Raw genomic sequence first — 53,833 nt, forward strand, 5'->3', positions numbered from 1 at the left:
CTGGTCAGCGATGACCAGGGGTTTTGCTTTTGCGTGCGGAAAAAGGCGTGCTTCCTCGCTTCTTTTCTCGACTGCGAATGCCGGCGGCGACTGTCACAATTGCCCTGGAAACTACCCATCCTGCATGAAACGGATGGACGGCTACCTCCCCCAGGCGGATCGAAAACGCGCTCCAGAGGGCCTCCCGGGCCCCTCCGTGAAAGGCTGGAGCCCCTGTGTTTCCAGGCTTTTAGGGGTGTGGCAGGGCTTCTCCCAAGGCTTGCGGAAAAATGTCGAAAGGCTGATGGCATTTCATCCAACTGTCACATTCCTTTCATAGAGTCTTCATGCGGCCTGACGATACTGGCCCCCGTTCCATCCAACCCCATCCTGTCCAAGGAGCAAGGCATGAAACTCAAGCGTTTGATGGCGGCCCTGACGTTCGTCGCCGCAGGCGTAGGCGCCGCTTCCGCGGTAGCCGCGATCGACCCGGCGCTGCCGGAATATCAGAAAGCCAGCGGTGTGTCGGGCAACCTGTCGAGCGTCGGCTCCGACACTCTGGCCAACCTGATGACCATGTGGGCCGAGGAGTACAAGCGCCTCTATCCGAACGTGAACATCCAGATCCAGGCTGCCGGCTCTTCTACCGCGCCGCCGGCCCTGACCGAAGGCACCGCCAACCTGGGCCCGATGAGCCGCAAGATGAAGGACGTCGAGCTGCAGGCTTTCGAGCAGAAGTACGGCTATAAGCCGACCGCCGTCCCGGTCGCTGTCGACGCCCTGGCGATCTTCGTGCACAAGGACAACCCGATCAAAGGCCTGACCATGCAGCAGGTCGATGCGATCTTCTCCGCTACCCGCCTGTGCGGCAGCAAGCAGGACGTGAAGACCTGGGGCGACCTGGGCCTGACCGGTGACTGGGCGAAGAAGCCGGTGCAACTGTTCGGCCGCAACTCGGTTTCCGGCACCTACGGCTACTTCAAGGAAGAAGCCCTGTGCAAAGGCGACTTCCGTCCGAACGTCAACGAGCAGCCGGGTTCGGCTTCCGTGGTGCAGTCGGTCAGCCAGTCGCTGAACGGCATCGGCTACTCCGGTATCGGCTACAAGACCGCCAGCGTGAAGACCGTGGCCCTGGCCAAGAAGGAAGGCGCTGCCTTCGTCGAGGACAACGAGCAGAACGCCCTGAACGGCACCTACCCGCTGTCGCGCTTCCTCTACGTCTACGTGAACAAGGCACCGAACAAGCCGCTGGATCCGCTGGAGGCTCAGTTCCTCAAGCTGGTCCTGTCCAAGACCGGCCAGCAGGTCGTGGTCAAGGACGGCTACATCCCGCTGCCGGCCAAGGTGGCCGAGAAGGCGATCAAGGAACTGGGCCTGTAATCCAGTGACTTGAGCGGATGGCCCAGCGATGGGCCGTCCAGGCATGAAGGCTCTGCCGGCGGGCGCTAGGACCCGCCGGCCTTTCCCGCCAGCGAGGCTCTGCTGGCGGGCTTTGTTGCGTCATGTTGCTGTCATCTGTCTGTCATACAGAGCCTTTAGGGTGTCACCCCATGAACGACATGGCCAACTCCCCGATGAACTCCTCCCTTGCTCCCGAGCGGATTGACTTCAATACGCCAGCCCTGCAACGCAAGCGCCGCATCCGTGCCCTCAAGGACCGCCTGACCCGCTGGTACGTGCTGGTCGGCGGCCTGGCCGTGCTGGCGGCGATCACCCTGATCTTCTTCTACCTGGCCTACGTCGTGCTCCCGCTGTTCCGCGGCGCCGACCTGGAGACCCGCGAAGCGCTGACTCCGGCCTGGATGCAGCAGGCGCAGGTGCCCCTGCTGCTCAGCATCGAGGAGCAGAACCAGGTGGCCATGCGCGTTGGCGGCCAGGGCGAGATCCTCTTCTTCAACGCCAAGACCGGTGTCGAACTGAAGCGTGTCGCTCTGCCGCTTCCGGCGGGCAGCGAGATCCGCTCGATCGCCCAGGACCAGCCGGGCAGCCCGACGGTCGCCCTGGGCCTGTCCAACGGACAGGTGCTGGTGTTCCAGCACACCTACAAGGTCACCTACCCGGACAACAAGAAGACCATCACCCCGGAGATCGCCTTCCCCTACGGCGAGACCCCGATCGGTCTCGATCCGCAGGGCCGCCCGCTGGAGCATGTGAGCATCAATGCCGGCGACGACAGCCTGCTGCTGGCTGGCTCCGTCGACAAGCAACTGCTGCTGTTGAGCATGACTCGCGAAGAGAACATGCTGACCGGCGAAAGCACGCTGGACGAGGAGCGCATCGAACTCCCGCAGATCGCCGAACCGGTGAAAGCCATCTACCTCGACCCGCGCAAGCAGTGGCTGTACGTGATCAACGGACGTGCCACCGCCGATGTGTTTGACCTGCACAGCCGCCAGTTGAACGGTCGCTACAAGCTGCTGGAAGACCCCAACGCCGAGGTCACCGCGAGCACCCAGCTGCTGGGCGGCATCTCGCTGCTGGTGGGCGATTCCAAGGGTGGCATCGCCCAGTGGTTCATGGCTCGCGATACCGACGGCGAACCGCGCCTGTCGCACGTTCGCGACTTCAACCTGGATGGCGCGCCGATCAGCGCCATCGCTCCGGAACAACGGCGCAAGGGCTTCATCGCCCTGGACGAGAAGGGCAACCTCGGCGTCTTCCACAGCACCGCGCACCGTACCCTGCTGGTCCAGCCGGTCGCCGACTCTTCCGGGGTCATCACCCTGTCGCCGCGGGCCAACCGCCTGCTGCTGGAGCAGGGTGGCAAGATCCACCGCTTCGCCCTGAGCAACCCGCACCCGGAAATCTCCTGGAGCGCGCTCTGGGGCAAGGTCTGGTACGAGAGCTACGACAAGCCGGCCTACGTCTGGCAGTCCACCGCCGCGACCACCGACTTCGAACCGAAGCTGAGCCTCTCGCCGCTGACCTTCGGCACGCTCAAGGCCGCCTTCTACGCGATGATCCTGGCAGCTCCGCTGGCCATCGCGGCCGCCGTCTACACCGCCTATTTCATGGCTCCGGCGATGCGCCGCAAGGTCAAGCCGGTGATCGAGCTGATGGAGGCGCTGCCGACGGTGATCCTCGGCTTCTTCGCCGGCCTGTTCCTGGCGCCCTACGTCGAAGGCCACCTGCCGGGGGTGTTCAGCCTGCTGTTGCTGACGCCGCTGGGCATCCTTCTCGCCGGCCTGCTCTGGAGCCGCCTGCCCGAGCGTATCCGCCTGAGCCTGCCGGCCGGCTGGGAAGCCGCGCTGCTGATCCCGGTGGTGCTCGCCGTCGGCGCCTTCGCCCTGTGGCTGAGCCCGCACCTGGAGACCACCTTCTTCGGCGGCGACATGCGCCTCTGGTTGAGCCACGACCTGGGCATCACCTACGACCAGCGAAATGCCCTGATCGTCGGGCTGGCAATGGGCTTCGCGGTGATCCCGAATATCTTCTCGATCGCCGAGGACGCCATCTTCAGCGTGCCGCGCAGCCTTACCTACGGCTCCCTGGCCCTGGGCGCCACGCCCTGGCAGACGCTGACCCGCGTGGTGATCCTGACCGCCAGCCCAGGCATCTTCTCGGCGCTGATGATCGGCATGGGCCGCGCCGTCGGCGAGACCATGATCGTGCTGATGGCGACCGGCAATACCCCGGTGATGGAACTGAACATCTTCGAAGGCATGCGCACCCTGGCAGCCAACGTCGCGGTGGAGATGCCCGAGTCGGAGGTCGGCGGCAGCCACTACCGCGTGCTGTTCCTCTCGGCGCTGGTACTGCTGACGTTCACCTTCGTGATGAACACCCTGGCAGAGCTGATCCGTCAGCGTCTGCGCAAGAAATACGCGTCGTTGTAAGCGCCGGAGGTATAGCTCTGTGAAACAGAAACAGGAAACCGTCAAAGCCTGGTTCGGCAGCGGCTCGCCCTGGGTGTGGATGAACGCCGGCGCGGTGTCGATCGCGGTGATCATGACCATCGGCCTGCTGGCGGTGATCGCGGTACGCGGCCTCGGCCACTTCTGGCCGGCGAACGTCATCGAGGCGACTTACCAGATCCCTGGCGAAGCCGCCAAGACCGTGATCGGCGAGGTGGTCCAGGCCGAGGAAGTGCCGCGCGCGCGCCTGCGCAGCGCCGGCATGCCGGTCCCGGAGGCCGGCCCCGAATTCATGACCCGCGAGCTGCTCAAGCTGGGCAACCGCGAGCTTTACGGCAGCGATTTCTCCTGGGTCGTCGGCGAGTGGCTGCAGGACATCAAGCGTCCCGAAGCGCTGATGGTTCTCGAACGCCGCGAGTGGGGCAACTTCTACGGCTACCTGCTGAGCGTCAAGGAGAACGGCCAGGTGGTCGCCGAAGGCGACGCCGCGGTAGGCGAACTGCAGAAGCGCATGCAGCGGGTGGATGACCTCTACGCCAAGCTCTACAAGCTGGAGAAGGGCGACATCGGCGGGATCAACCACGGTCTCGAGCGCCTGCGCCTGAAAGAGCGCAAGTTGCAGTTGGACGGCAAGCTGGACGCCGCCGCCCAGGCCGACCTGGCCGCCGAGCGCAGCGAGTTGCAGGCGCGCTACAAGGTCCTGGAAGAGCAGCTCAACGGCCTGCACCAGGAGTTCAACCGCGACAGCGTGGTAATGCGCGACGCCAGCGGCCGCGAGAGCGAAATCACCCTTGGCAAGCTGGTGCATGCCTACCAGCCCAACGCCATGGGCCTGGGCACCAAGATGACGGTGTACTTCAAGAAGCTCTGGGAGTTCCTCAGCGACGATCCGCGCGAGGCCAATACCGAGGGCGGTATCTTCCCGGCGATCTTCGGCACCGTGATGATGACCCTGGTGATGGCGCTGATCGTCACCCCGTTCGGCGTGATCGCTGCGGTCTACCTGCGCGAGTACGCCAAGCAGGGGCCGCTGACCCGGGTGATCCGCATCGCCGTGAACAACCTCGCCGGCGTACCGGCGATCGTCTACGGCGTGTTCGGCCTGGGCTTCTTCGTCTACGTGCTGGGCGGTTCCATCGACCGGCTGTTCTTCCCCGAGGCCCTGCCGGCGCCGACCTTCGGTACCCCCGGACTGTTCTGGGCCTCGCTGACCCTGGCGATCCTCGCCGTGCCGGTGGTGATCGTCGCCACCGAGGAAGGCCTGGCGCGGATTCCGCGCGCGGTCCGCGAAGGCTCCCTGGCGCTCGGCGCGACCAAGGCGGAAACGCTGTGGAAGATCGTCCTGCCGATGGCCAGCCCGGCGATGATGACCGGCCTGATCCTCGCCGTGGCTCGTGCCGCCGGCGAAGTGGCGCCGCTGATGCTGGTCGGCGTGGTGAAACTGGCACCGTCGCTGCCGGTCGACGGTAACTATCCGTACGTGCATCTCGACCAGAAGATCATGCACCTCGGTTTCCATATCTACGACGTCGGTTTCCAGAGCCCCAACGTCGAGGCCGCACGGCCGCTGGTATACGCTACGGCGTTGCTGCTGGTCGTGGTGATCGCCCTGCTGAACTTCTCCGCCATCGCGATCCGCAATCGCCTGCGCGAGAAGTACAAGGCCCTGGAAAACTGATTGAGGGAGCTTCCCATGCAAAACGAGACCGCCAGCCACGGCATCAACTTCGATGCGCTCGGCCGCGACCGCCAGAGCCTCGACCTGGCTTCCGAAAGTGTCGAACTGGAAGTGCCCGGGCTGAACCTGTTCTACGGCGCCAAGCAGGCCCTGTTCGACGTCCGGATGAACATTCCGAAGCAGCGCGTGACCGCCTTCATCGGCCCGTCCGGCTGCGGCAAGTCGACCCTGCTGCGCTGCTTCAACCGGATGAACGACCTGGTGGACGGCTGCCGCGTCGAAGGCGAGATCCGCCTCGATGGCCACAACATCTTCGCCAAGGGCGTCGACGTCGCCGAGCTGCGCCGTCGCGTCGGCATGGTGTTCCAGAAGCCCAACCCGTTCCCCAAGAGCATCTACGAGAACGTGGTCTACGGCCTGCGTATCCAGGGCATCAACAAGAAGCGCGTACTTGACGAGGCCGTCGAGTGGGCGCTGAAGGGGGCTGCGCTGTGGGAGGAGGTGAAGGATCGCCTGCACGAGTCCGCCCTCGGCCTGTCCGGTGGCCAGCAGCAGCGCCTTGTGATCGCCCGGACCATCGCGGTGGAACCGGAAGTGCTGCTGCTCGACGAGCCGTGCTCGGCGCTGGACCCGATCTCCACGCTGAAGATCGAAGAGCTGATCTACGAGTTGAAGTCGAAGTTCACCATCGTCATCGTTACCCACAACATGCAGCAGGCCGCGCGGGTTTCCGACTATACGGCGTTCATGTACATGGGCAAGCTGATCGAGTTCGGCGACACCGATACGCTGTTCACCAACCCGGCGAAGAAGCAGACCGAAGACTACATCACCGGCCGCTACGGCTAGCGGCGCGTCCGGAGGCGCGGCGATACCGCTGCCTCCGGCGCTCTCCGTAGCTCGTTGATGTCACCGGTCGCAGCGGCTCCAGAAGGATTCCCCACATGATCAACAAAGACAGTCTCACCCATCACATCTCCCAGCAGTTCAACGCCGAGCTGGAGGATGTGCGCAGCCACCTCCTGGCCATGGGCGGGCTGGTGGAAAAGCAGGTCAACGACGCGGTCAACGCGCTGATCGACGCCGACTCCGGCCTCGCCCAGCAGGTCCGCGAGATCGACGACCAGATCAACCAGATGGAGCGCAACATCGACGAGGAGTGCGTGCGTATCCTCGCCCGGCGTCAGCCGGCGGCCTCCGACCTGCGCCTGATCATCAGCATCTCGAAGTCGGTGATCGACCTCGAGCGGATCGGCGACGAGGCCTCCAAGGTCGCCCGCCGCGCCATCCAGCTGTGCGAGGAAGGCGAGTCGCCGCGCGGCTACGTCGAGGTTCGGCACATCGGCAGCCAAGTGCAGAGGATGGTGCAGGAGGCACTGGACGCCTTTGCCCGCTTCGATGCCGACCTGGCGCTGTCCGTGGCACAGTACGACAAGACCGTCGATCGCGAATACAAGACCGCCCTGCGCGAGCTGGTCACCTACATGATGGAAGACCCGCGGGCGATATCCCGCGTGCTCAACATCATCTGGGCCCTGCGCTCGCTGGAGCGCATCGGCGACCATGCGCGCAACATCGCCGAGCTGGTGATCTACCTGGTTCGCGGCACCGACGTTCGTCACATCGGCCTGACCCGCATGAAGGAAGAGGTCGAGAACAACCGCGGCGAGTGATCTTCCGCAGGCAAGGCTCCCTTGACCTGGAGCCTTGTTTCTTCGCGCGACTGCAGCAAGGCTTGGCATCCTGCCAGCAGGGGAGGCTATCCTAGGCGAACCTGTCCAGGAGAAGTCGATGAGCAAAGTCAGCGCGCTAGTGGTGGATGACGCCCCCTTCATCCGAGATCTGATGAAGAAAGGGTTGCGCGACAACTTCCCCGGCCTTCATATCGAGGAGGCCGTGAACGGCCGCAAGGCCCAGCAATTGCTCAGTCGGCAGAACGTCGACCTGATCCTCTGCGACTGGGAGATGCCGGAGATGTCCGGCCTCGAACTGCTGACCTGGTGCCGTGCCCAGGAAAACCTCAAGACTACCCCGTTCATCATGGTCACCAGTCGCGGCGACAAGGAGAACGTGGTCCAGGCGATCCAGGCCGGGGTGTCGGACTACATCGGCAAGCCATTCTCCAATGACCAGTTGGTGGCCAAGATCAAGAAGGCCCTGAGCCGCAGCGGCAAGCTGGAAGCCCTGGCGGCCCACGCGCCGCGCCGGGAGATCGCCAGCGGCATGGCCAACGATTCGCTGGCCGCTCTGACCGGCGGTCGCGCCGAGGTGATCAAGCCCGCCGCCAGTCCGGCAAAACCGGCCCCCGCGCCGAAGCCGGCTTCGGCTCCCCAGGCCAGCGCGCGTCCCGCCGGCAGCGGCAACCCGCTGGGCCAGGCGCAATTGCGCCTGCCGCAGAGCAGCATGCCCTGCGTGATCAAGGCGGTCAGCCTGAAGGAAGCGCAACTGGTGGTGAAGCGCGCCGACCCGCTGCCGCAGGTGCTGGAAAGCGCGGTGCTGGACCTCGAGGAAAACAGCGACGTGGCGCGCCTGAACGGCTACCTGCACGCCATCGCCGCGCTGGAGCCGAAGCCGGATAGCGATTGGCTGCTGCTGACCCTGCGTTTCGTCGACCGCGACCCGCAGAAGCTCGACTACCTGTCGCGCCTGATCGCCCGCGGAAGTACCCAGAAGCACTACGTTCCCGGCGCCTGAGCGGTTTTTTTCCCGACGATCCGTTCACAGCCCGCTCGCTGTCGTCTCGCCCTGGCAATAAAGCGCTGCTAGTCTTGCCGATTCGGGATAACCAGAACGACACGATCCGTGCAGTCATGCTAGGGCGCCTTCTCCTTCTCTGTGGCCTGTTCGCCGCGGCAGCTCCGGCTGCGGCCCTGACCATCTACAAGTACACCGACGCCAATGGCGTGGTGACCTACTCCGACCGCGCCGTGGCCGGGGCGCAGGTGTTCGTCTTCCGCGACCGGATGGTCGAGCACCTGGAACGGGAAGTGAAGCTGGAGACGAAGAAGCATGCGGGTGGCGAGACCCTGCAGGTGCGCAACGACCTCTACGCGCCGGTCGAGGTCGAGTTGCGGATCCGCAACCCGCGCAATGCCGTCGGGGTGCCCGACGGGCCGATTCGCTGGGTGGTCCCGGCGCGCAGCCAGGTGCGCCTGGCGACCCTGGCGCCGCGCAAGGCCGGCAAGCCGATGAGCTACACGCCGAAGCTGCGCTATGCGCTCGGCGACCCGCGCCAGCAGCCGCTGCTCTATCGCTATCCGCTGCCCTGGCGCGGCGGGCCGTTCCGCCTGTCCCAGGGCGCCAATGGCAAGTACAGCCACTTCACCCCCAAGGGCCGCTACGCGATGGACATCGCCATGCCCGAGGGCACGCCGATCATCGCCGCCCGCGGCGGCACCGTGGTGAAGATCGAGAACAACCAGAGTGGGCGCGGCAACAATCCCTCGGGCAACTTCGTCCGCATCCTGCACGACGACGGCACCATGGGCGTCTACCTGCACCTGATGCGCCATTCGGTGCTGGTCGCCGAGGGCCAGCGGGTCCAGGTCGGCACGCCGCTGGCGCGCTCCGGCAACACCGGCAACAGCAGCGGGCCGCACCTGCACTTCGTGATCCAGCGCAACGTCGGCCTGGCGCTGGAGTCGATTCCCTACGACTTCGCCCAGCCGGTCGACAGCCTGCCGAACTTCGCCATCGTCCGCGAGCCTTGAAAAGTCGCCGGCGCCGTGGCGGCGCCGGCTCGTCTCAGTCGAGCTTGACCACCTTGGCCAGGACGATCTTCGGACCGCGCATCTTCTTCACGATGATCCGCAGGCCCTCGGTGTCGAGGACTTCCTCTTCCTCCGGCACCCGCTTCAGGGTGTCGTAGACCAGCCCGGCGAGAGTGTCCGCCTCGACATGATCGAGGTCGATGCCGAGCAGGCGCTCGAGCTTGAACAGCGGTGTGTCGCCGCGCACCAGCAGCTTGCCCGGCTGGTAGGCGAGGATGCCGCGCTCGGTCTTGCGGTGTTCGTCCTGGATGTCACCGACCAGCACTTCCAGCACGTCCTCCATGGTCAGGAAGCCGACCACCTTGTGATCGGCCTCTTCCACCACGGCGAAGTGCGCGCCGCCCTTGCGGAACTGCTCCAGCAGGCGCGACAGCGGGGTGTGCTTGGTGACGATCTCCAGCGGGCGCACCAGTTCGTCGAGGTCGAAGGTCTCCGGCAGGCTGTCCAGGGCGGACAGTGCCAGCAGCAGGTCCTTGATGTGCAGCAGGCCGATGAACTCGCCCTTGTGGCTGTCCCAGACCGGGTAGCGGCTGTACTTGTGGCGACGGATCACCGCGAGGATGTCCGCCAGCGGCGCGTCGTGCTCGAGGTAGACCAGGTCTTCGCGGGAGTTGGCCCAGTCGACCACCTCCAGCTCGCCCAGCTCCACCGCCGAGGCCAGCACGCGCATGCCCTGGTCGCTGGGGTCCTGGGCGCGGCTGGAGTGGAGAATCAGCTTCAGTTCGTCGCGGCTGTAGTGATGCTCGTGGTGCGGGCCGGGCTCGCCCTGGCCGGCGATCTTGAGGATGGCGTTGGCGCTGGCGTTGAGCAGCCAGATCGCCGGGTACATCAGCCAGTAGAAGAGGTACAGCGGCACCGCCGTCCACAGCGACAGCAGTTCCGGCTTGCGGATCGCCCAGGACTTGGGCGCCAGCTCGCCGACCACGATGTGCAGGTAGGAAATGATGAAGAACGCGGTGAAGAAGGAGATACCGCGGATCAGTTCGTCGGAGTGCACGCCGATCATCGCCAGCAGCGGTTCCAGGAGTTCGGCGAAGGCCGGCTCACCGACCCAGCCCAGGCCCAGGGAGGCCAGGGTGATGCCCAGCTGGCAGGCGGACAGGTAGGCGTCCAACTGGTTGTGTACCTTGCGCAGGATGGCGCCGCGCCAGCCGTGCTGCTTGGCGATGGTTTCCACGCGGGTGGCGCGGAGCTTGACCATGGCGAACTCGGCGGCGACGAAGAAGCCGTTGAGCAGGACGAGGAAAAGCGCAAAGAGGATCAGGCCGGCATCGGCGAAATAGGTGGCGATGCTGGTACTAGGAGAAGGGTCCATGGGGGTGTGCGGTAGCCAAAAGGCCCTTAAGAATGAGGGGCTGTGTCGTCGCTTGCAAGCCTTGGCCGTGCCGACGCCGGCGGCGCGGCACCGCGACGAGGCTCACTTCGACGCCTTGCGCTCGGCCTCGGCGACCTGCGCCGGGGCGAAATGGCAGGTGAAGGTGCTGCCCTTGCCGGGCACGCTGCTGATTTCCAGGCGCGCGCGGTGGCGGATCAGCACGTGCTTGACGATGGCCAGGCCGAGGCCGGTGCCGCCGGTGTTGGAGGCGCGGCTGGAGTCCACCCGGTAGAAGCGCTCGGTCAGGCGCGGCAGGTGCTTGGGATCGACGCCGATACCGGTGTCCTGCACCGACAGGTGCGCGCCCTGTTCGTCGGCCCACCAGCGGATGCGGATCTCGCCCTCGTCGGGGGTGTACTTCACCGCGTTGAATACCAGGTTGGAGAAGGCGCTGCGCAGTTCCGCCTCGCTGCCCTTGAGCTGCACCGCGGGTGTGGCGTCCAGGCTGATGCGGTGGTTGCGCCCGGCGGACAGGGCCTGGGCGTCGTTGCGGATGCTGGCGAGGAGAGCGTCCACCGCCACCGGCTTGTTGTCGCCGGGGTATTCGGTGGCCTCCAGCTTGGCCAGCAGGAGCAGGTCGTTGAGCAGGTTCTGCATGCGTCCGGCCTGCTGCTGCATCTGTTGCAGGGCGCGCAGCCAGCGCGGGTTCACATCCTCGACGTTGTCGAGGAGGGTCTCCAGGTAGCCGGCGATCACCGTCAGCGGCGTGCGCAGCTCGTGGGAGACGTTGGCCACGAAGTCCTTGCGCATCTGCTCCAGCTGGTGGACGCGGGTGACGTCGCGGACCAGCATCAGGTGCTCGCGGTTGCCGTAGAGGGTGATGTGGAACTGCAGGCGCAGGCGCTCGTTGATCGGCGAGGGGATTTCCAGCGGCTCGCGGTAATCCTCCTGGTCGAAGTATTCCTTGAAGCGCGGATGGCGGATCAGGTTGCTCACCGGCTGGCCACCGTCCTGCGGGGTCTTCAGGCCGAGCAGGTTTTCCGCGGCGAGGTTCCACCATTCCAGATTGCCGTCGCTGTCGAGCATGATCACCGCGTCACGCAGCGCCGCGGTGGACTCCTGGATCCGGTCGATCACCGCCTGCAGGCGGCCACGGGCGCGCTGGTTGCGGCGTTGCAGGTGGTAGATATTGTCGAAGACTTCGCCCCAGAGGCCGTAGCTGTCCGGCGGTGGCTCGTCTGGCTGGTGGTTGCGCAGCCACTGGTGCAGGCGCAGTAGCTGCCAGAGGGTCCAGCCGAGGTAGAGAGCCAGGCCGAGGGCCAGGGCCCAGCCGTAATGGCCGCTGACCACGCCGAGCACGAGGCTGGCGGCCAGCACGAGAAGCAGGTGGCGGATCAGCGCTCCACGCCAGTCTTGGTTCACGACGGATTGCATCCTGTCCAGTGGCGGTCCGTCACGGACCGTCCAGGGGAAACGACTCCGGCCGCCGGGCGGCCGGGCGCGGGGTCAGCTCTTGGTGGAGAAACGATAGCCGGTCCCGCGGACAGTCTGAACCAGATTTTCGTAGACCTCGCCGAGCGCCTTGCGCAGGCGGCGGATATGCACGTCGACGGTGCGCTCCTCGACATAGACGTTGCCGCCCCAGACCTGGTCCAGCAGTTGGCCGCGGGTATAGGCGCGTTCCTGGTGAGTCATGAAGAACTGCAGCAGGCGGTACTCGGTGGGGCCCATCTCGGCCGGCTTGCCGTCGATGGTCACGCGGTGGCTGATCGGGTCCAGCAGCAGGCCGCCAACCTCGATCGGCGCCTCGCTGTCGCCAGGCCCGGTGCGGCGCAGTACGGCCTTCAGGCGGGCGACCAGCTCGCGGGGCGAGAACGGCTTGGTGATGTAGTCGTCGGCGCCGACCTCCAGGCCCTGGATCTTGTTGTCCTCCTCGCCCTTGGCGGTGAGCATGATGATCGGGATGTCGACGGTCAGTTCGTCACGCTTCAGGCGTCGCGCCAGTTCGATGCCGGAAGTGCCGGGGAGCATCCAGTCGAGCAGGATCAGGTCCGGCTTGCGGTCGACGATCACCGCGTGCGCCTGCTGGGTATTTTCCGCCTCCAGGCACTCGTAGCCGGCCATCTCCAGGGCCACGGCGATCATCTCGCGAATCGGTGCTTCGTCATCAACGATGAGGATTGTCTTGCCAACCATGGTCTTGCCTCGGGTCGATCTGTCTTGCGCCGCATTAGATAACGAAATTGTGTCAGGTATGTGACACAACGGCGTAGTTTCTGCCGACTGCCCGCGGCGGGGCTATGCTCAACAGGTTCCGGTGCCGTCCCTGCGGGCGGCGAACGCTCCACCTGAAGACACAGGAGAGAGACGCGATGAACAGAATCCACCTGGCGCTGGGTCTGGCGCTGGCCCTGCCGGCGTTCGCCGCGCTGGCCCAGGAAACGGTGGCGCCGGCCACCGAGAAGGACGGCGTGCTGGTCGATGGCAAGGGCATGACGCTCTATACCTACGACAAGGACAGCGAAGGGCAATCCGCCTGTTCCGGGCAGTGCGCGAAGAACTGGCCGCCGCTGGCAGCGGCCCAGGGAGCGCAGGCCAGCGGCGACTGGAGCCTGGTCGCTCGCGAGGACGGCACCCAGCAGTGGGCCTACTACGGCAAGCCCCTTTATACCTTCATCCAGGACAAGAAGCCTGGCGACAAGAACGGTGACGGCAAGATGGGCGCCTGGCACGTCGCCCAGCCGGACATGGACTAGACGGTCGCCGGCCTGCGCGCCGCTCAACGCAGCGCGTAGTCGGCGACCGTGCCGAGGAAGATCGCCAGGCCAGCCCAGTGGTTGTGCAGGAAGGCGCGGAAGCAGGCCTGCGGGTCGCGGTCGCGGGTCGACCAGGCTTCCCAGACGAAGCAGGCCGCCGCCACCGCCAGGCCGAGGTAGAAGCACAGGCCCAGTTCGAAGCGGTTGCCGGCCAGCGCCAGCAGGAGCAAGGTCAGGCCCTGCAGGCTGCCGATGATCAGGCGGTCGGCATCGCCGAAGAGGATTGCGGTGGACTTGATGCCGATCTTCAGGTCGTCCTCGCGGTCGGTCATCGCGTAGTAGGAGTCATAGGCGACCGTCCACAGCACGTTGGCCAGGAACAGCAGCCAGGCGCTGGCCGGCAGTTCGCCGCGCTCGGCGGTGAAGGCCATCAGGATGCCCCAGGAATAGGCGGCGCCCAGCACCACCTGCGGATAGTAGGTGTAGCGCTTCATGAAGGGGTAGAGCGAGGCCACGGCTACCGCGCCGAACGATAGCCAGACGGTCGTTGCGTTGGTCAGCAGGACCAGGCCGAAGCTCAGCGCGACCAGGACGGCGAAGGTGATCCAGGCCTCGCGCACGCTGATCTTGCCGGTGGCCAGCGGGCGCGCCTTGGTGCGTGCGACATGGCCGTCGAAATTGCGGTCGGCGAAATCGTTGATCACGCAGCCGGCGGCGCGCATCAGGATGACGCCGAGGACGAAGATCAGCAGGTTCTTCAGCTCCGGCACGCCGTCCGCGGCGATCCACAGCGACCAGAGGGTCGGCCAGAGCAGCAGGTAGATGCCGATCGGCCGGTCCAGCCGCACCAGTTGGACGAAGTCCCAGGCGCGGGGGTGCAGGCGGGCCAGCGGCTTGATCAGGGTGACGAACATGGGGACCTCCGGAGTCGACCGGGGGATTATACGTCGGCGATTCCCGCCTGGTCCCACAGGCGCGGTAGGAACACCTCCGCCACCAGCACCCCGAGCGCGCCGCGGGAAAACCGTGAGCGACGGCCCCAGAGACCCTCGGCGCGGACCTCGGCGGGCAGACCGGCCGCCGGATAGCGGCAGACTTCGATGGGCCCGCGCTCGAAGGCGCTGTCGCTGAACAGCAACTCGCCCAGCGAGCGGGTGCCGAGCAGCGCCAGGTCGAAGCCCGAGCCTTCCAGGGCGCTGCGCGCCGCCACGCTGCGGGCGAACACCCAGGGACGGTCGTGGCCATGCAGGTAGACCTCGCGGACCCAGCCGCTACTGCCGGGAGGGACGTCGAGCCCCTGGCATTCGTCGTCGCGCAGGGTCTGCCAGCCTTCCAGCAGGGGTTCGACGCGGAACGCGCCGTCGGCGAGGGCGGTCAGGCGCCGGGTCAGCGACCCTTCGTCGAACAGCCAGTCGAGGACGGTGGGGGAGACGCTGGACAGTTGGTCGGCGCGAAGCCAGAGCGCATTGCTGGGCATGACGGGACTACGAGACGGCGGCAGAAGGCGGCGAGGGTAGCACGTTCGGTCGGCGGCCGGTCTGCGACGCGGTGGCGCGTCACCCCCAGCCGTTCAGGCGCAGGGTGGCGCGGACCAGGCGCTGTTCTTCCTGCTCGATCTCCCGCAGGTTGTCGCGGATGCTGTGGATATGTTCACGCGCCGCCCGTTGCGCCTGGTCCGGCTGGCGCTCGCGGAGGGCCGCGTAGAGGCGCGCGTGCTGGCGGTCGATCTGGCGTTTCTGCGGCGGCCGGTGATAGAGGTTGTTCACCGAGGCGAACACCGTGCTCAGCAGCAGTTCGTTGAGCGATTGCAGGGTATGCACCAGCACCGGATTGTGCGATGCCTCGCTGATCGCCCGGTGGAACGCGTGGTCGCGGCGGGCGTGCTCGCGGGGATCGATCGGCTGGGTTTCCTCGTGGCTGGCGAGCATCTCTTCGTAGCGCCGGGCGAGCAGGACGAAGTCTGCCTCGGTGCCGCGTAGCGCTGCCAGGCGGGCCGCCTCGCCCTCCAGCAGGGCGCGGACTTCGAGCAGGTCGTAGAGGGTGCGCGGCTGGGAGCCGAACAGGTGCATCAGCGGGCTGGCGTCGGCGTTGCGGTCGAGATCGGCGACGAACGACCCACGGCCATGCTCGGTATCGATGATGCCGCGCCCGCGCAGCGCCCGCAGGCCCTCGCGCAGGGCCGAGCGCGAGCAGCCGAGCTTGGCCACCAGGCGCCGCTCGGACGGCAGTGCCTGGCCGACCTTGAGCACGCCGTCGACGATCAGCCGCTCGATACGCTCTGCGACCTGGTCGGCCACCCGCTGTTTCTGCATGGAAGCTCCCGTTGCACTGGTAGGACCAGTTGGCTGTCGTTATTCACTATAGAAGCTCACGGGCTTTCTAGCATGCGCCTCATGTTCATGGGGCCTGGCGATACTGGTAGGACCAGTTCGACGCCTGCTGGACCCCGGCCGTCCGCGCGGTACAGGCTGTGGACGCTTGCTGATCCCGCCGACAACCACAACAAGGACAGCCGCCATGAACATCCTCTACGACGAGCGTCTGGACGGTCCGCTGCCGCAGGTGGACAAGGATGGCCTGCTGGCCGAGTTGCGCCTCCGCCTGCCCGACCTCGAACTGCTGCACGCGGCGGAAGACCTGCGTCCCTACGAGTGCGACGGACTCTCGGCGTATCGCTGTACGCCGTTGCTGGTGGCATTGCCGGAACGCATCGAACAGGTTCAGGGCCTGCTCGCGCTCTGCCATCGGCTGAAGGTACCGGTCGTGGCGCGCGGTGCCGGCACCGGCCTGTCCGGCGGCGCGCTGCCGCTGGAGAACGGCGTGCTGCTGGTGATGGCGCGTTTCCGGCGGATCCTCGAGATCGATCCGCTGGGTCGTTTCGCCCGGGTCCAGCCTGGCGTGCGCAACCTGGCGATCTCCCAGGCCGCTGCCCCTCATGGTCTGTACTACGCACCGGACCCGTCCTCGCAGATCGCCTGCTCCATCGGCGGCAATGTCGCGGAGAACGCCGGCGGCGTGCATTGCCTGAAGTACGGCCTGACCGTGCACAACCTGTTGCAGGTGGACATCGTGACCCTGGAGGGCGAGCGCCTGAGCCTGGGGTCCAGCGCCCTGGACAGCGCCGGCTTCGACCTGCTGGCGCTGTTCACCGGCTCCGAAGGGTTGCTCGGCGTGGTGGTGGAGGTCACCGTCAGGCTGTTGCCGCGCCCGCCGGTGGCGAAGGTCCTGCTGGCCAGCTTCGACGATGTGGAAAGCGCGGGGCGGGCGGTGGCCGACCTGATCGGCGCCGGCATCGTCCCGGCCGGGCTGGAAATGATGGACAACCTGTCGATCCGCGCCGCCGAGGACTTCATCCATGCCGGCTATCCGGTCGACGCGGCGGCGATCCTGCTCTGCGAACTGGACGGCGTGGAAGCCGACGTGCACGAGGATTGCGAGCGGGTCCGCGAGCTGTTCGAGGCGGCCGGCGCCACCTCGGTGCGACAGGCCCAAGACGAGGCCGAGCGCCAGCGCTTCTGGGCCGGGCGCAAGAATGCGTTTCCGGCGGTCGGGCGGATTTCCCCCGATTACTACTGCATGGACGGCAGCATCCCGCGCCGCGAGCTGCCGCGGGTGCTGCATGGCATCGCCGAGCTTTCGCGCGAATATGGCCTGCGGGTGGCCAACGTATTCCACGCCGGCGACGGCAACATGCACCCGCTGATCCTCTTCGACGCCAACCTGCCGGGCGAGCTGGAGCGCGCCGAAGCGCTGGGCGGCAGGATCCTCGAGTTGTGCGTGGCGGTAGGCGGCAGCATCACCGGCGAACATGGCGTCGGCCGCGAGAAGATCAACCAGATGTGCGCTCAGTTCAATGCCGACGAGCTGACCCTGTTCCACGCCGTGAAGGCGGCGTTCGACCCGGCCGGGCTGCTCAATCCCGGCAAGAACGTGCCCACCCTGCATCGCTGCGCCGAGTTCGGCGCCATGCACGTCCACCACGGTCGACTGCCGTTCCCCGAACTGGAGCGTTTCTGATGAGCCAGCCGTATTTCGATCCGGACGCTGGCGCCGACCATGCCGGCGCGCTGCTCGAGCGGGTCCGCGACGCCCTGGCGCGGCGCGCGCCGCTGCGCATCGTCGGCGGCGATAGCAAGGCGTTCCTCGGCAGGCCGGTCGCGGGCGAACCGCTGGCGCTCGCCGAACACCGCGGGATCGTCGCCTACGATCCCTGCGAACTGGTGATCACCGCCCGTGCCGGTACGCCGCTGGACGAGCTACAGGCCGTGCTGGCGCGCGGCGGGCAGATGCTTGCCTGCGAGGCGCCGGGTTTCGGCGGCCGGGCGACGGTCGGCGGGGTGCTCGCCAGCGGCCTGTCCGGGCCGCGCCGGCCCTGGGCGGGAGCGGTACGCGATTTCGTCCTCGGCACGCGGCTGATCAGTGGCCTGGGCACCCACCTGCGCTTCGGCGGCGAGGTGATGAAGAACGTCGCCGGCTACGACCTGTCGCGGTTGCTGGCGGGCAGCTTCGGTTGCCTCGGGGTGGTCACCGAAGTGTCCTTCAAGGTGCTGCCCATGCCGCGCTGCCAGGCCGGCCTGAGCCTGGACCTGCCGGTGGCGATGGCGTTGCGCAAACTGGCCGAGTGGGGAGGCCAGCCATTGCCGATCAGTGCGGCCTGCCACGACGGCGAAGCCCTGCGCCTGCGCCTGGAGGGCGGCGAGGGCTCGGTACGCTCGGCACGCGACCGCCTCGGTGGCGAAGCGCTCGATGACGGCTTCTGGGCCGACCTGCGCGAGCAGCGCCTGCCGTTCTTCGACGACCCGCGACCGCTCTGGCGCCTGTCGCTGCCGGCGCTGGCGCCGGAGACGCCGTTGCCCGGTCGTCAGTTGCTGGACTGGGGCGGGGCGCTGCGCTGGCTGAAGAGCGACGCGCCGGCCGCGGATATCCGCGCGTGGGCCGCCGCCCATGGCGGTCACGCCACCTGCTACCGCGCCGGCCATCTCGATGCGCCGTTCCAGCCGCTACCGCCTGGACTGCTCGGTCTGCACCGGGCACTCAAACGCCAGCTCGACCCGCAGGGCATCTTCAATCCCGGGCGGATGTACGCCGAACTCTGAGGAGGCGCGATGCAAACCAACCTCTGCGATTCCGCCCGGCAACGCGCCGAGGCCGCCGAAGCCGAGCGCATCCTGCGCAGCTGCGTGCACTGCGGTTTCTGCAACGCCACCTGCCCGACCTACCAGGAGCTGGGCGACGAACTCGACGGCCCGCGCGGACGGATCTACCTGATCAAGCAGTTCCTCGAGCGCGACGAGGCCAGCGAGCGCACCCGCCTGCACCTCGATCGCTGCCTGAGCTGCCGCAACTGCGAAACCACCTGCCCGTCCGGAGTCGAGTACCACAAGCTGCTGGATATCGGCCGCGACCTACTCGCCGAACGCCTGCCGCGTGGCTTCCGGCAACGCCTGCTGCGCGACGGGCTGCGCCTGCTGGCCCCGCACCCGGGGTTGTTCGGCGCGCTGGCCGGCGCTGCCGGGCGGCTGAGGCCTCTGCTGCCTGAGGCGATGCAGGGCAAGCTGCCACGTCGGGTCGCGGCGCCGGGCAGGCGGCCGCAGCCCCGGCATGCGCGGCGCGTGCTGCTGCTCGAAGGTTGCGTGCAGCCGGCGCTGTCGCCGAACACCAACGCCGCCGCCGCGCGGGTTCTGGACCGCCTGGGAATCAGCGTGACGCCGGCGGCCGCGGCCGGCTGCTGCGGCGCGCTGGATTTCCACCTGGATGCGCAGGAGCGCGGCCGCCAGCGCGCGCGGCGCAATATCGACGCCTGGTGGCCGTTGCTGCGCGAGGGTGCCGAGGCCATCGTGCAGACCGCCAGCGGCTGCGGCGCCTTCGTCAAGGACTACGCCTACCTGCTGCGCGACGACCCACGGTACGCGGACAAGGCGCGCGAGGTCGCCGCCGCTGCCCGCGACCTGGTGGAAGTGCTTCGCGACGAGCCGCTGGAATCCCTCGGCCTGCGCTGCGACCAGCGCCTGGCGTTCCACTGCCCATGCACACTGCAGCACGCGCAACGACTGGGCGGGGCCGTGGAGTCAGTGCTGCGGCGACTGGGCTTCCATCTCACCGAGGTGGCCGACGGTCATCTCTGCTGCGGGTCCGCCGGCACCTACTCGCTGACCCAGCCGGCGCTGTCCCGGCGTCTGCGCGACAACCGCCTGGACGCCCTGGAAAGCGGCGCGCCGGATGTCATCGCCACGGCCAACGTCGGTTGCCAGGCCCATCTCGACGGGGCCGGACGGACCCCGGTACGCCACTGGATCGAGCTGCTCGACCAGGCCTTGCCCGGAGGAGAGTGAAACCATGCACAGCAAGCCGGTACTCGGCCGTGAGGAGGTCGTCCGCGTCCTTGGCGCGGCCCGCGAGGAGGCACAGCGCCAAGGCTGGGCGGTGAGCATCGCGGTGGTCGACGACGGCGGCCACCCGCTGGCGCTGGAGCGCCTCGACGGCTGCGCGCCGATCGGTGCCTACATCGCGACGGAAAAGGCCCGCAGCGCCGCCCTCGGACGCCGGGAAACGAAGCGCTACGAGGACATGATCAACGGCGGACGCAGTGCCTTCCTCTCGGTGCCGCTGCTGCAGGCCACCCTGGAGGGCGGCGTGCCGATCCTGGTGGACGGACAGGTGGTCGGCGCGGTCGGGGTTTCCGGCGTACGCGCCGAAGAGGACGCCCTGGTGGCGCGGATCGGAGCCGAGGGGCTGTGAGGCGACCGGTGGGCACCACCCATCTTTGGTTGGCCCGTTCGGCACCACCTTGCCTTTCGGGCAGGTTGGCGGACAGGGTGGATTTGTTATAGGTTGCCGGCGCTGAACCGTGGTAACCCGCCCGAGGTAAACAATGAAGAAGTGGCAATGCGTGGTGTGTGGACTGATCTATGACGAGGCCAAAGGCTGGCCGGAAGAAGGCATCGAGGCGGGAACGCGCTGGGAAGACGTGCCTGAAGACTGGCTGTGCCCCGACTGCGGCGTCGGCAAGCTGGACTTCGAGATGATCGAAATCGGCTGAGCCCCGCTCGCCGGCGAAGAAGGCGGCCCTGGCCGCCTTTTTTCATGCCTGGCCAGCGGCCGTCCAGGGGTTATCCTTGGGGCTTGGGTCCGGTCATTGACTGTCCTGCCGGGAACGCCCGGCAGCCTTGCCGTTGGCCGGCCACCGACGCTGAGCTAGGTTCGACGAACGAGGAGGGTGGCTATGCGCAAGTGGCAATGCGTGGTCTGCGGCTTCATCTACGACGAAGCCCTGGGCCTGCCCGAAGAAGGCATTCCGGCGGGAACCCGTTGGGAGGACATCCCGGCGGACTGGGTCTGCCCGGACTGCGGTGTCGGCAAGATCGATTTCGAGATGATCGAGATCGCCTGAGCGAAATCCACAGAAGCGGCGCCCGGCGCCGGCAATCACAGAGGAACGGAAATGAGCGAGCGTGCGCCCCTGGTAATCATCGGAACCGGCCTGGCGGGCTACAACCTGGCCCGCGAGTGGCGCAAGCTGGACGGCGAGACGCCGCTGCTGATGATCACCGCCGACGACGGCCGTTCCTATTCCAAGCCGATGCTCTCCACCGGCTTCTCGAAGAACAAGGACGCCGACGGCCTGGCCATGGCCGAACCGGGCGCCATGGCCGAGCAACTGAACGCGCGCATCCTGACCCATACCCGGGTCACCGGTATCGATCCGGGCCATCAGCGGATCTGGATCGGCGAGGAAGAGGTGCGTTATCGCGACCTGGTCCTGGCCTGGGGTGCGGAGCCGATCCGGGTGCCGGTCGAGGGCGATGCCCAGGACGCGCTCTACCCGATCAACGATCTGGAAGACTACGCGCGCTTCCGCCAGGCGGCTGCCGGCAAGCGCCGGGTACTGCTGCTCGGTGCGGGGCTGATCGGTTGCGAATTCGCCAACGACCTCTCCAGCGGCGGCTACCAGCTCGACGTGGTGGCGCCTTGCGAGCAGGTCATGCCGGGCCTGCTCCACCCGGCCGCGGCAAAGGCCGTGCAGGCCGGCCTGGAAGGCCTCGGCGTGCGCTTCCACCTGGGGCCGGTGCTGGCCAGCCTGAAGAAGGCCGGCGAGGGGCTGGAAGCGCATCTTTCGGATGGCGAGGTGATTCCCTGCGACCTGGTGGTCTCCGCCGTCGGCCTGCGTCCGCGCACCGAACTGGCCTTCGCCGCCGGGCTGGCGGTCAACCGCGGGATCGTCGTCGACCGCTCGCTGCGCACCTCCCACGCCAACATCTACGCGCTGGGCGACTGCGCCGAAGTGGACGGCCTCAACCTGCTCTATGTGATGCCGCTGATGGCTTGCGCACGCGCGCTGGCGCAGACCCTCGCCGGCAACCCCAGCCAGGTGGCCTACGGTCCCATGCCGGTGACGGTGAAGACCCCGGCCTGCCCGCTGGTGGTGTCGCCGCCGCCGCGCGGAATGGATGGCCAATGGCTAGTGGAAGGCTCTGGAACGGACCTCAAGGTCCTGTGCCGGGATACCGCTGGTCGAGTGATCGGTTATGCCCTGACCGGAGCGGCGGTGAACGAAAAATTGGCCCTGAACAAAGAGTTACCCGGCCTCATGGCTTGAATGCCATTGGTTCCGGCCGTTATGCCGTCGAGACTTGCGGCAAAATTGTCGGACGATACTGGCGCAGTCCTCGGGAGCATGCCATCCTCCATCGCGTCTACCGCAGTCTAGAGCCTATGGTTCCGGTGGACTGCGGTGCCTTTGAGCGCTGCTGGGAAGACAGCACGGACACAAAAACAACAAACCGTCAAAGAGGCAACTATGCGTAAACCAGAACTAGCCGCCGCTATCGCCGAAAAGGCCGATCTCACCAAGGAACAGGCCAATCGCGTTCTCAACGCCCTGTTGGATGAAATCACCGGCGCGCTGAACCGCAAGGACAGCGTGACCCTGGTCGGTTTCGGCACCTTCCTGCAACGCCATCGCGGAGCCCGCACGGGGAAGAACCCGCAGACCGGCCAGCCGGTGAAGATCAAGGCCAGCAACACCGTCGCCTTCAAGCCGGGCAAGGCCCTGCGCGACGCGGTCAACTGACCGCCGAGAGCCCGGAGTCAGAGCGGCTCCGGGCTTCGTCGAAGACGCTTCCGCGCTCATCGAAAGGACAGCTGTAGTCCTCCTCGCGAACAGCTACAATGCGCCGCTCATCTCCCCGGATATCGAGGCGCGTGCATGAAATTTCGTCTTCTCCTGTGGATGCTTGGTCGCCTGATGGCCAAGGCCAGCCGCGACAATCCCGCTTTCCAGAAGCAGCTCGAGGGCAAGGACCTGGTGTTCCAGTTGCATACCCTCGACGGCAAGGTGGCGCGCCACTACCTGGTCAGGGACCTGCGCGTCAGCAGCAAGCGCGGTACCCATCCGCAACCGGCATTTTCCCTGGGGTTCAAGGACGGAGCCTACGGTTTCGCCGCGATGACTTCGAAGAACCCGCAGTTGGCCTTCATGCAGGGCATCCAGAACAAGGACATCCAGATACAGGGCAATCCGGCGCTGGTGATCTGGTTCCAGGGTCTGGTGAAGTACCTCAAGCCGAAGAAGAAGGCTCCGGAGAAGAAAGCCGCCTGAGGGCGGCTTTCGATCTCATCCGGGCTGCGGCCGCAGCCTTTCGGTAGTGCGTTTCGCGGCGGACTACCCGGTCACCCCGGCAAGCGATTGAACTGGGCCGCCAGTTCGCGCAGGGCCGCTTCCGCTTCCAACACCTTTTTCACGGCGTCCCCGGCCTTCTCCGGGGTGATCCCCAGGCGCTCGTACAATGCCGCCGGAATCGCTTGCTGCGGGCCATCGCCGATGCCGCTGTTGCGCAGCAACCGGTTGGTCAGGCAGATCAGGTTGGCGTAGACCGCGTTCGGCCCGGTGTAGCTGGGGTCCTGCTGGAAGCGCAGGGCGCAATAGAGGTCGTCAGGCATGTCCCAGACGCGCATCAGCCAGGCGCCGATCTGCTCGCGGGTGATCCCCAGCAGGTGCTGTTCGATGTAGGCATGGCCGAGGTGCGGGTTTACCTCCAGGTGCCGGCAGATCAGCGAGAAATGCGGCGGGAAGACATGCGCCAGGACCAGGTAACCGAAATTGTGCAGCAGGCCGCCCAGGTAGCTCAGGCCGGACTCCGGGCGCAGTTCGCGTGGCATGGCGCGGGTCAGGCCCTCGATCACCGCGGCGGTGTAGATCGCCTGCTGCCAGTAGGGCGTGGCCTGCTGCGGCTGGTCCTTGGGCAGGCTCAGGCTCTTGCCCAGGGCGAGGCCGAGGGCCAGGTTGATCACCAGGTCGAAACCGAGGACGCGGACGATCGCGTCTTCCACCGAGCGGATCTTGCCCGGCGCGGCGTAGTAGGGCGAGGCCGCCCAACTGACCACCTGGGCGGCGAGCGCCGGATCGGTTTCCACCAGGCCGGTGATGTCGTCGACGCTGGCGTTGGGGTCGACCCGCAGTTTGATGATCTTCTGCGCCGTCTGCGGCAGCGGTGGAATCTCGATGGTCTGCTCCAGGCGCTGCTGGATGCGCCGGGCGGTGAAGGCCTGCACGGCCTGGCTGATTTCCGCGCGGTCGTCGTCCGGGCGGTCAAGGTTCAGGTTGATGTTTTCCAGCGGTTCGCCGAAGCGCGCGGCGCTGGCCTTGCCCAGCAGGCCGCGGAAGTCGTTGCTGGCGATCTCCAGGAGGATGCCGGGCTGGCCGGACTCGATCAGCAGGCGCGGTTCCTGCAACAGGCGCTCGTCGTACAGGCAGGGCGAACTGGTCAGGGGCGGCAACGCCGGCAGGCGGTGCAACTCGTGCTTGCCGAGCATTCGTTCCAGGCGCTCGGGCTCGATCGCCAGCAGCTTGCGGCCGGTCAGTTCGGTGAGCCGGGCGAGGTCCAGCAACTGGCTCTGCGGGAACAGCACCAGCAGGGTGCCGACGGCGTCGTCCAGCAGCACCGCCTGGACCCGGCGGGCGGCAGGCAGCTCCGCGCTGTCGCTGACCTCGCGGCAGGCGATGCCTAGCTTGGCGAGCAGCTGGAGGATGACCTGGGGGGCGTGAGGAGCATCGGCGGAGGCCAGGGCGGCTTCTGTCATGACGAGACCATGCGAGCTGGATTTTCCCTCAGTATAACCAGAGCTGCTTCAAGACTGAGACCTACGCCGGTCAGCGAGAGCGAAATAGATCACACTTGACCGTATTGCTGGCCGTGGCGCAACCACCGTTCGAGCAGCGGGCTGACATGCTGCGGCCAGTGCGCCAGGAGGGATTGGGCGGCATCGCGGACCGCCGGCAGCAGGTCTGCGTCGCGCATCAGGTCGGCGACCTTGAATTGCAGCAGGCCGGTCTGGCGGGTGCCGAGCATTTCGCCGGGGCCGCGCAATTCCAGGTCCTTCTCGGCGATGACGAAGCCGTCGCTGGTTTCGCGCATGATGCCCAGCCGCTCGCGGCCGATCTGCGACAGCGGTGGGTGGTAGAGCAGCACGCAGTGGCTGGCGGCGCTGCCCCGGCCAACCCGGCCGCGTAGCTGGTGCAGTTGGGCCAGGCCAAGGCGCTCGGGGTTCTCGATGATCATCAGGCTGGCGTTGGGCACGTCGACGCCGACCTCGATCACCGTGGTCGCCACCAGCAGTTGCAACATGCCTTCCTTGAAGGCCTCCATCACCACGGCCTTGTCCGCCGGCTTCATGCGCCCGTGGATCAGGCCGACACGCAGTTCGCCCAGCGCCGAGGAAAGCTCTTCGTAGGTGGTCTCGGCGGCCTGGCAGGTAAGCTCCTCGGACTCTTCGATCAGGGTACACACCCAGTAGGCCTGGCGCCCTTCGCGGCAAGCCGCGCGGACTCGCTCGATCACCTCGATACGGCGGCTGTCGGCCACCAGCACGGTATTCACCGGGGTACGCCCGGGCGGCAGCTCGTCGAGGATCGAGGTGTCGAGGTCGGCATAGGCGCTCATCGCCAGGGTCCGCGGGATCGGCGTGGCGGTCATGATCAACTGGTGCGGGCAGAGCCTGCCGTCCACGCCCTTCTGGCGCAGGGCTAGGCGCTGCTGCACGCCGAAGCGGTGCTGTTCGTCGATGATCGCCAGTGCAAGGCGCTTGAATTTCACTTCATCCTGGAACAGCGCGTGGGTGCCGACCACCATCGGCGCGCCGTCGCCGATGCGTTCCAGTGCCGCCGCGCGGGCCTTGCCCTTGAGCTTGCCGGCCAGCCAGGCGACTTCGATGTCCAGCGGCTGGAGCCACTTGCTGAAGTTGAGGAAATGCTGCTCGGCGAGGATCTCGGTCGGCGCCATCAGCGCCACCTGGTAGCCGGCCTCTATGGCTTGCAGGGCGGCGAGGGCGGCGACCACGGTCTTGCCGGCGCCGACGTCGCCTTGCACCAGGCGCAGCATCGGTTCGTCCTGGGCCAGGTCGTAGGCGATCTCCGCGCCGACCCGGCGTTGCGCGCCGGTCGGCTGGAAGCCGAGGTTGGCAAGGAAGCGTTTCGGCAAGCGGCTGGCCGCCGGCAAGCGCGGCGCTGCCTGCGAACGCACGGCTTCGCGCAGGCGCTGCAGGGATAACTGGTGGGTCAGCAGTTCTTCGAAGGCCAGGCGCAACTGCGCCCAGTGCCGGCCTTCGGCCAGTTCCTCGATGTCGGCGTCCGGCGGCGGCCGGTGCAGGTAGCGGATCGCCTGGTCGAGCGGGCCAAGTTGGTAATCGCGGGCCAGTTCCGCCGGCAGCCAGTCGGGCAGGCTGCTGGGACCGAGCATGGCCAGGGCCTGTTGGCTCAACTGGCGCAGGCGCTGCTGGGTGAGTCCTTCGGTAGTCGGGTAGATCGGCGTCAGGGTCTGCTCCACCGGAATCGGTTCGTCGCCGTTCAGTGCGCGGTATTCCGGATGGTAGATCTCCAGGCCCGATGCACCCGGCCGGACTTCGCCGTAGCAGCGCAGGTGGGTGCCGCGCTTGAGGCCGTCCTTCTGCGCCTGGCTGAAATGGTAGAAGCGCAGGCTCAGGGTGCCGCTGCCGTCCTGTAGGCGCACCAGCAGGCTGCGGCGGCGCCCCATCACCACGTCGGCGCCGGCCACCACGCCCTCGACCACCGCGTCGGCCCCTGGCCGCAGTGCGCCGATGGCGGTGACGCGGGTACGGTCCTGGTAGCGCAGGGGCAGGTGGAACAGGATGTCCTGCAGGGTTTCCAGGCCTACCCGAGCGAGCTTCTCCGCCAGCGCGGCGCCTACGCCCTTTAGCGCGGTGACCGGGACCCTGGACAGCTCGGTCATGCGATTTGCGGTTGTTCCTGGGTTTGCGGGCGGGCCACCGAGCACAGGCGGATCGAGTCGGCCAGCACTTCGATGGCGCGTGGACGCGGGAAACTGGCGCGCCAGGCGATGGCAACGGTACGGAACGGCACCGGCGCGCTGAACGGGCGCACTTCGATGACGCCCGGCGCGTAGTGGTGGCTGTCCACCGCGGAGAACGGCAGCACCGAGACGCCCAGTCCGGAGGCGACCATGTGGCGGATGGTCTCCAGCGACGAGGACTCCACCGTGGTGTGCTTGTTCTCGTCGCCCTTGCGCACGGTCGGGCAGGCTTCCAGCACCTGGTCGCGGAAGCAGTGGCCTTCGCCGAGCAGGAGCAGGCTCTTGTCGTTGAGCAGCTCGGAATCGATGCTGGCCTTGGCGGTCCAGGGATGGTCGGCCGGCATCAGCACATAGAAGGGCTCGTCGAACAGCGGCTTGGTCAGGACGTCGGCTTCCTGGAACGGCAGGGCGATGATGATCGCGTCGAGTTCGCCGGTGCGCAGCTTGTCGCGGAGGATATGGGTGAAGTTCTCCTCGATGTACAGCGGCATCTGCGGCGCGACCCGGTGCAGCTGGGGAATCAGGTGCGGGAACAGGTAGGGACCGATGGTGTAGATGGCGCCGACCTTCAGCGGCGCGGCCAACTGGTTCTTGCCGGCCTGGGCCAGCTCGCGGATGCCCTGGGCCTGTTCGAGGACCTTCTGCGCCTGGGCGACGATGCCTTCGCCCACTGGCGTCAGGCGCACGGCGCTCTTGCTGCGCTCGAAGATCAGCACCCCCAGCTCGTCCTCGAGCTTCTTCACGCCGACCGAGAGGGTCGGTTGGCTGACGTGGCAACGCTCGGCGGCGCGGCCGAAGTGTTGTTCCTGGGCGAGGGTGACGATGTAGCGCAGTTCGGTGAGGGTCATGGCTGCTCATCCGTTAAGATCGGCCAAGCATAGCGGCTGCACCGCCGCGAACCAACCTCCGGGGGCATGATCGGGCGTGCATTGCAGACGATTCGACGCCTACACTGCCCGCCTTGTTGTAGGAAGGAGACGGCTTCATGTCGCAAACAGTGATGATCGCCGGCTGCGGCGATGTCGGCGGGCGCCTCGGCGAGGCACTGCTGGCCGATGGCTGGCGGGTCCATGGCCTGCGTCGCTCGGTGGACGCCTTGCCGCAGGGGATCCTGCCGGTGGCTGGCGATCTGCAGGCTCCGGAGTGTCCCGCGCAGTGGCCGAGCGAGCCGCTCGACTACCTGGTGTACAGCGCCGCCGCCAGTCAGCACGACGAGGCTGGCTACCGTGCCGCCTACGTCGACGGCCTGCGCCATGTGCTGGGCTGGTTGCAGGCCCACGGCCAGCGGCCCAGGCGCCTGCTGTTCGTCTCCAGCACCGGGGTCTACGCGCAGACCGATGGCGGCTGGATCGACGAGGAGTCGCCGGCGCTTTCCCAGGCCTATTCCGGACGGATCATGCTCGACGCCGAGCAGGTCGCGCTGGACAGCGGGATACCGGCTACCCGCGTGCGCCTGGCCGGCATCTACGGTCCGGGGCGGGAATGGCTGCTCAACCAGGTGCGCCAGGGTTACCGGGTGGTCAGCGAGCCGCCGCTGTATGCCAACCGGATCCACGCCGACGATGCGGCCGGGCTGCTGGCCCTCCTGTTGCGCGCCGATACCGGCGGCCAGGCGCTGGAGGACTGCTACATCGGTGTCGACGACGCGCCCGTGGCGATGCACGAGGTGGTCGACTACCTGCGCCAGCGCCTGGGCGTCAGCCAATGGGCCGACGAACATTCGGTACGCCGCGCCGGCAGCAAGCGTTGCAGCAACCGCCGCGCCCGGGCGCTCGGCTGGGTGCCGCGCTATCCGAGCTACCGCGAGGGCTACGCGGCGGTGCTCGGGGACGCCTGATGGCTGCCAACCGGTTGTTGGCGCGTCCCTGGCTGCCTGGCGTGGAGCTGTTCCATGCGGACTTCTCCGGCCAGGCGTTCGGCCGCCACAGCCATTCGGCCTTCGCCATCGGCTCGATCCTCCACGGCGTCGGCGGCTACCAGTGCCGCGGGCGGCGCCATGCGCTGCCGGCCGGCACCCTGTCGCTGATGAACCCGGAAGAGCCGCATACCGGGCACGCCGAATCCGAGCGGCTGGTCTACCGGATGCTCTATGTCGAGGAAACGCGCCTGCTCGGCCTGCTCGGCCGCAAACAGTTGCCGCGCGGCTTCGGCGAGCTGAACCCGGCCGACGACGGCAGCGTGGCGGTTGGCCTGGCGCGACTGGCCGAGGACTTCCACCGCAGCGACGCATTGGGGTTGGAAAGCCGCCTGCTGGCCTTGCTCGAACAGGTCTTCGTGCGCCACGGCGGCTTGCGCCCGGCGGCCGCGGCGCCCCGCGACGGCGGAACCACCGCACGCCTGCGCGATTACCTGGAAGCGCATGCCACCGAGGCGCTTGGTCTGGACCAGCTGGCGCAGTTGCTGCAGCGCCACCCGCGCCACCTGATCAAGGCTTTCCGGCGTGCCTACGGCGTGCCGCCGCATACCTACCAACTGCAATGCCGGGTGCGCCAGGCCAAGCGCCTGTTGCTGGAAGAGCGGCCGCTGGCGGAACTCGCCCAGCACCTCGGCTTCTACGACCAGGCGCACTTCTCCACGACCTTCCGGCGTTTCACCGGGGTCACTCCGGGGCAGTTCCGGCGCAGCGCCAAGACCTGAGTTTTTTCCAATACGGCGCCCGCCGCGCTGCACAGACTGGAGGCCTTCGCGTTTCGAGGGGCCTTCATGTTCGCCGCGTTCGTCCTTGTCGCCAGTACCCATTTCGCCGCCCTGCTGTCGCCGGGGCCGGACTTCTTCCTGTTGGTGCGCGCCGCCCTGCTGCGCGGCCGGCGCCAGGCCGACGGGGTGGCCGCCGGCATCGCCCTGGCCAACCTCCTGAGCATGCTGCTGGTGCTCGGCCTGCTGGCCAGCGTGCCGGACTCGGCGCACAGCGCCTTGCGCTGGCTGCAGGCGCTCGGCGGACTGTACTTCCTCTGGCTGGCGGGCCAGGCGCTGCTTGCGCAGAGGCGACTGGAAATGCCGGCGCAGCGCGACGTCCCGTCCCGCGGCGGCTATCTGCGCGGGCTGCGCGACGGCCTGCTGGCGAGCAGCCTGAATCCCAAGCTGCCGATCTTCTATGCGGGGCTGTTCGGCGTGCTGGCGCGCTTCAGCCTGCCGGGCTGGGCACTGGCCCTGTGCCTGGCGTGGATGAGCCTGGCGGTGCTGTGCTGGGACATGGCGCTGGTGCGCCTGCTGGACAGGCCGCGCTGGCGCGGCTGGTTGCAACGGCGGGTAGGTGCGCTGGACCGGCTGTGCGGCGTCCTGCTGCTGGCGCTGGGCGGCTGGCTGGTGCTGGCCGCCCTCTGAGAGGCGTCAGCGCTCCAGCAACCAGACGCGCTTGCCGGGCACGTAGCTGGGCATCTCGTTGGCGCCGGCGGTATTGACCGCTTCGAACAGTTGCAGCTCGTCGTCGTCGAGGCTGAACAGCAATTCGCGGCCGCGGTTGCCTTGTTGCAGCCAGATGCTGTCGTTGTCGCCGCTCATCGCTGCGCAATCGCCGGCCAGGCACAGCGCGTAGCGTTCGGCGCCGGGCAGACCGCTGACCAGGCCATTGGCCTGGAACTCGACCTTGCCGCCCTGGCCCTGGCCTTCGCGGATCTTCCAGCTGCCCTTCAGATAGCTGCCATACAAGGCCCGCTCGAAACCGCTGCCGGCAGGGCTGTTGGCCGCGGGTTGCGGGTCGAGACGGCGGAAACGCTGTTCCGGGCCGTTGGCGCTGGCCTGCTGGATCAGCTCCTTGCCGTCCAGTTCGAGACTCTCCTGGTTGTCGTCGCCATAGAAGGCAACCTTCCAGTGCTCGTCATCGCTCTTGCTCAGGGTCCCTTCGCCCAGTTCGAAGCCGTTGCTGAAGGTGGCTTCGCCTGCCTTGCTGTCGAGCTTCCATTCCAGGTTCGGGCCATAGGCGAGCAGGGCCTCGCGCAGCTTGCCGTCCTTGCTCGCGGCGTCGATCGCGGCCTGGTTGATCCAGGTGCCGGACGGATCGGCCGTGCCGGCGCAGCCGGCCAGCAGGGTGGCGGCTGCGGCGAGGAAAATCACGCGGCGCATCGTGCTACTCCATGCAGAGCGACGGGGCCTTGGGCCCCGTCGCGAACATCCGGCTTATTCGAGGACGACGATGGCGTCCATTTCCACCTGTGCGCCCTTCGGCAGGGCGGCTACGCCGATGGCGGCGCGCGCCGGGTAGGGCTGGGTGAAGTAGCGGCCCATGATCTCGTTGACCTTGGCGAAGTGCGACAGGTCGGTGAGGAAGATGTTCAGCTTGGCGACGTCGTGCAGGTAGCCGCCGGAAGCCTCGATCACCGCCTTGAGGTTCTCGAACACCTGGACGGTCTGCTCCTCGAAGCCCTCCACCAGTTCCATGGTCTTCGGGTCCAGCGGGATCTGTCCGGACACGTAGACGGTATTGCCGGCCTTGATGGCCTGGGAGTAGGTGCCGATGGCGGCCGGGGCGTTGTCGGTGTGGATAACGGTCTTGGTCATGGGAACTCCTTGCTGAAATCGAGTGGGCGCGGGGGCGCCGGATGACACAGGAAAAAGCGGGTCAGCTGCGCAGGCGGGTGATCCGGATCACTCCCTTGAGGGCGCGCAGCTTCTTGATGACGCGGGCCAGGTGGACGCGATCGTGCACGCTGACGACCAGCTGGACCACGCTGATGCGACCGTCGCGCTCGTCCATGCTGATCTTCTCGATGTTGCCGTCGGCCGCGTTGACGCTGGTGGCGAGCAGGGCGATCAGGCCACGCTGGTGCTCCAGCTCGACGCGCAGTTCGACATTGAATTCGCCGGTGACATCCTTGGCCCAGCTGAGCTGGATGCATTTTTCCGGGTTGTGGCGTACCTCGCTGATGTTCTTGCAGCTTTCCAGGTGCACCACCATGCCCTTGCCGGCGGACAGGTGGCCGACGATCGGGTCGCCGGGAATCGGCGTGCAGCACTTGGCGTAGCTCAGGACCAGGCCTTCGGTGCCGCGGATCGCCAGCGGACCCTCGGCGCTCGGCGCTTCCTCGCCCTCGCTGGACAGCAGGCGGCGGGCGACCACGTAGGCCATGCGGTTGCCCAGGCCGATCTCTTCCAGCAGGTCCTCGAAGACTTCCATGCGGTACTCGGCGAGCACGGCCTGGATGCGTTCCTGGGGAATCTTCTCGAGGTGGCTGTCGAAGCCGGTGAGGGTCTTGTTCAGCAGGCGCTCGCCGAGGTTGATCGACTCGGAGCGGCGTTGCAGCTTGAGCGCATGGCGAATATGGGTGCGCGCCTTGCCGGTGACCACGAAGCTCAGCCAGGCCGGGTTCGGCCGGGCGCCCGGGGCGGTGACGATTTCCACCGTCTGGCCGCTCTGCAACGGCTCGGAGAGCGGCGCCAGGCGGCGGTTGATGCGGCAGGCGATGCAACTGTTGCCGACGTCGGTGTGCACCGCGTAGGCGAAGTCGACCGCGGTGGAACCCTTGGGCAGTTCCATGATGCGGCCCTTGGGCGTGAACACGTAGACCTCGTCCGGGAACAGGTCGATCTTCACGTTCTCGATGAATTCCAGCGAGTTGCCGGCGCGCTGCTGCAGTTCCAGCACGCCCTTCACCCATTGCCGGGCGCGGGCATGGGTGCCCTTGGGCGTCTCGTCGTTGGACTTGTACAGCCAGTGCGCGGCGATCCCGTGGTTGGCCATCTCCTCCATCTCGCGGGTACGGATCTGGATCTCGATGGGCACCCCGTGCATGCCGAACAGGGTGGTATGCAGCGACTGGTAGCCGTTGGCCTTGGGAATCGCGATGTAGTCCTTGAAGCGTCCGGGGAACGGCTTGTACAGGCTGTGCACGGCGCCCAGTACGCGATAGCAGGTATCGACCTTGTCGACGATGATGCGGAAGGCGTAGACGTCCATGATCTCGTTGAACGCCTTACGCTTGCCGCGCATCTTCTGGTAGATGCTGTAGAGGTGCTTCTCGCGGCCGATCACCTGGCCTTCCATGCCTTCGCGGGCGAGGCAGTTGACCAGCGACTCCTGGATCTTGCCGACGATCTCGCGGCGGTTGCCGCGGGCCTTCTTCACCGCCTGGCGGATGCGCTCGGCGCGCATCGGGTGCATGGCCTTGAAACCGAGGTCCTCGAACTCCACGCGCATGGTGTGCATGCCCAGGCGGTTGGCGATGGGCGCGTAGATTTCCAGGGTTTCCTTGGCGATGCGCCGGCGCTTCTCGCCGGACAGCACCTCGAGGGTGCGCATGTTGTGCAGGCGGTCGGCCAGCTTGACCAGGATCACGCGGATATCGCGGGCCATGGCCATGGCCATCTTCTGGAAGTTCTCGGCCTGGGCCTCGGCCTTGGTCTCGAAGTTCATCTGGGTCAGCTTGCTGACCCCGTCGACCAGTTCCGAAACCGTCTCGCCGAACTGCGCGGTGAGCGCTTCCTTGGCGATGCCGGTGTCCTCGATCACGTCGTGCAGCATCGCGGCCATCAGGCTCTGATGGTCCATGTGCATGTCGGCGAGGATGTTGGAGACCGCCAGCGGGTGGGTCACGTACGGCTCGCCGCTGCGGCGGCGTTGCCCGTCGTGGGCCTGCTCGGCGTAGTAGTAGGCGCGGCGGACCAGGTTGACCTGGTCCGGCCCGAGGTAGCTCGACAGTCTGTCGGCGAAGGCGTCTATGCCCGGCAAGGGTTCACCCCCTGCCCGTAGGCGGGTTGCGGCGCTCGCAGGCGACGTCGAGCCGAGGCCATGGCTTACAGGGCCTCGGTGTTGGCCTCGTCGTCGAACGCTGCGAACAGCGGTTCGTCCTCGACGATGTCTTCCTGCTGGACGACGTTCTCATCGACCAGGCCGGAAGCGATCTCGCGCAGGGCGACGACGGTCGGCTTGTCGTTTTCCCAGGCCACTTTCGGCTCCTTGCCGCCGGTAGCCAGCTGACGGGCGCGCTTGGTGGCGAGCATGACCAGCTCGAAACGGTTATCGACGTTGTCCAGGCAGTCTTCAACGGTGACGCGGGCCATGGTGTTCCTCGTAACGAAAAGTGAGCCCGACGTTTGCCGGGCGGACTGAATAGTCTAAAAAATCGCCAATCTTTATGGAAGAGCCGATTTAGGCGAGCAGACGACCGAGCAGTTCGGCGTGGCGTTGCTGCTGGGCGTCCTGGCGCAACTGGCGGGCGCGGAAGATCGCCTTGAGGTCGTCCAGGGCGTGGGCGAAATCGTCGTTGATCACCAGGTGATCGTACTCCACGTAGTGGCTCATTTCGCTGACGGCTTCGCGCATGCGCCGCTCGATCACCTCGTCGCTGTCCTGGCCGCGGTTGGTCAGGCGCTGGCGCAGGGCTTCCTGGCTCGGCGGGAGGATGAAGATCGATTGGGCCTCGGGCATCAGCCGGCGCACCTGCTGGGCGCCCTGCCAGTCGATCTCGAGGATCAGGTCGAGGCCTTCGGCGAGGGTTTTCTCGACCCAGCGCTGCGAGGTGCCGTAGAGGTTGCCGAAGACTTCGGCGTGCTCGAGGAACTCGTTGCGTTCGAGCATGGCGAGGAATTCCTCGCGGCTGGTGAAGTGGTAGTTGACCCCGTCCACCTCGCCCGGACGCATGCCGCGGGTGGTATGGGAGACGGACACGCGGACCTCGGGGGCGGCGTCGAGCAGGGCCTTCACCAGGCTGGTCTTGCCGGCGCCGGAGGGAGCGGAAACGATGTACAGGGTGCCGGACATGAGGTGTTCCTGGTGCTTCGTACGGGTTGGAAAGAGATCGGGCGGAGGCGCCCGCCGGTCATTCGATGTTCTGGACCTGCTCGCGCATCTGCTCGATCAGGACCTTGAGGTTGACCGCCGCCTGGGTCGAGCGCGGGTCGAACGCCTTGGAGCCTAGAGTGTTGGCTTCCCGGTTGAGTTCCTGCATCAGGAAGTCCAGGCGCCGACCGGCGGCGCCGCCGGCCTTGAGGACCCGGCGGACCTCGCCGACGTGGGTGGCGAGGCGGTCCAGCTCCTCGGCGACATCGCTCTTCTGCGCCAGCAGGACCAGTTCCTGCTCCAGGCGCTGCGGATCGAGTTCGGCCTTGAGTTCGGCGAAGCGGTCGAGGATCTTCTGCCGCTGGTTGGCCAGCATGGTCGGCACCAGTTCGCGCAGGTTGCCGACTTCCACCAGCATCGCGTCGAGCCGATCGTTGAGCAGCTTCGCCAGCTCCTGGCCTTCGCGCGAGCGGCCGGCCTTGAGTTGCTCCAGGGCCTGGCCGAAGGCTTCCAGGGCGGCGGCGTTGAGCGCCTGCGGATCTGCCGAGTCGGCCACCAGTACGCCGGGCCAGGCCAGCACGGCGAGCGGATCGAGAGGCGCCGGCTGGCGGATCAGGGCGGCTACGCCTTCGGCGGCGGCGACCAGTTGGCGGGCGCGCTCCTGGTCGACCTGCAGGCTCTTGCCGGCGGTTTCCTCGGCGAAGCGCAGGGTGCATTCCACCTTGCCACGCGACAGGCCCTGGCGCAGCGCCTCGCGCACCGCGCCTTCGAGGTCGCGGAAGGCGTCGGGCAGGCGCAGGTGGGGCTCCAGGTAACGGTGGTTTACCGAGCGCAGCTCCCAGCTCAGGGTGCCGTGGGTACCGGCCTGCTCGACGCGGGCGAAGGCGGTCATGCTGTGCACCATGGGTCTACCTCGATAGTCGTGTGGGGAGTGCGTTCGGCGCCGGACGCGCGCGGCTGCCGTGATTCGAGCCGGGCATTGTAACCCACGTCCGGCGGGGCCCGCACGCCGACGGTGGTTGAGAGCCCGGGCTGGCCTCTATAATGGCGGCCAATTCCGCTTTCTCAGTACAGGATATCCACGATGAATCGTCCCAGTGGCCGTGCCGCCGACCAGCTGCGCCCGATCCGCATCACCCGCCATTACACCAAGCACGCAGAAGGTTCGGTGCTGGTCGAGTTCGGCGATACCAAGGTGATCTGCACCGTCAGCGCCGAGTCCGGGGTGCCGCGCTTCCTCAAGGGCCAGGGCCAGGGTTGGCTGACCGCCGAGTACGGCATGCTGCCGCGCTCCACCGGCGAGCGTAACCAGCGCGAGGCCAGCCGCGGCAAGCAGGGCGGTCGTACCCTGGAGATCCAGCGCCTGATCGGCCGTTCCCTGCGAGCGGCGCTGGACCTCAGCAAGCTCGGCGAGAACACCCTGTACATCGACTGCGACGTGATCCAGGCCGACGGCGGCACCCGCACCGCCTCGATCACCGGCGCCACCGTGGCGCTGATCGACGCCCTGGCGGTGCTGAAGAAGCGTGGCGCGCTCAAGGGCAATCCGCTGAAGCAGATGGTCGCCGCCGTTTCCGTGGGCATCTACCAGGGCGTGCCGGTCCTCGACCTGGACTACCTGGAGGATTCCGCCGCGGAAACCGACCTGAACGTAGTGATGACCGATGCCGGCGGCTTCATCGAGGTGCAGGGAACCGCCGAAGGCGCGCCGTTCCGTCCCGCCGAGCTGAACGCCATGCTCGAACTGGCCCAGCAGGGCATGCAGGAGCTGTTCGAACTTCAGCGCGCCGCGCTGGCCGAATGAGCAGACGCCCGGCACTGCCTGCCGGGCCCCGGAGAAGGAGCACTACATGAACGATGTATCCGAAGAGGTCGCCGCGACCCCCGGCCAGGAAGCCCGGCAATGGGCGATGTTCTGCCATTTCGCGGCATTCATCGGCCTGGTGTTTCCCTTCGGCAGCCTGCTCGGGCCGCTGATCGTCTGGCAACTCAAGCGCGAGAGCGATCCGTTCGTCGACGCCCAGGGCAAGGAAGCGCTGAACTTCCAGATCACCGTGGCGCTGGCGATGTTCGTCAGCTTCCTGCTGATGCTGGTGGTTATCGGCTTCTTCCTGCTCGGCCTGGTCTGTCTGGCGGCGCTGGTGTTGACCATCATCGCCGGCATCAAGGCCAACGAAGGCAAGGCCTATCGCTATCCGTTCTGCCTGCGGCTGATCAAGTAGGCCGCACGTGGAATAGAAAAGCCGGCGCATGCGCCGGCTTTTTCGTGTCTGACGGGGCTCAGATGCTCAGTTGCCAGTCGTAGTCGACGATCAGCGGCGCATGCTGGGAGAAGCGCGGCTGGCGCGGCAGCTTGGCGTTGCGCACGAAGCGGCGCAGGCCGGGGGTCAGCACCTGGTAGTCGAAGCGCCAGCCGAGGTTGAGCATCTCGGCCTGTTCGCTGTCCGGCCACCAGCTGAACTGGTCGCCTTCGCGGCTGACTTCGCGGAGGGCGTCGGCATAGCCGAGGTTGCCGAACACTTCGTCCAGCCAGGCCCGTTCGGGCGCGAGGAAGCCCGGCATCTGCTGGCATTCGCGCCAGTTCTTCACGTCCATCTTCTGATGGGCGACGTACAGCGAGCCGCAGTAGATGTATTCGCGGCGCTTGCGACGCTGCTTGCTCAAGTAATGGGTGAAGTCGTCCATGAACTTGAATTTCTGGTTCAAGCTCTCGTCTCCGCTCTGCCCGGAAGGCAGCAGCAGGGTGGCGATACTCACCTTGTCGAAGTCGGCTTGCAGGTAGCGCCCGTAACGATCGGCCGTTTCGAAACCTAAGCCGCTGATCACAGCTTTGGGCTGCAAACGGCTGTAGAGTGCGACACCGCCCTGTTCGGGTAGCTCGGCATCGCAGGCATAAAGGAAGTAGCCGTCCAGTTGGAAGGACGGGTCATCCAGATCGAAGGCGGAGGCTCGGGTGTCCTGCAAGCAGATCACGTCGGCATTCTGTGCTTGCAGCCAACTGAGCAAACCGCGCTCGGCCGCAGCCTGAATACCATTCACGTTCACACTGATGATCCGCATAAATGGCCCCCAAAATCACGTGCGTGTATGATACCCGAGCTCAAACGGTTTAGCTAAATTCATGCGGCTTGGTGTCATTCATGCAGGCGTATCAGCGCGATTTCATTCGTTTCGCCATCGAGCGCGGGGTTCTGCGCTTCGGTGAGTTCACCCTCAAGTCCGGGCGCACCAGCCCCTATTTCTTCAATGCCGGCCTGTTCGACAGCGGCCTGGCGCTGGCCCGCCTGGGACGCTTCTACGCCGAGGCGGTGATCGACAGCGGAATCGACTTCGACGTCCTGTTCGGCCCGGCCTACAAGGGCATTCCCCTGGCCGCCACCACCGCGGTGGCCCTCGCCGAGCAGCACCAGCGCGACCTGCCCTGGTGCTTCAACCGCAAGGAAGCCAAGGACCACGGCGAAGGCGGCACGCTGGTCGGCGCGCCGCTGAGCGGCCGGGTGCTGATCATCGACGACGTGATCACCGCCGGCACCGCGATCCGCGAAGTGATGCAGATCATCGACGCCCAGGGCGCCAGGGCCGCGGGCGTGCTGATCGCGCTGAACCGCCAGGAGCGCGGCAAGGGCGAGCTGTCGGCGATCCAGGAGGTCGAGCGCGACTTCGGCATGCCGGTGGTGAGCATCGTTTCCCTGGAGCAGGTGCTGGAATATCTTGCCGAAGATGCTGAACTGAAGAAGCATCTGCCGGCGGTAGAGGCCTATCGCGCCCAATACGGTATCTGAACCTTTCACAAGGGACTGGCATGGTCGGACAGGATGTAATGCGTTGCCTGATGGCCCTGGGGCTGGTGCTCCAGGGGCTTTCCTTCGGCGCCCAGGCGGCGCCGGGCGGAGCGGTGGAGCTTTACCGCTACGTCAACGACAAGGGCGTGGTGGTGCTCGACCGCCAGGGTGTGCCGCCGCAGTACATCGGCAAGGGCTACCAGGTCCTCAACGACCAGGGCCGGGTGATCCGCACCGTACCGCCGGCGCCGACCGCCGAGGAGCTGCGGCAGCGCAAGGCGGCCCAGGCCCAGGCCAGTTCCGATGCGCAGTTGCTGCGCCTGTATTCCAGCCTCGAGGACGTCGACCGCGCTCGCGAACGGCGCCTGGCGGAACTGGACGGGCTGAGCAGCGTGGCGCGCGGCAACCTGCAGTCGCTCAAGCTGCAACAGGCCAACCTGCAAGGCCAGGCGGCCAACCAGGAGCGTGCCGGACGTCCGGTGGCGCAGGCGCTGGTGGACCAGCTGGACGATCTCAAGCAGGAGGAAAAGCGCCTGCAGGGTGAGATCGGGCGCTTCCAGAAGGCCCGCGAAGAGGCGGAAAGAACCTATGCCGCCGACCGCGCGCGGCTCTCCCAGCTACTCGGCGTGAGTCCCTGACTCCACTGGCGACTGTCGCTCGAACGCCCTGATCTTCTCGCGCAGCCAGTCCGGTACGGGCTGGCTCTGTCGCTCGTTCGCATCCGCATAGACGTAGACCAGCTCGCCGACGGTGAGCAGCTGCTCGTCGCGCCAGATGCCCAGCTCGAAAACCAGGCTGCTGCGCCCCAGCCGCGCCACGCGGGTGCCGATGTCCAGCCAGTCGTCGAAATGCGCCGGGGCGCGGTATTCCAGGGTGCTCTTCACCGCGAACAGGTCGCCTCCGCCGCGCAGCAGGTCGGCCGGGTAGGACATGCCGAGCTGGCGGTAGTACTCGGTGGTGGCGACGTCTAGATAGGTCAGGTAGTTGCCGTTGAAGACGATGCCCTGCGGATCGACCTCCGCCCAGCGAACCCGCAGGGAATGGAAGAAGGTGTAGTTCTGGCGCTGTGCTGCGCTGCTCATGCCGGCTCCTCGACGCTGCTGCAGACATCGACTCTAGACCGCCATCGCGCGGTGCGAAAGGGCTGGCCGCAGAACCCCCCGTCGCTGGCCCGCATTGCCCTCATCCTCGGGGCGTCGCGGCCTTAGTGTTGTTCGACGAGAACGCACGCCGTGCGCAACGAGAGAGGAACACCATGTCGTCCACGCTCCGCCCCGGACCGGACAACTCGCGCCTTTGCCGCCCGGGGTTGCTGCTTGCCCTGGGCCTGATGCTGGTGGCCTGCGGAGAATCCACGGAGCCACCGGCGCGGGCCGCCGATTCCCAGCGTGTCCCTGCGGACCCTGCGTTGGCGCAGGTGTATTCCGCCAGTTGCAAGCTCTGTCACGCCAATCCCGCCTCCGGCGCGCCGCTGACCGGCGATGCCGCTGCCTGGGCGCCACGCCTGGCGCAGGGCATCGACACCCTGCTGGACCACAGCATCAACGGCTACAAGGGCATGCCGCCCATGGGCATGTGCATGCAGTGCTCGGAAGAGCAGTTCCGGGCTTTGATCGATTTCATGTCCGCAGCGCAGGACCGATAGGGGATACCGGCATGCCAAGTCATCTGTCGCGACGCCAGCTCCTGCAACGGGCGGGAGCGCTCGGTGCGTTCGCCGCCATGGTGGGAAACCCCGCGCTGGCGGAGTTGCTCCGCGCACCGCGCCTGATTCCCTGGCGCAACTGGTCCGGCGCGCAAAGCTGCCTGCCCCTGGCGCGGGAGGCACCGAAAGACCTCGACGAACTGGTCCGGGTCATCCGCCAGGCGTCCGGCAGGATCCGCCCGGTGGGCTCCGGCCATTCGTTCAGCGCGTTGGTCCCGACCGACGGCACCCTGCTCTCACTCGCCTACTTCAGCGGCTTGCTCAGCCACGACAGCGCGACCCTCCAGGCCGAGTTCGGCGGCGGTACGCCGATGTCGCAGATGGGCGCTCCGCTCAAGGAGATCGGCCAGGCGCTGGTGAACATGGCCGACATCGATTACCAGACCCTGGCTGGCGCCATCGCTACTTCCACCCATGGCACCGGGGTCGGCTTCGGTTCCTATTCCGCCCAGGTTCGCGGTCTGCAACTGGTCACCGCGAGCGGCGAGGTGCTCGAGTGCGACGCCAAGCGCAACGTGGAGGTGTTCGATGCCGCGCGGGTCTCGCTGGGGGCGCTGGGCGTCGTGACCCGGGTGCGCCTGCAGAACCGCGCGGCCTACCGCCTGCGTGAACGGCAGTGGATCGCCCGGACCGAGGAATTGCTGGAGGACGTGGAGAAGAACACGCGCGAGAACCAGCACTGGGAGATGCTGGTGGTGACCCACTCCGACTACGCCCTGTCGATCGCCCTCAACGAGACCGACGAGCCGAAGACCCCGCCCCTGGACCCGGCGAAGGAAGGCGGCAACGAGTTCGTCGGACTGATCGAAGGTCTCGACAAGTACCTCAGCGACTTCCCGGAGACCCGCCGTACCCTGCTCAACAGCCTGCGCCACTTCGCCCGCTTCGACGAGCGGGTCGACGATTCCTATGCGGTCTACGCCAACGTGCGCAACGTGCGCTTCAACGAGATGGAGTATTCGGTCCCCGCCGAGCATGGCCCCGCCTGCCTGCGGGAAATCCTCGCGCTGATCCGCGACAAGGACCTGCGCACCTGGTTTCCCATCGAGTACCGCTACGTGAAGGCCGACGACATTCCCCTGAGCATGTTCGAGGGCCGCGACAGTTGTTCCATTTCCGTGCATCAGCACTACAGCATGGACCACCACAACTTCTTCGCCGCGGTGGAACCGATCTTCTGGAAATACGCCGGGCGTCCGCACTGGGGCAAGCTGCATGGCCTCAACGCGCAACAGTTACAGGGGCTTTATCCGCGCTGGAAGGCGTTCGCCGAGGTGCGCCAGGCGCTGGATCCCCGCGGGCGGTTCCTCAATGCGCACCTCTCTTCCATCCTGGGCGTGACCTGAAAGGAGCGACGCCGTGAATCGACGCAAGTTCATGTTCGCCGGCCTCGGGGCCGGCGCGCTGCTGGCGGGAACTGCCGCCTGGATGCGTCCCGCCGACCGTGGCGGGCCGTACGACGACTATTTCCGCACGCTGAACCGCGAACTCAAGGCCAATGGCCCGATGTGCCCGGTGCTGCTCATCGACCTCGATCGCCTGGACCACAACATCGATGTGGTGATGCGTTCGGTCCGCCGCGGCGGCAAGCATCTGCGGCTGGTGGAGAAGTCGCTGCCCTCGCCCGGCCTGCTGGCGTACATCGCCAGGCGCGCCGGCACCCGGCGGCTGATGTCCTTCCACCAACCGTTCCTCAACCACGACGCAGTCGCTTTTCCGGATGCCGACATCCTCCTCGGCAAGCCGTTGCCGGTGCGTTCGGCGGAACTGTTCTACCGCGAGCACAAGGGCGCGTTCGACCCGGCGCGGCAGTTGCAATGGCTGATCGATACGCCGCAGCGCTTGCGTCAGTACCTGGCGCTGGCCCAGGGGCTGGGGACCCGGATGCGCGTCAACATCGAACTGGACGTCGGCCTGCATCGCGGCGGGGTGGCCGACCAGGCCGCGCTGGGTGAATTGCTGGCGCTGATCGCGGCGCATCCGCAGCACCTGGAGTTCGCCGGCTTCATGGGCTACGACCCCTTCGTCGGAATGGGTGTGCCGGGCATCCTCGGTTCGCCCGAGGAGCTGTTCGCCAAGGTCATGGCGCTCTACCAGGGACATGTCGACTTCGCCCGCCAGCGCTTCGCCGCGCTGTGGACACCACAGCTGACCCTGAATACCGCCGGCAGCCCCAGCTATCGCATGCACGAGAAGGAAACGCTGAGCAGCGAGGTCTCGGTGGGCACCGCCATGCTCAAGCCGAGCCACTACGACCTGGCGTCCCTGGCCGAGCATGTGCCGGCCGTCTACATCGCCACGCCGGTACTCAAGAGCACCGGCGCGGTGCAGATCCCGGCGCTGGACGGCAAGTCGCGGCTGTTTTCCTGGTGGGACCCCAACCAGCGCGGCACCTTCTTCATCTACGGCGGCAACTGGATGGCCGACTTCGCCTCGCCCGAGGGACTGCGCAGCAACGGCATCTACGGGCGCAGCTCGAACCAGGAAATGGTCAACGGCTCGCCTTCGGTGGGCCTGGAGGTGGACGACCAGGTCTTCCTGCGGCCGACCCAGAGCGAGTCGGTGCTGCTGCAATTCGGCGACCTGCTGGCGCTGCGCGGCGGGCGGATCGTCGAGCGCTGGCCGGTTTACGCCTAGGACGCCTGGCGCTTTTCCTAGTCGATGGCGGCAGCCCGCGGATACCGGGCTGCCGCTTCGTTCCGATGCCTCAGAGTTCGAACGGAATGGTCAGCTTGGCCCAGAGCATGTCGCCTTCGGGGCGGTTCTCCACGTCGAATTCCTTGGCCCAGCGGATCTCCGCGCTGGCGTACTTGAGGAAGGTCAGGTGCACGGCCGGGCCGATGGCGAAGACCTGGCCGCGTACGCCGTCGTCGACTTCCTCGCCGAAACCGAACACCCGTACGGTCTCGCCGTTCTGTTTGTCGTCGGTGGTCTGCTTGAGGTAGTAGCCGTTCAGGCCGAGGCGCAGGTTGTCGGTCACCCGATAGCTGGCGGAATAGTCGAAATGGAAGATCTGCCCCGAGCGATAGTCGGTGTCGTGGTTTTCCATGTTGAAGCTGTAGGTGGCCTTCAGCGACAGCTCGGTGCGTTCGGTGGGCAGCCAGGTGAAGGAGAACAGCGGCTTGTAGGTGTAGAAGTTGTTGCTGGTGTTGGCCAGCCGCTCGGCATCGTACTTGCCGGTGGGCACGGTGACCTCCACGGCGGCGGCCAGGGTCAGGTCCTTGCCCATGTCCCAGAGGATGATCGGCGCGAAGGTGGTGTCACCCATGCTTTCCCGTTCGTCGCTCAGGCCGAACGCGGCCACGCGTTGGCGGATATAGGGCTGGGCGATGTAGCCGCCCAGGCGCCCGCCGAAGATCCGCAGCGGGCTCAGGTAGTCCAGGCGAGGGATGATCGCATCCGAGCTGATCTTCACGTCGGACACCTTGCCGCCGAAGGAGCTGATGTTCAGCTTCCTGGCTTCGTAGTGGTTGTAGTAGACGTTGAAGGCGAACATGTGGTCGGGGAGGTTGTCGACGTCCAGTGGCAGGGTGAAGAAACCGTCGGTTCCTGGACCTATGTTGTCCACGCCGCCTTCGCTGGCATGGGTGCAGCAGCTGAAGGCGAGGGTGACGCAGGCGGCCAGGCGCAGGGGCCTGCGGGGGTGGGTCGGATTCATGGGCGGGCTCTTATTATTGTTTGGCGTGGCTCGGGGTACGGCATAGGAATAAGCCCTATCGACAGGCCGAGGCAGGGCATTGACGGTCAGCGAGGGGGGGATTTGCGGACACCGTGCAATGCTTTGTTACATCTGTGCGGAACGCTATATGATGGGACGCTCATCCCATGTCGCGATCCACCGCCAGAACAAGAACGAAGCCGAGACCGGCTCAGGATTTCGCCCATGCACAACAATGCCGCCGATGCGCGCTACGAACTCGCCCAGGTATCCACCTTCCTGCTGCAGACGCTGGCCGAGGTGGTCGAAGGCCATGGTGTCGATCCCGCGCGGCTGTGCCGGGGCCTGGGCTTCACCGTCGAAGACCTGCAGGACCCTACCCAGCGCATCTCCTACCGCCAGGCCGTGAGCATGATCCAGCGTGCCCTCCAGGCCCTGCCGGAGCGGGGACTGGGGCTGTGGGTCGGACACCAGAACGTGCTCGGCACCCTTGGCCTGCTGGGCCATGTGCTGTCGCTGTGCCGGACCCTGCGCGACGCGTTCGACATCGGCGTGCGCTACCAGCACAGCTCGGGCGGGATCGTCACCTCCAGCGTCTACCAGCAGGGCGAAACCTTCTTCGTCGAGGTCGAATGCCACCTGCCCAGCAGTGAGGTGCAGGTGTTTGCCATCGAGGAGTTCTTCGCCAGCCTGCTGGTGTATGGGCGTGCCCTGGTCAGCCCGGCGTTCGAACCGCTGGGCATCGAACTCATCCATGCCGCTCCGCCCTACGCGGGCGAGTACCTGCGCCTGCTGGGCCCCCAGGTACGCTTCGGCTGCCTGCACAACCGCATGGCGATCGCCAGCCACTGGCTGGACATGCGCCTGCCCAACCACAACCTGCCGGCGTTGCGCCAGGCGCTGGCCCTGCTGGAGCAGGAAAGCACCCAGGTGCACCGGAAACTCGACCTGGTCCAGGCGGTGGAACGGGCCATCGCCCGCGACCTCAGCCTGGGCAGCCAGATCGAAAGGATTTCCGCCGAACTGAACATGAGCAGCCGCACCCTGCGGCGCCGGCTGGCCGAACACGGGCTGACCTTCGAGGCGTTGCTGGAGCAGGTGCGACGAGGGCGGGCGATGAGCCTGCTGGGCAACCCCGGGATGTCCATCGAACGCATCACCGAGGAAGTGGGATACCGTGACATCCGCAGTTTCAGGCGCGCGTTCAAGCGCTGGACGGGAGTGAGCCCGGCGACCTTCCGCAGCGAGGGTGCGAGCCCGCTGGAGCAGGCCTTCGCGCTGGCCGCGCGACGCTAAGGGAGAACCGCCATGGCGCGCCGGAGCGCGCCATGGCCGGGCGATCAGTGACGCTTGCGGTTGCTGATCAGGGTGCCGACGCCGCTGTCGGTGAAGATTTCCAGCAGCACGGCATTCGGCACCCGGCCATCGATGATGTGCGCGCTGGTCACGCCGCCCTGTACCGCTTCCAGGGCGCAGCGGATCTTCGGCAGCATGCCGCCGTAGATGGTGCCGTCGGCGATCAGCTCGTTGACCTGTTCGGTGGACAGCCCGGTCAGCACCTGGCCCTGCTTGTCCATCAGGCCGGCGATGTTGGTCAGCAGCATCAGTTTCTCGGCCTTCAGCGCTTCCGCCACCTTGCCGGCCACCAGGTCGGCGTTGATGTTGTAGGACTCGCCGTTGCTGCCCACGCCGATCGGCGCGATCACCGGAATGAAGTCGCCCTTGACCAGCATGTTCAGCAGTCCGACGTTGACCCCGGTGACTTCGCCCACATGGCCGATGTCGATGATCTCCGGCTTGGTCATCTCCGGGGTCTGGCGGGTCACGGTGAGCTTCTTCGCGCGGATCAGCTCGGCGTCCTTGCCGGTCAGGCCGATGGCGCTGCCGCCGTGGCGGTTGATCAGATTGACGATGTCCTTGTTCACCTGGCCGCCGAGGACCATCTCCACCACGTCCATGGTCGCCGCGTCGGTGACGCGCATGCCGTCGATGAAGTGGCTCTCGATCGACAGGCGCTTGAGCAGGTCGCCGATCTGCGGGCCGCCGCCATGCACCACCACCGGGTTGATGCCGACCGCTTTCATCAGCACCACGTCGCGGGCGAAGCCGGCCTTCAGCTCCTCGCTCTCCATGGCGTTGCCGCCGTACTTGATCACCAGCGTCTTGCCGACGAAGCGGCGGATGTAGGGCAGGGCCTCGGAAAGGACCTTGGCAACCTGGGCGGCGTCATCGCGACTCAGGGTCATGGGGAGCTCCGACATGTCAGAAGGGCACGGGCAGCGAGGAATCCACTGCCTTCAGTTGGTTACGGAAGACGGTCTTGATGCGCTCCAGCTCTTCCTCGGTGTCCGCTTCGAAGCGCAGGACCAGCACGGGAGTGGTGTTGGAGGCGCGTACCAGGCCCCAGCCTTTGGGGTAGTCGACCCGCACGCCGTCGAGGGTGGTGATGTTGCCTTCGCCCCATTGGGCGTCGCGTTGCAGCGCCTCGATGATGGCGAACTTGCTGTCCTCGGTGACGGTGATGTTGATTTCCGGGGTGGAAATGTCGCTCGGGAAGGCCGAGAACACGTGCTCGCTGTCACGCTGGTCCTGGCTGAGGATTTCCAGCAGGCGGGCGGCGCTGTAGATGCCATCGTCGAAGCCGAACCAGCGCTCCTTGAAGAACACGTGGCCGCTCATCTCGCCAGCCAGCAGGGCGCCGGTTTCCTTCATCTTCCTCTTGATCAGCGAGTGGCCGGTCTTCCACATCACCGGACGGCCGCCGTAGCCGCTGATCAGGGCGATCAGGCGGCGGGTGCACTTGACGTCGAAGATGATGTCGGCCCCCGGGTTGCGCGAGACCACGTCCTTGGCGAACAGCATCAGCAGGCGGTCCGGATAGATGATGGTACCGGTATTGGTGACCACGCCGACGCGGTCGCCGTCGCCGTCGAAGGCCAGGCCCAGGTCGGCGTTCTCGGCCTTGACCTTGGCGATCAGGTCCTTCAGGTTCTCCGGCTTGCCCGGGTCCGGATGGTGGTTCGGGAAGTTGCCGTCGACCTCGCAGTACAGCGGGATCACGCTGCAGCCCAGGGCCTCGATCAGCTGCGGGGCGATCACCCCGGCCACGCCGTTGCCGCAGTCGACCACCACCTTCATCGGCTTGGCCATGGCGATGTCGTCGCGGATCTGCTTGAAGTAGCGCGGCAGGATGTCGACCTGCTCTACGCTGCCGACGCCGGATGCCAGGTCGTTTTTCTCGATGCGCTCGCGCAGGGCCTGGATCTGCTCGTTGGCCAGGGTCTCGCCGGCGACCACGATCTTGAAGCCGTTGTAGTCCGGCGGGTTGTGGCTGCCGGTCAGCATCACCCCGGACTTGCCCTCGAGCACGTTGGCCGCGTAGTACAGCACCGGGGTAGGCACCATGCCCACGTCGCTGACCTGGCAACCGCAGTCCACCAGGCCCTGGATCAGCTGCTTGACCAGTTCGGGACCGGACAGGCGGCCATCGCGGCCGACAGCGACGCACGGTTCGCCGCGGGCGAGACTTTCCGAGCCGATGGCGCGACCGATCCAGTAGGCGGTCTCGGCGGTGAGGGTATCGCCTACCACGCCGCGGATGTCGTAGGCGCGGAAGATGCTGGCGGGCAGCGTCGGTGCTTTTGCAGTGCTCATGATGGGGGTTTGCTCCAATCCCAGGAGGTCCTGGTCTTCATCGAGAATGTCGATATCCAGAATGTCGGTGTTCTGGAACAACGGATCTGCCAATGCCGGCTCCTCGCGAGGAGGCGCTTTCGCCACCGCCACCGGAGCCACCGGCGCTGCCTTGGCAGGGCTGGGCGCGCTGGTCGGCTCCGGCTTGCGCCGCGGCTGGCGGGCCAATGCCTGGATCAGCGGGGCGAAGCCCGGCAGGCTAGGCACAGGGGGTTTGGCAGTGCGTTGCCCGCCGAGTTCCTGAAGATACTGACCGAGGGTCAGGACATCCTGGTGCAGGCGGCGCAACAGCGACGAACGGGTGAGGTAGGCGCCGAGGATGCCGCCGAGCAGGGCCAGCAGCGCCGCGAGTGCCAGCAGCAGCGGCGAGGCCTGGGTCGAGGCGACGCTGCCGGGTGTGTAGTTCAGTTTCCAGTTCGGATTGCCGCTGTCCAGCGCTTGCGCACCCTTGCCCGGCGCCGGCATACCGCGTTGCAGCAGCACCTGGGCCGGTGCGCCGGAGAACTGCTGGACCAGTTGCACCTGGCCGGCATCGCCCGGCAAGGGCGGCAGGGCGCGCAGCAGCCGTTGCAGGTCGACCGCCAGCAGCAGCGTGCCTTGCAGGCTCTGGTCGGCGCCGCGCACCGGCGCGGCGCTGTACAGCAGCCAGCGCTGGCCGACCTTGTAGGCTTCGGCGGCGACGTTCTGGCCACTTTCCACCCGGTGCAGGATATCCAGGGCGGCGAAGCTGACCGGGCCGGGGCTGTCGTTGTCCTGGGTGGCCTGACCGGGCGCGTTCAGGTGGGCATCGACCACGCCGTCCCAGGCCAGCAGGCTGCGCTGGGCGGCCTCGATGCGGGCGGCGTCGCCGCTTTGCAGGGCTTCGAGGGCGAGGGGGCTGGCCGCGGCGGCGCGGGTGTCGGCGGCGAGTTGCTGCAAGGCCTGGCGCAAGGCGCCGGCCTGGCCTTCGGCCCAGGCCGCGTCCAACTGGCGCTGCTGTGCCTCACCGGCGCCGCCGAAGACGCCGAACCAGAGCAGGGCGCCGGCGGCCGCCACGCCCAGCAGGCTGGCGCCTATGCCGGGCAGCAGGTCCTTGCCGTCAGCGCGTTCGGACGCTGCCTTGCGCGGCTTCTTTTCCGGTTCGAGCAGGTCGCCCAACTCGTTCCCATCCTTGGCGGTGCGCTGGAAAAGCTTCATGCCGCGTCTCCTCGGCGTCTCGTCCTGTGTTCGGGGTCAGTGGCTGCCGGAATGGCCGAAGCCGCCGGCGCCGCGCTGGCTTTCGTCGAACTGCTCGACCAGCTCGAAATGCGCCTGCACCACCGGCACCAGTACCAACTGCGCGATGCGCTCGCCGACGGCGATGGTGAACGGCGACTCGCCGCGGTTCCAGCAGGACACCATCAGCTCGCCCTGGTAGTCCGAGTCGATCAGGCCGACCAGGTTGCCCAGCACGATGCCGTGCTTGTGGCCCAGGCCGGAGCGCGGCAGAACCAGGGCGGCGAGGCCGGGATCGGCGATGTAGATGGACAGGCCGGTGGGAATCAGCAGGGTCTGGCCCGGGCCGAGGACGGTGTCTTCCTTGAGCATGGCGCGCAGGTCGAGGCCGGCCGAGCCCGGCGTGGCGTACTGCGGGAGCGGGAAGTCGGAGCCCAGGCGGGGGTCGAGGATCTTGGCTTGGAGAGAGTGCATCAGTAACTCATTGCTGGTTGAGGCGGTCGGCGATGAAGGCGATCAGCTGGCGAGCGATCTTGCCCTTGCTGGTCTGGGCGAAGGTGCTCGGATGCAGGTCGCGGTCGATCACCGTGATCGCGTTCTCGTCGCTGTTGAAGCCGATCGAGGGGTTGGCCACGTCGTTGGCGACGATCAGGTCGAGGTTCTTGTCCTTCAGCTTGCGTGCAGCATAGTCCAGCAGGTTTTCGGTTTCTGCGGCGAAGCCCACGCTGAAGGGACGATCCTCGCGCTGTGCGAGGGTGGCGAGAATGTCGGGATTGCGCACCAGCTGCAAGAGCAAGCCCTCGCCGCTGGTAGGGTCTTTCTTCAGTTTGTGCGCGGCGACCACTTCCGGGCGGTAGTCGGCGACCGCCGCGGAGGCGATCAGCAGGTCGCAGGGCATCGCCGCCTCGCAGGCGGCCAGCATGTCGCGGGCGCTGACCACGTCGACGCGCTGCACCCGGTCGGGCGTCGGCAGGTGCACCGGGCCGGTGACCAGGGTCACTCGTGCGCCGGCTTCCACCGCCGCCTCGGCGAGGGCGAAGCCCATCTTTCCGGAACTGTGGTTGGTGATGTAGCGCACCGGGTCGATGTTTTCCTGGGTCGGGCCGGCGGTAATCAGCACATGCACGCCGGTCAGCGCCTGGCGCTGGAAGCAGTCGGCGGCGCGCTGCGCCAGTTCCTCGGCTTCGAGCATGCGCCCGAGGCCGACGTCGCCGCAGGCCTGGCTGCCCGCTGCCGGACCGAACAGGTGGAAGCCGCGCTGGCGCAGCAGCTCGGCGTTGGCCTGGGTCGCGGTGTCGCGCCACATGGCCTGGTTCATCGCCGGTGCCAGGGCGATTTGCGCGTCGGTGGCCAGCACCAGGGTGGTCAGCAGGTCGTTGGCCACGCCCTGGACCAGGCGCGCCATGAGGTCGGCGGTGGCCGGTGCGATCAGCACCAGATCGGCCCAGCGGGCTAGTTCGATGTGGCCCATCGCGGCTTCCGCCGCCGGGTCCAGCAGATCGGTGTGCACCGGATGGCCGGACAACGCCTGGAGGGTCAGGGGCGTGATGAACTCGCGGCCGCCCTGGGTCATCACCACTCGGACGTCAGCGCCCTGGTCGCGCAGGCGGCGGACCAGTTCGGCGCTCTTGTAGGCGGCAATGCCGCCGCCCACGCCGAGGACGATGCGTTTCCGATAGAGCCGCTGCATAGGCTTGCCTTAATAAGGAAATGGATGACATGCGCTTCGGCAAACGCGCCTCCCCAGGTCGTCTGCCGCGCAAAAAGGATGGGCTAAGATAGCACAGCGTCCGCACGGGAACAGCGGGCGGGCTCGATGGGGAAAGCGAATGAGCATCCGCGATTGGCCCGAAGCCGAACGGCCTCGGGAGAAGCTTCTGGAGCAGGGCGCGGCGGCCCTTTCCGATGCCGAGCTGTTGGCGATCTTCCTGCGCACGGGAGTGACCGGTTGCAGTGCGGTCGAGCTGTCGCGGCGGCTGTTGAGCGAGTTCGGCGGGCTGCGTGCCCTGCTCGAGGCGGACCTCGCCTCGTTCTGCGGCCATCTCGGGCTCGGCGTGGCCAAGTACGCGCAATTGCAGGCCGTGCTGGAGATGGGCCGGCGCCACCTGGCCGAGCGCCTGCGTCGCGATTCGATACTGGAGAGCCCGCAGGCGGTGCGCGACTATCTCAAGGCGCGCCTGCGCCACGAGCAGCACGAGGTGTTCGCCTGCCTGTTCCTCGACACGAGGCACCGGGTCCTGGCGTTCGAGGTGTTGTTCCAGGGCAGCATCGATGGCGCCAGCGTCTACCCGCGCCAGGTGGTCAAGCGCACCCTGGCGCACAACGCGGCGGCGCTGATCCTGACCCATAACCACCCTTCCGGCGACGCCCGTCCGAGTCTCGCCGACCGCCAGCTCACCGCGCGCCTCAAGGAAGCCTTGGCGCTCATCGACGTGCGGGTGCTCGACCACTTCATCATCGGCGACGGCGAGCCTCTGTCGCTGGCCGAATACGGTTGGCTGTGAGCGTTCGGCGAAGGGCCCAGCCCAGGCGCCGCTCGATGCCCGCCAGCAGGCGCCGGCGGATCAGCCCGCTGACCGGGCGGATCGCCACCCAGTAGGGGGTGAAGCGCAGGCGGCTGGCGCGATCGGGGCAGAACACCCGGGTTTCCGTGTGCAGCAGGGTAGCGCCGGCGCGTCGATCAGCCGCTGATGGCGCTCGCTGAACTGCCAATGCGGCAGGTAGAGACGGTCGAGATCCATCGCTGGGTTCTCCCGGGCGTGGCCTTCAGCGTTTCACGGCGACCCGCGAGAAATCCTGGCGACCGAACGGATTGACCTGGTAGCCCTGCACCTCCTGGCGGGTCAGGGCGAAGGCGGTCGGGTGGGCCAGGGGCAGCCAGAGCGCCTGTTCGTGGATCAGTTTCTGCGCCTGGTGGTACAGGCCGGTGCGTTGTTCCTGGCTGCTGGCGGCCTTGCCGTCGGCAATCAGCTTGTCCAGGCCGGGGTCGCAATAGCGCGCGAAGTTGAGCCCCGACTTGACGCTGGCGCAGCTGAATTGCGGAGTGAGGAAGTTGTCCGGATCGCCGTTGTCGCCGGCCCAACCCATGAACAGCAGGTCGTGTTCGCCGTTCTTGGCGCGACGGATCAACTCGCCCCATTCGATGACGCGGATGTTGGCCTTGATCCCGGCCTCCGCCAGGTCGGCCTGGAGCAGTTGGGCGCCGAGGCTCGGGTTGGGGTTGAGCAGGCTGCCGGACGGGCGGGTCCAGATGTTCAGCTCGGGAAGCTGCTTGCCAGCCAGCAGCTTGCGCGCCTGTTCGGGGTCGTGCGGGTAGGCGGGAATATCCCTGGCATAGCTCCAGGTGTTTGGCGGATAGATGCCGGTGGCGGCACTGGCGCTGCCTTCGAATACCGCCTGCAGGTAGCTGGTGCGGTCGAAGGCCAGGTTGATCGCCTGGCGCACCTTGGGATCGTCCAGCGGCGGATGCTGGGTATTGAGGGCGACGAAGGCGGTCATGAAGGCCGGCGTCTGCTCGACCTTCAGGCTGGCGTCCTTGCGCGCGCTCTCCACGTCCAGCGGCTTCGGCGACAGGGCGATCTGGCATTCGCCGCGGCGCAACTTCTGCAGGCGCACGTTGGCGTCCGGGGTAATGGCGAAGATCAGCGCGTCGACCGCCGGCTTGCCGGCGAAGTACTCGGGGTTGGCGGCGTAGCGCACCACCGCGTCCTTCTGGAAGCGCTTGAACACGAACGGCCCGCTGCCGATCGGCGCGGTGTTGAGCTTTTCCGGGGTTCCGGCCTTCATCAACTGGTCGGCGTACTCCGCCGAATAGATGGAGGCGAAGCCCATGCTCAGCATCGGCAGGAAGGTCGCGTCGGGGTGGTCGAGAACGATCAGCACCTGGTGGTCGCCGCTTTTCTCCACCCGCTTGATCAGCTCCGGCAGTTGCATCGACTGGGCGTGCGGGAAGCCGTTCTGCGCCACCTTGTGCCAGGGATTGGCCGGATCGAGCATGCGCTGGAAGCTGAACACCACGTCGTCGGCGTCGAGCGTACGGCTCGGCTTGAAGTAGGCGGTGCTGTGGAAGTGCACGCCCTGGCGCAGGTCGAAGCGATAGCTCAGGCCGTCGTCGGACACCGACCAGCGCTCGGCCAGCGAGGGCACCACCGTCCCCTTGCCGGCGTCGAACTCGACCAGGCGATTCATCAGCACATCGGCCGAGGCGTTGGTGGTGGTCAGCGAGTTGTACTGGACCACGTCGAAGCCCTCGGGGCTGGCCTCGGTACACACACTCAAGGTGGCAGCGGCGGCGGGCTGGGCGAGCAGCAGGGGGGCGAGGAACAGGGAGAAAGCGGCGAGGCGCATGACGGGCTCCATTCGAACGGTTAACATGCCCATCCGCAGCGGTTGGGCGCAGTCATGCAAGGCCGTTGGCGACCTTGAATCGCTACCCTAGACCATGCGGCGGGCAGCGACAACGAGGCAAGGCGACGAACGGCCACGGTGCGAAGCCCGCAGCGAGGCGGGCCGCGGCTGCGCCATGGGCCTTCGCCCTTGCGGCGCGGGGCGCCTTTCTGATATAAAGCTGCGCTCTTTTCTGGGGCCACGCTCTCCTTCGTCGGGATGCAGCGGGTAAGACCCCGGTGAAACTGAGTATCGAACTTGAGTTAAAGCAGCCAACCCATGCCGGGTTGGGCATGAGGTTATAGAGGGCTGAGGCATGTCTAGAGTCTGTCAAGTAACCGGTAAGGGTCCGGTTACCGGGAATAACATTTCCCACGCACACAACAAAACCCGCCGCCGTTTCCTGCCGAACCTGCAGCACCACCGTTTCTGGGTCGAGTCCGAGAAGCGCTTCGTACGTCTGCGCGTTTCCGCCAAGGGCATGCGTATCATCGACAAGCGTGGCATCGAGGCCGTCCTGGCTGACCTGCGTGCCCGCGGCGAAAAATTCTAAGGAGCTGAATCATGCGTGAATTGATTCGTCTGGTGTCCAGCGCCGGTACCGGCCACTTCTACACCACCGACAAGAACAAGCGTACCAAGCCTGAGAAGATCGAGATCAAGAAGTACGATCCGGTCGTTCGTCAGCACGTGATCTACAAGGAAGCCAAGATCAAGTAATTGATCCGGCACCTTGCGAAAAGCCCGCCATCCGGCGGGCTTTTTCATTTCCGGCGTACGAACTCCCGGGCTGGTGCACAAAAAAGCCCGCCAGGTGGCGGGCAAGGGTAACAAGCATTCGGGATGAAGCCGGGGCTCAGGCCTTGGCTTCGAAGATCACATAGACCTTGCGACAGGCTTCGAGCACTTCCCAGGTGCCCTGGAAGCCGGCGGGGATCACGAAGCGGTCGCCGGCGCGCACGGTCTTGGCGTTGCCGTGCCGGTCGCGCAGCACCGAGACGCCCTGGATGATCTCGCAGTACTC

At 66.7% G+C, this 53,833-nt stretch carries 55 protein-coding genes (1 of these 55 cut by a window edge); 31 read left to right on the forward strand and 24 right to left on the reverse strand.

Translation table 11 applies throughout. From position 1 onward, the window contains the following. Positions 1–387 precede the first annotated feature (387 nt). The 7 genes from pstS (at position 388) to HMPREF2914_RS00465 (ending at position 9,221) form a co-directional block, all read left to right on the forward strand. Entirely contained in the window at positions 388–1,359 is a 972-nt protein-coding gene (pstS, locus tag HMPREF2914_RS00435; protein ID WP_003096673.1) for a phosphate ABC transporter substrate-binding protein PstS, read from the forward strand. Positions 1,360–1,781: 422 nt separating this feature from the next. Continuing rightward, on the forward strand, positions 1,782–3,815 hold the full coding sequence (locus HMPREF2914_RS00440; protein WP_003123734.1) for an ABC transporter permease subunit: 2,034 nt from the start codon (positions 1,782–1,784) through the stop codon (positions 3,813–3,815). Positions 3,816–3,834: 19 nt separating this feature from the next. Continuing rightward, the gene (gene pstA, locus HMPREF2914_RS00445; protein ID WP_003096667.1) at positions 3,835–5,511 is read left to right on the forward strand and encodes a phosphate ABC transporter permease PstA; all 1,677 of its coding nucleotides are present in this window, start codon (positions 3,835–3,837) and stop codon (positions 5,509–5,511) included. A gap of 15 nt (positions 5,512–5,526) precedes the next feature. Beyond that, positions 5,527–6,360 carry a phosphate ABC transporter ATP-binding protein PstB gene (gene pstB, locus HMPREF2914_RS00450; protein WP_003096663.1) on the forward strand — a complete coding sequence of 278 codons (834 nt, stop codon included), beginning with the start codon at positions 5,527–5,529 and terminating at the stop codon, positions 6,358–6,360. A gap of 95 nt (positions 6,361–6,455) precedes the next feature. Further along, entirely contained in the window at positions 6,456–7,184 is a 729-nt protein-coding gene (phoU, locus tag HMPREF2914_RS00455; RefSeq protein ID WP_003142030.1) for a phosphate signaling complex protein PhoU, read from the forward strand. Positions 7,185–7,302: 118 nt separating this feature from the next. Next, positions 7,303–8,205 carry a response regulator gene (locus HMPREF2914_RS00460; RefSeq protein WP_003096657.1) on the forward strand — a complete coding sequence of 301 codons (903 nt, stop codon included), beginning with the start codon at positions 7,303–7,305 and terminating at the stop codon, positions 8,203–8,205. 116 nt (positions 8,206–8,321) lie between these two features. Next, a complete protein-coding gene (locus tag HMPREF2914_RS00465) occupies positions 8,322–9,221 on the forward strand; it encodes a peptidoglycan DD-metalloendopeptidase family protein (RefSeq protein WP_003096656.1) in 900 nt (299 codons plus the stop codon). Positions 9,222–9,255: 34 nt separating this feature from the next. Here HMPREF2914_RS00465 and HMPREF2914_RS00470 read toward each other — a convergent pair whose 3' ends face one another. The 3 genes from HMPREF2914_RS00470 to phoB all read right to left on the reverse strand — a co-directional run bounded on the left by HMPREF2914_RS00470 (position 9,256) and on the right by phoB (position 12,792). Beyond that, entirely contained in the window at positions 9,256–10,596 is a 1,341-nt protein-coding gene (locus tag HMPREF2914_RS00470; protein ID WP_003096655.1) for a hemolysin family protein, read from the reverse strand. Positions 10,597–10,698: 102 nt separating this feature from the next. After that, the gene (gene phoR, locus HMPREF2914_RS00475; protein ID WP_003136283.1) at positions 10,699–12,030 is read right to left on the reverse strand and encodes a phosphate regulon sensor histidine kinase PhoR; all 1,332 of its coding nucleotides are present in this window, start codon (positions 12,028–12,030) and stop codon (positions 10,699–10,701) included. Positions 12,031–12,102: 72 nt separating this feature from the next. Further along, positions 12,103–12,792 carry a phosphate regulon transcriptional regulator PhoB gene (phoB, locus tag HMPREF2914_RS00480; protein WP_003096653.1) on the reverse strand — a complete coding sequence of 230 codons (690 nt, stop codon included), beginning with the start codon at positions 12,790–12,792 and terminating at the stop codon, positions 12,103–12,105. 176 nt (positions 12,793–12,968) lie between these two features. Here phoB and HMPREF2914_RS00485 point away from each other — a divergent pair, with 176 nt between their 5' ends. Continuing rightward, positions 12,969–13,352 (forward strand): COG4315 family predicted lipoprotein, encoded by a 384-nt coding sequence (locus HMPREF2914_RS00485; RefSeq protein WP_003096652.1) that lies wholly within the window; start codon positions 12,969–12,971, stop codon positions 13,350–13,352. 23 nt (positions 13,353–13,375) lie between these two features. On the opposite strand, the gene ubiA is transcribed toward HMPREF2914_RS00485, so the two are convergent. The 3 genes from ubiA to glcC form a co-directional block, all read right to left on the reverse strand. After that, entirely contained in the window at positions 13,376–14,266 is an 891-nt protein-coding gene (gene ubiA / locus HMPREF2914_RS00490) for a 4-hydroxybenzoate octaprenyltransferase (RefSeq protein WP_003096650.1), read from the reverse strand. 26 nt (positions 14,267–14,292) lie between these two features. Next, entirely contained in the window at positions 14,293–14,829 is a 537-nt protein-coding gene (locus HMPREF2914_RS00495; protein WP_015503856.1) for a chorismate lyase, read from the reverse strand. Between the two features lie 79 nt (positions 14,830–14,908). Then, entirely contained in the window at positions 14,909–15,664 is a 756-nt protein-coding gene (gene glcC / locus HMPREF2914_RS00500) for a transcriptional regulator GlcC (RefSeq protein ID WP_003096643.1), read from the reverse strand. 205 nt (positions 15,665–15,869) lie between these two features. Between glcC and glcD the strand changes: the two genes are divergently transcribed. From glcD to HMPREF2914_RS00545, 9 genes are all read left to right on the forward strand, one after another. Then, a complete protein-coding gene (glcD, locus tag HMPREF2914_RS00505) occupies positions 15,870–17,369 on the forward strand; it encodes a glycolate oxidase subunit GlcD (RefSeq protein WP_003136273.1) in 1,500 nt (499 codons plus the stop codon). After that, positions 17,369–18,448, forward strand: coding sequence for a glycolate oxidase subunit GlcE (gene glcE / locus HMPREF2914_RS00510; protein ID WP_023092771.1), 1,080 nt, complete (start codon positions 17,369–17,371; stop codon positions 18,446–18,448). Before glcD ends, glcE begins: the two co-directional genes overlap by 1 nt. Positions 18,449–18,457: 9 nt before the next feature. Beyond that, positions 18,458–19,684 (forward strand): glycolate oxidase subunit GlcF, encoded by a 1,227-nt coding sequence (gene glcF / locus HMPREF2914_RS00515; RefSeq protein ID WP_023092770.1) that lies wholly within the window; start codon positions 18,458–18,460, stop codon positions 19,682–19,684. Positions 19,685–19,688: 4 nt separating this feature from the next. Then, complete coding sequence (locus HMPREF2914_RS00520) at positions 19,689–20,090, forward strand: heme-binding protein (protein WP_023092769.1); 402 nt, start codon at positions 19,689–19,691, stop codon at positions 20,088–20,090. A gap of 133 nt (positions 20,091–20,223) precedes the next feature. Continuing rightward, positions 20,224–20,391 (forward strand): rubredoxin, encoded by a 168-nt coding sequence (locus HMPREF2914_RS00525; RefSeq protein ID WP_003098330.1) that lies wholly within the window; start codon positions 20,224–20,226, stop codon positions 20,389–20,391. Between the two features lie 183 nt (positions 20,392–20,574). Beyond that, positions 20,575–20,742, forward strand: coding sequence for a rubredoxin (locus HMPREF2914_RS00530; RefSeq protein ID WP_003098329.1), 168 nt, complete (start codon positions 20,575–20,577; stop codon positions 20,740–20,742). Between the two features lie 51 nt (positions 20,743–20,793). Beyond that, positions 20,794–21,948, forward strand: a complete 1,155-nt coding sequence (gene alkT, locus HMPREF2914_RS00535; RefSeq protein ID WP_003114369.1) for a rubredoxin-NAD(+) reductase AlkT — start codon at positions 20,794–20,796, stop codon at positions 21,946–21,948. 201 nt (positions 21,949–22,149) lie between these two features. Beyond that, positions 22,150–22,422 (forward strand): HU family DNA-binding protein, encoded by a 273-nt coding sequence (locus tag HMPREF2914_RS00540; protein WP_003096630.1) that lies wholly within the window; start codon positions 22,150–22,152, stop codon positions 22,420–22,422. Between the two features lie 135 nt (positions 22,423–22,557). After that, positions 22,558–22,950, forward strand: coding sequence for a hypothetical protein (locus HMPREF2914_RS00545; RefSeq protein ID WP_003096629.1), 393 nt, complete (start codon positions 22,558–22,560; stop codon positions 22,948–22,950). Positions 22,951–23,021: 71 nt separating this feature from the next. Here HMPREF2914_RS00545 and HMPREF2914_RS00550 read toward each other — a convergent pair whose 3' ends face one another. The 3 genes from HMPREF2914_RS00550 to oxyR form a co-directional block, all read right to left on the reverse strand. Then, entirely contained in the window at positions 23,022–24,431 is a 1,410-nt protein-coding gene (locus HMPREF2914_RS00550; RefSeq protein ID WP_003136268.1) for an aminoacyl-tRNA deacylase and HDOD domain-containing protein, read from the reverse strand. Between the two features lie 89 nt (positions 24,432–24,520). Continuing rightward, on the reverse strand, positions 24,521–26,596 hold the full coding sequence (recG, locus tag HMPREF2914_RS00555; RefSeq protein ID WP_003096624.1) for an ATP-dependent DNA helicase RecG: 2,076 nt from the start codon (positions 26,594–26,596) through the stop codon (positions 24,521–24,523). Beyond that, positions 26,593–27,525, reverse strand: a complete 933-nt coding sequence (gene oxyR, locus HMPREF2914_RS00560) for an oxidative stress transcriptional regulator OxyR (protein ID WP_003096622.1) — start codon at positions 27,523–27,525, stop codon at positions 26,593–26,595. Before oxyR ends, recG begins: the two co-directional genes overlap by 4 nt. A gap of 137 nt (positions 27,526–27,662) precedes the next feature. On the opposite strand from oxyR, the gene HMPREF2914_RS00565 reads away from it, so the two are divergent. The 3 genes from HMPREF2914_RS00565 (at position 27,663) to HMPREF2914_RS00575 (ending at position 30,001) form a co-directional block, all read left to right on the forward strand. Beyond that, the gene (locus HMPREF2914_RS00565) at positions 27,663–28,514 is read left to right on the forward strand and encodes an NAD-dependent epimerase/dehydratase family protein (protein WP_023092768.1); all 852 of its coding nucleotides are present in this window, start codon (positions 27,663–27,665) and stop codon (positions 28,512–28,514) included. Beyond that, on the forward strand, positions 28,514–29,314 hold the full coding sequence (locus HMPREF2914_RS00570) for an AraC family transcriptional regulator (RefSeq protein ID WP_023980359.1): 801 nt from the start codon (positions 28,514–28,516) through the stop codon (positions 29,312–29,314). The genes HMPREF2914_RS00565 and HMPREF2914_RS00570 overlap by 1 nt, the downstream gene beginning before the upstream one ends. Positions 29,315–29,380: 66 nt before the next feature. Continuing rightward, a complete protein-coding gene (locus HMPREF2914_RS00575; protein ID WP_003096613.1) occupies positions 29,381–30,001 on the forward strand; it encodes a LysE family translocator in 621 nt (206 codons plus the stop codon). Positions 30,002–30,007: 6 nt separating this feature from the next. Here HMPREF2914_RS00575 and HMPREF2914_RS00580 read toward each other — a convergent pair whose 3' ends face one another. The 6 genes from HMPREF2914_RS00580 to HMPREF2914_RS00605 all read right to left on the reverse strand — a co-directional run bounded on the left by HMPREF2914_RS00580 (position 30,008) and on the right by HMPREF2914_RS00605 (position 35,295). Continuing rightward, on the reverse strand, positions 30,008–30,739 hold the full coding sequence (locus HMPREF2914_RS00580; RefSeq protein ID WP_003096611.1) for a hypothetical protein: 732 nt from the start codon (positions 30,737–30,739) through the stop codon (positions 30,008–30,010). A gap of 54 nt (positions 30,740–30,793) precedes the next feature. After that, on the reverse strand, positions 30,794–31,174 hold the full coding sequence (locus HMPREF2914_RS00585; protein WP_003096609.1) for a RidA family protein: 381 nt from the start codon (positions 31,172–31,174) through the stop codon (positions 30,794–30,796). A 61-nt stretch (positions 31,175–31,235) separates the two neighbouring features. Next, complete coding sequence (spoT, locus tag HMPREF2914_RS00590; protein ID WP_003096603.1) at positions 31,236–33,341, reverse strand: bifunctional GTP diphosphokinase/guanosine-3',5'-bis pyrophosphate 3'-pyrophosphohydrolase; 2,106 nt, start codon at positions 33,339–33,341, stop codon at positions 31,236–31,238. Positions 33,342–33,406: 65 nt separating this feature from the next. After that, positions 33,407–33,673 carry a DNA-directed RNA polymerase subunit omega gene (gene rpoZ / locus HMPREF2914_RS00595; RefSeq protein ID WP_003096602.1) on the reverse strand — a complete coding sequence of 89 codons (267 nt, stop codon included), beginning with the start codon at positions 33,671–33,673 and terminating at the stop codon, positions 33,407–33,409. 88 nt (positions 33,674–33,761) lie between these two features. Then, entirely contained in the window at positions 33,762–34,373 is a 612-nt protein-coding gene (gene gmk, locus HMPREF2914_RS00600) for a guanylate kinase (protein WP_003098317.1), read from the reverse strand. Between the two features lie 58 nt (positions 34,374–34,431). Next, a complete protein-coding gene (locus HMPREF2914_RS00605; protein ID WP_003096599.1) occupies positions 34,432–35,295 on the reverse strand; it encodes a YicC/YloC family endoribonuclease in 864 nt (287 codons plus the stop codon). A 180-nt stretch (positions 35,296–35,475) separates the two neighbouring features. Between HMPREF2914_RS00605 and rph the strand changes: the two genes are divergently transcribed. Both rph and HMPREF2914_RS00615 read left to right on the forward strand, forming a co-directional pair. Then, the gene (rph, locus tag HMPREF2914_RS00610; protein ID WP_003096595.1) at positions 35,476–36,195 is read left to right on the forward strand and encodes a ribonuclease PH; all 720 of its coding nucleotides are present in this window, start codon (positions 35,476–35,478) and stop codon (positions 36,193–36,195) included. Positions 36,196–36,241: 46 nt separating this feature from the next. Continuing rightward, positions 36,242–36,613, forward strand: a complete 372-nt coding sequence (locus HMPREF2914_RS00615; RefSeq protein ID WP_003096590.1) for a DUF4870 domain-containing protein — start codon at positions 36,242–36,244, stop codon at positions 36,611–36,613. Positions 36,614–36,671: 58 nt separating this feature from the next. Here the strand turns inward: HMPREF2914_RS00615 and HMPREF2914_RS00620 are convergent, their stop codons facing one another. Then, entirely contained in the window at positions 36,672–37,451 is a 780-nt protein-coding gene (locus HMPREF2914_RS00620; protein ID WP_003098313.1) for an exodeoxyribonuclease III, read from the reverse strand. A gap of 80 nt (positions 37,452–37,531) precedes the next feature. Between HMPREF2914_RS00620 and pyrE the strand changes: the two genes are divergently transcribed. Together pyrE and HMPREF2914_RS00630 are read left to right on the forward strand one after the other, a co-directional pair. Continuing rightward, on the forward strand, positions 37,532–38,173 hold the full coding sequence (pyrE, locus tag HMPREF2914_RS00625) for an orotate phosphoribosyltransferase (RefSeq protein ID WP_003096586.1): 642 nt from the start codon (positions 37,532–37,534) through the stop codon (positions 38,171–38,173). Between the two features lie 20 nt (positions 38,174–38,193). After that, positions 38,194–38,811, forward strand: a complete 618-nt coding sequence (locus HMPREF2914_RS00630) for a hypothetical protein (RefSeq protein WP_003136264.1) — start codon at positions 38,194–38,196, stop codon at positions 38,809–38,811. Here HMPREF2914_RS00630 and HMPREF2914_RS00635 read toward each other — a convergent pair. Then, positions 38,791–39,255 carry an acyl-CoA thioesterase gene (locus tag HMPREF2914_RS00635; protein ID WP_003096582.1) on the reverse strand — a complete coding sequence of 155 codons (465 nt, stop codon included), beginning with the start codon at positions 39,253–39,255 and terminating at the stop codon, positions 38,791–38,793. The two genes, HMPREF2914_RS00630 and HMPREF2914_RS00635, sit on opposite strands and share 21 nt — an antisense overlap. 173 nt (positions 39,256–39,428) lie before the next feature. Here HMPREF2914_RS00635 and HMPREF2914_RS00640 point away from each other — a divergent pair, with 173 nt between their 5' ends. The 3 genes from HMPREF2914_RS00640 (at position 39,429) to HMPREF2914_RS00650 (ending at position 42,515) form a co-directional block, all read left to right on the forward strand. After that, positions 39,429–39,818: a c-type cytochrome gene (locus HMPREF2914_RS00640; RefSeq protein ID WP_003142009.1), complete on the forward strand. Its 390-nt coding sequence runs from the start codon at positions 39,429–39,431 to the stop codon at positions 39,816–39,818. 77 nt (positions 39,819–39,895) lie between these two features. Continuing rightward, positions 39,896–41,224, forward strand: a complete 1,329-nt coding sequence (locus tag HMPREF2914_RS00645) for a D-arabinono-1,4-lactone oxidase (RefSeq protein WP_024947520.1) — start codon at positions 39,896–39,898, stop codon at positions 41,222–41,224. A gap of 82 nt (positions 41,225–41,306) precedes the next feature. After that, positions 41,307–42,515 (forward strand): DSD1 family PLP-dependent enzyme, encoded by a 1,209-nt coding sequence (locus HMPREF2914_RS00650; protein WP_073657194.1) that lies wholly within the window; start codon positions 41,307–41,309, stop codon positions 42,513–42,515. A gap of 70 nt (positions 42,516–42,585) precedes the next feature. On the opposite strand, the gene HMPREF2914_RS00655 is transcribed toward HMPREF2914_RS00650, so the two are convergent. Next, the gene (locus HMPREF2914_RS00655; protein ID WP_003096575.1) at positions 42,586–43,536 is read right to left on the reverse strand and encodes a SphA family protein; all 951 of its coding nucleotides are present in this window, start codon (positions 43,534–43,536) and stop codon (positions 42,586–42,588) included. A gap of 225 nt (positions 43,537–43,761) precedes the next feature. Here HMPREF2914_RS00655 and sphR point away from each other — a divergent pair, with 225 nt between their 5' ends. After that, on the forward strand, positions 43,762–44,832 hold the full coding sequence (gene sphR / locus HMPREF2914_RS00660) for an AraC family transcriptional regulator SphR (RefSeq protein WP_003096573.1): 1,071 nt from the start codon (positions 43,762–43,764) through the stop codon (positions 44,830–44,832). A 44-nt stretch (positions 44,833–44,876) separates the two neighbouring features. Here sphR and argB read toward each other — a convergent pair whose 3' ends face one another. From argB to coaBC, 4 genes are read right to left on the reverse strand one after another with little or no spacing between them, the layout of a single operon-like run. Further along, positions 44,877–45,782, reverse strand: a complete 906-nt coding sequence (gene argB, locus HMPREF2914_RS00665; RefSeq protein WP_003096572.1) for an acetylglutamate kinase — start codon at positions 45,780–45,782, stop codon at positions 44,877–44,879. A gap of 16 nt (positions 45,783–45,798) precedes the next feature. Continuing rightward, on the reverse strand, positions 45,799–48,405 hold the full coding sequence (locus HMPREF2914_RS00670; protein WP_023092763.1) for a phosphomannomutase/phosphoglucomutase: 2,607 nt from the start codon (positions 48,403–48,405) through the stop codon (positions 45,799–45,801). Between the two features lie 36 nt (positions 48,406–48,441). Then, positions 48,442–48,897, reverse strand: coding sequence for a dUTP diphosphatase (gene dut / locus HMPREF2914_RS00675; RefSeq protein ID WP_003096567.1), 456 nt, complete (start codon positions 48,895–48,897; stop codon positions 48,442–48,444). Between the two features lie 7 nt (positions 48,898–48,904). Then, a complete protein-coding gene (coaBC, locus tag HMPREF2914_RS00680; RefSeq protein WP_023980357.1) occupies positions 48,905–50,113 on the reverse strand; it encodes a bifunctional phosphopantothenoylcysteine decarboxylase/phosphopantothenate--cysteine ligase CoaBC in 1,209 nt (402 codons plus the stop codon). A 139-nt stretch (positions 50,114–50,252) separates the two neighbouring features. On the opposite strand from coaBC, the gene radC reads away from it, so the two are divergent. Continuing rightward, positions 50,253–50,927: a RadC family protein gene (gene radC, locus HMPREF2914_RS00685; protein WP_003096559.1), complete on the forward strand. Its 675-nt coding sequence runs from the start codon at positions 50,253–50,255 to the stop codon at positions 50,925–50,927. 262 nt (positions 50,928–51,189) lie between these two features. Here radC and HMPREF2914_RS00690 read toward each other — a convergent pair whose 3' ends face one another. Then, positions 51,190–52,770, reverse strand: a complete 1,581-nt coding sequence (locus HMPREF2914_RS00690) for an ABC transporter substrate-binding protein (protein ID WP_003096557.1) — start codon at positions 52,768–52,770, stop codon at positions 51,190–51,192. Positions 52,771–53,125: 355 nt separating this feature from the next. Here HMPREF2914_RS00690 and rpmB point away from each other — a divergent pair, with 355 nt between their 5' ends. Both rpmB and rpmG read left to right on the forward strand, forming a co-directional pair. After that, a complete protein-coding gene (rpmB, locus tag HMPREF2914_RS00695) occupies positions 53,126–53,362 on the forward strand; it encodes a 50S ribosomal protein L28 (RefSeq protein WP_003096556.1) in 237 nt (78 codons plus the stop codon). 11 nt (positions 53,363–53,373) lie between these two features. Continuing rightward, complete coding sequence (rpmG, locus tag HMPREF2914_RS00700) at positions 53,374–53,529, forward strand: 50S ribosomal protein L33 (RefSeq protein WP_003096555.1); 156 nt, start codon at positions 53,374–53,376, stop codon at positions 53,527–53,529. 136 nt (positions 53,530–53,665) lie between these two features. On the opposite strand, the gene HMPREF2914_RS00705 is transcribed toward rpmG, so the two are convergent. Continuing rightward, positions 53,666–53,833: the 3' portion of a cupin domain-containing protein gene (locus HMPREF2914_RS00705; protein WP_003096551.1), read on the reverse strand. Its footprint extends 195 nt past the window's final position; the window shows 168 of its 363 coding nt (coding positions 196–363); its start codon lies beyond the right edge, outside the window; its stop codon occupies positions 53,666–53,668.

This window comes from Pseudomonas sp. HMSC067G02, from assembly GCF_001813485.1.
Classification (GTDB): Bacteria; Pseudomonadota; Gammaproteobacteria; order Pseudomonadales; family Pseudomonadaceae; genus Pseudomonas; species Pseudomonas aeruginosa.

Bases quoted from the DNA above. Each gene is read 5' to 3' on its own strand.
- pstS (WP_003096673.1), top strand. From the start codon at position 388: ATGAAACTCAAGCGTTTGATGGCGGCCCTGACGTTCGTCGCCGCAGGC.
- HMPREF2914_RS00440 (WP_003123734.1), top strand. From the start codon at position 1,782: ATGCAGCAGGCGCAGGTGCCCCTGCTGCTCAGCATCGAGGAGCAGAAC.
- pstB (WP_003096663.1), top strand. From the start codon at position 5,527: ATGCAAAACGAGACCGCCAGCCACGGCATCAACTTCGATGCGCTCGGC.
- phoU (WP_003142030.1), top strand. From the start codon at position 6,456: ATGATCAACAAAGACAGTCTCACCCATCACATCTCCCAGCAGTTCAAC.
- HMPREF2914_RS00460 (WP_003096657.1), top strand. From the start codon at position 7,303: ATGAGCAAAGTCAGCGCGCTAGTGGTGGATGACGCCCCCTTCATCCGA.
- HMPREF2914_RS00465 (WP_003096656.1), top strand. From the start codon at position 8,322: ATGCTAGGGCGCCTTCTCCTTCTCTGTGGCCTGTTCGCCGCGGCAGCT.
- HMPREF2914_RS00470 (WP_003096655.1), bottom strand. From the start codon at position 10,596: ATGGACCCTTCTCCTAGTACCAGCATCGCCACCTATTTCGCCGATGCC.
- phoR (WP_003136283.1), bottom strand. From the start codon at position 12,030: ATGCAATCCGTCGTGAACCAAGACTGGCGTGGAGCGCTGATCCGCCAC.
- phoB (WP_003096653.1), bottom strand. From the start codon at position 12,792: ATGGTTGGCAAGACAATCCTCATCGTTGATGACGAAGCACCGATTCGC.
- HMPREF2914_RS00485 (WP_003096652.1), top strand. From the start codon at position 12,969: ATGAACAGAATCCACCTGGCGCTGGGTCTGGCGCTGGCCCTGCCGGCG.
- ubiA (WP_003096650.1), bottom strand. From the start codon at position 14,266: ATGTTCGTCACCCTGATCAAGCCGCTGGCCCGCCTGCACCCCCGCGCC.
- HMPREF2914_RS00495 (WP_015503856.1), bottom strand. From the start codon at position 14,829: ATGCCCAGCAATGCGCTCTGGCTTCGCGCCGACCAACTGTCCAGCGTC.
- glcC (WP_003096643.1), bottom strand. From the start codon at position 15,664: ATGCAGAAACAGCGGGTGGCCGACCAGGTCGCAGAGCGTATCGAGCGG.
- glcD (WP_003136273.1), top strand. From the start codon at position 15,870: ATGAACATCCTCTACGACGAGCGTCTGGACGGTCCGCTGCCGCAGGTG.
- glcE (WP_023092771.1), top strand. From the start codon at position 17,369: ATGAGCCAGCCGTATTTCGATCCGGACGCTGGCGCCGACCATGCCGGC.
- glcF (WP_023092770.1), top strand. From the start codon at position 18,458: ATGCAAACCAACCTCTGCGATTCCGCCCGGCAACGCGCCGAGGCCGCC.
- HMPREF2914_RS00520 (WP_023092769.1), top strand. From the start codon at position 19,689: ATGCACAGCAAGCCGGTACTCGGCCGTGAGGAGGTCGTCCGCGTCCTT.
- HMPREF2914_RS00525 (WP_003098330.1), top strand. From the start codon at position 20,224: ATGAAGAAGTGGCAATGCGTGGTGTGTGGACTGATCTATGACGAGGCC.
- HMPREF2914_RS00530 (WP_003098329.1), top strand. From the start codon at position 20,575: ATGCGCAAGTGGCAATGCGTGGTCTGCGGCTTCATCTACGACGAAGCC.
- alkT (WP_003114369.1), top strand. From the start codon at position 20,794: ATGAGCGAGCGTGCGCCCCTGGTAATCATCGGAACCGGCCTGGCGGGC.
- HMPREF2914_RS00540 (WP_003096630.1), top strand. From the start codon at position 22,150: ATGCGTAAACCAGAACTAGCCGCCGCTATCGCCGAAAAGGCCGATCTC.
- HMPREF2914_RS00545 (WP_003096629.1), top strand. From the start codon at position 22,558: ATGAAATTTCGTCTTCTCCTGTGGATGCTTGGTCGCCTGATGGCCAAG.
- HMPREF2914_RS00550 (WP_003136268.1), bottom strand. From the start codon at position 24,431: ATGACAGAAGCCGCCCTGGCCTCCGCCGATGCTCCTCACGCCCCCCAG.
- recG (WP_003096624.1), bottom strand. From the start codon at position 26,596: ATGACCGAGCTGTCCAGGGTCCCGGTCACCGCGCTAAAGGGCGTAGGC.
- oxyR (WP_003096622.1), bottom strand. From the start codon at position 27,525: ATGACCCTCACCGAACTGCGCTACATCGTCACCCTCGCCCAGGAACAA.
- HMPREF2914_RS00565 (WP_023092768.1), top strand. From the start codon at position 27,663: ATGTCGCAAACAGTGATGATCGCCGGCTGCGGCGATGTCGGCGGGCGC.
- HMPREF2914_RS00570 (WP_023980359.1), top strand. From the start codon at position 28,514: ATGGCTGCCAACCGGTTGTTGGCGCGTCCCTGGCTGCCTGGCGTGGAG.
- HMPREF2914_RS00575 (WP_003096613.1), top strand. From the start codon at position 29,381: ATGTTCGCCGCGTTCGTCCTTGTCGCCAGTACCCATTTCGCCGCCCTG.
- HMPREF2914_RS00580 (WP_003096611.1), bottom strand. From the start codon at position 30,739: ATGCGCCGCGTGATTTTCCTCGCCGCAGCCGCCACCCTGCTGGCCGGC.
- HMPREF2914_RS00585 (WP_003096609.1), bottom strand. From the start codon at position 31,174: ATGACCAAGACCGTTATCCACACCGACAACGCCCCGGCCGCCATCGGC.
- rpoZ (WP_003096602.1), bottom strand. From the start codon at position 33,673: ATGGCCCGCGTCACCGTTGAAGACTGCCTGGACAACGTCGATAACCGT.
- gmk (WP_003098317.1), bottom strand. From the start codon at position 34,373: ATGTCCGGCACCCTGTACATCGTTTCCGCTCCCTCCGGCGCCGGCAAG.
- HMPREF2914_RS00605 (WP_003096599.1), bottom strand. From the start codon at position 35,295: ATGGTGCACAGCATGACCGCCTTCGCCCGCGTCGAGCAGGCCGGTACC.
- rph (WP_003096595.1), top strand. From the start codon at position 35,476: ATGAATCGTCCCAGTGGCCGTGCCGCCGACCAGCTGCGCCCGATCCGC.
- HMPREF2914_RS00615 (WP_003096590.1), top strand. From the start codon at position 36,242: ATGAACGATGTATCCGAAGAGGTCGCCGCGACCCCCGGCCAGGAAGCC.
- HMPREF2914_RS00620 (WP_003098313.1), bottom strand. From the start codon at position 37,451: ATGCGGATCATCAGTGTGAACGTGAATGGTATTCAGGCTGCGGCCGAG.
- pyrE (WP_003096586.1), top strand. From the start codon at position 37,532: ATGCAGGCGTATCAGCGCGATTTCATTCGTTTCGCCATCGAGCGCGGG.
- HMPREF2914_RS00630 (WP_003136264.1), top strand. From the start codon at position 38,194: ATGGTCGGACAGGATGTAATGCGTTGCCTGATGGCCCTGGGGCTGGTG.
- HMPREF2914_RS00635 (WP_003096582.1), bottom strand. From the start codon at position 39,255: ATGAGCAGCGCAGCACAGCGCCAGAACTACACCTTCTTCCATTCCCTG.
- HMPREF2914_RS00640 (WP_003142009.1), top strand. From the start codon at position 39,429: ATGTCGTCCACGCTCCGCCCCGGACCGGACAACTCGCGCCTTTGCCGC.
- HMPREF2914_RS00645 (WP_024947520.1), top strand. From the start codon at position 39,896: ATGGTGGGAAACCCCGCGCTGGCGGAGTTGCTCCGCGCACCGCGCCTG.
- HMPREF2914_RS00650 (WP_073657194.1), top strand. From the start codon at position 41,307: ATGCGTCCCGCCGACCGTGGCGGGCCGTACGACGACTATTTCCGCACG.
- HMPREF2914_RS00655 (WP_003096575.1), bottom strand. From the start codon at position 43,536: ATGAATCCGACCCACCCCCGCAGGCCCCTGCGCCTGGCCGCCTGCGTC.
- sphR (WP_003096573.1), top strand. From the start codon at position 43,762: ATGCACAACAATGCCGCCGATGCGCGCTACGAACTCGCCCAGGTATCC.
- argB (WP_003096572.1), bottom strand. From the start codon at position 45,782: ATGACCCTGAGTCGCGATGACGCCGCCCAGGTTGCCAAGGTCCTTTCC.
- HMPREF2914_RS00670 (WP_023092763.1), bottom strand. From the start codon at position 48,405: ATGAAGCTTTTCCAGCGCACCGCCAAGGATGGGAACGAGTTGGGCGAC.
- dut (WP_003096567.1), bottom strand. From the start codon at position 48,897: ATGCACTCTCTCCAAGCCAAGATCCTCGACCCCCGCCTGGGCTCCGAC.
- coaBC (WP_023980357.1), bottom strand. From the start codon at position 50,113: ATGCAGCGGCTCTATCGGAAACGCATCGTCCTCGGCGTGGGCGGCGGC.
- radC (WP_003096559.1), top strand. From the start codon at position 50,253: ATGAGCATCCGCGATTGGCCCGAAGCCGAACGGCCTCGGGAGAAGCTT.
- HMPREF2914_RS00690 (WP_003096557.1), bottom strand. From the start codon at position 52,770: ATGCGCCTCGCCGCTTTCTCCCTGTTCCTCGCCCCCCTGCTGCTCGCC.
- rpmB (WP_003096556.1), top strand. From the start codon at position 53,126: ATGTCTAGAGTCTGTCAAGTAACCGGTAAGGGTCCGGTTACCGGGAAT.
- rpmG (WP_003096555.1), top strand. From the start codon at position 53,374: ATGCGTGAATTGATTCGTCTGGTGTCCAGCGCCGGTACCGGCCACTTC.